The following is a 54,847-nucleotide window of genomic DNA, read 5'->3' as shown; positions in this document are numbered from 1 at the left end:
CTCGCGCTGGAGGCCGCGTACAAGTCGCCGGAGCCGGTCTGCGGCTGCGCCCACCACCTCGCCAAGCACGACAAGCGGGGCCGGTGCCATGAGCAGATCGAGGTGCCGACGGCGTGGGACGAGAACAAGAAGCCGCTGCGCTACGAGGCCGGGCAGTGCAACTGCCAGCAGTACGTGGGCCCGCAGCCGCTCTCGCAGATCTACGCGGAGGAACTGACGGACCGCTGGCCGACGGACCCGCCGACGGAGGAGAAAGGGCCTCCGCCCAGGTGAGACACCTGGGCGGAGGCCTCTGTCGTTCACCGGCAGACGAGTCGCGCTGTACGCCGGGTTCTGTCTCCCGGTCGCCTCACGGCGGCCGGGGAGACGGCCATCCATCTAGGGCCGGCATTGCTGTCGGCCTCGTGCGGTCTACCCGTGAACTCGGGCGAGCCGCCCTCGAACGTTCACGCAGGGCCGTCCCATTGCTGGAACGCCCCCTCTTGACCTTGCTCCGGGTGGGGTTTACCTAGCCGCCTGAGTCACCTCAGGCGCTGGTGGTCTCTTACACCACCGTTTCACCCTTACCCGGGACCGAGGTCCCGGGCGGTCTGTTTTCTGTGGCACTGTCCCGCGGGTCACCCCGGGTGGCCGTTAGCCACCACCCTGCCCTCTGGAGCCCGGACGTTCCTCGGGAGGGGTCCCGAAGGATCCTCACGCGGCCGTCCGCACGGCTCGTCTGCCGTATCCGCCATCCTACCGGGCCGTATCGGCAGCTCAGCCGAAGTCCCCGGTCTCCAGGTCGAAGACGAAGGGTTCGGGGAGCGGGAGCGGCTTGCCGTACGGGATCGTGAGGTGCTGACGGTAGTCGGTGTCCTCGGGGTCGCTGAAGAGCGTCACCGAGCCCGCGTCGCGGCCGATGAGTAGGTGGAGCGGGATGCTGCCGCGCCACAGCGGCCTCCTGCCCGAGCCCGCCCGGCAGGCCAACGGGTACCGGGCCTACACCGTCCGCGATGCCGTGCTGCTGGCCCGGGTCGGCGAGGACGAGGTCCTCGACCTGATGGTCGGCGGGCAGACGACGGTGACGGTGGAGCTGGTCGGGCCGGTGGCCTACGTACGGCCGCTCGGGCGGCGCGGGAGTGCCCGGACGTGCCGGTTCCACGCGGACGACCCGCAGGCGGTGGTGGCGGCGCTCAGGCGGGGGCCGGTCCCTCACCCGCTCGCGCCGGAGCGAACAGCACCGTCTTCGACGCCGGCCCCGCCTGCGTGAGCCGGATGCGCAGCCGCTCCCCCAGCGGGAGTGCGGCCGTGCCGCCCTCGATCCGGCCGGCGTTCGTCGGGCCCGGAGGTGGACCGTGCCGACGGAGGGGTTCCGGTCCTGGAGGGAGCCCGTCCCCGCCCCCGTACCCTTGCCGAGGACCCCGGAGCGCCCGCACGCCCGCCGGGACCGCTCGTCGTGCGTACGAAGGAGAACCGCCGTGCTCGTGCTGTTGCCGCCCTCCGAAGGAAAGGCCGCCTCGGGGCGCGGGGCTCCCCTGAAGCCGGAGTCGCTGTCGCTGCCGGGGCTCTCCGAGGCGCGGACGGCGGTCCTGGAGGAGCTGGTCGAGCTCTGCCAGGCGGACGAGGAGAAGGCCCGTGAGGTGCTCGGGCTGAGCGTGGGGCTGCGGGGCGAGGTCGGGAAGAACGCCGGGCTGCGGACCGCCGGGACCCGGCCGGCCGGGGAGCTGTACACGGGTGTCCTGTACGACGCCCTCGACCTGGCTTCCCTGGACGCGGACGCCCGGCGGCGCGCCGCGAAGTCGTTGCTGGTCTTCTCCGGGCTGTGGGGCGCGGTCCGGATCGGCGACCGGATTCCGCCGTACCGCTGCTCGATGGGCGTGAGGCTCCCCGGCCTCGGCGCGCTCGGCGCGTACTGGCGTACGCCCATGGAGGCGGTCATGCCCGAGGCCGCCGGGGGCGGGCTCGTCCTGGATCTGCGGTCCTCGGCGTACGCGGCGGCCTGGAAGCCGAAGGGCGAGGTCGCCGCGCGTACGGCGAGCGTGCGGGTGCTCCAGTCGCAGATCGTGGACGGGGTGGAGAAGCGGTCCGTCGTCAGCCACTTCAACAAGGCGACCAAGGGGCGGATGGTGCGCGACCTGCTGACGGCGGGGGCGCGGCCGAAGGACCCGGAGCGGCTGGTGGATGCGTTGCGGGATCTCGGGTACGTGGTGGAGGCCGAGGCCCCTGCCCGGGCCGGGCGGCCGTGGTCGCTCGATGTGGTGGTGACGGAGATCCACTGAGTCACATTGCACCCCCCGCAACGATCGTTGCAGATATCGCTGCCTGCGCGGCAGGATGGGGCCCATGACCTCCTCATCGCCGCCGCCCTCAGCGCCCTCCGACACCTCCGTACTGGACCTCGCCCCCGTCGTCCCCGTCGTCGTCCTGCACGAGGTGGCCGACGCCGTGCCGCTGGCGCGGGCGCTGGTGGCGGGCGGGCTCCCGGCGATCGAGGTGACCCTGCGGACGGCCGCCGCGCCGGAGTCGATCCGGGCCATCGCCGCCGAGGTGCCGGGCGCGGTCGTCGGCGCGGGCACGGTCATCTCGCCGCAGCACGTGCGCGACACCGTCGACGCGGGGGCCAGGTTCCTGGTCAGCCCGGGATGGACGGACGCGCTGCTGGAGGCGATGAAGGAATCCGGGGTGCCGTTCCTGCCCGGCGTCTCGACCACCTCCGAGGTGGTCGCGCTGCTGGAGCGCGGCGTGAGCGACATGAAGTTCTTCCCGGCCGAGGCCGCGGGCGGTACCGCCTATCTCAAGGCCCTCTCCGCCCCGCTCCCCCAGGCTCGCTTCTGCCCGACCGGTGGTATCTCGCTCGCCTCCGCCCCCTCCTACCTCGCTCTACCGAACGTGGCGTGCGTGGGCGGCAGCTGGATGGTGCCAAGCGACGCGATCGCGGCGAAGGACTGGGACCGGGTGGCCCGGCTGGCGGCGGAGGCGGCGGCGCTCGGGGCGTAACGCCGCACCCGACACCCCGACCGGGGCGGTCGCCACCGAGATCAGCAGCCCGGCGGCGAACCCGAGCAGCCCGGTCGGCCAGTCCATGCCGGGTCCTCGTTCCCGCTAGCGCAGGTGCGAGGTGTCGTTGAGCAGGCGTACGGAGGCGTTGCCGTCCCCGTAGTACGCGACGGTCGAGATCGAGGCCGCCGACAGCTCCATCCGGAACATCGCCTGCGCCGGAGCCTCCAGCGCCAGCCGGACCAGCGTCTTGATCGGGGTCACATGGGTGACGACCAGGACCGTGCGGCCCGCGTACCGGGCGGTCAGGCGGTCCCGGGCGGCCGCGACCCGCTCGGCGACCTCCGCGAAGCTCTCGCCGCCGCCCGTCGGCGCGGTCTCCGGGTCCGCGAGCCAGGCGGTCAGGTCGTCCCCGTAACGCTCGCGCACCTCGCCGAAGGTCAGCCCCTCCCACGCGCCGAAGTCCGTCTCGCGCAGGCCGTCCTCGATGCGGACGTCCAGGCCGAGGCGTTCGGCGACGGCCGCCGCCGTCTCACGGCAGCGGCGCAGCGGCGAGCTGACGATCTCCTGGACCGAGCCGAGGGCGGCGAAGTGGGCGGCGGCCCGAGCGGCCTGCTCGCGGCCGGTGGCGGAGAGTTCGGGGTCGGTGCCGCCGCTGCCGGAGAACCGCTTCTCGGGGGTGAGCCGCGTCTCGCCGTGCCGGAGCAGGACGAAGGTGGCGGGGGCGCCCAGGTCGGGAGCGGCGGCCCAGCCGACCTGCGGGGCCGCTGTGACGTCCCTGGGCTCGGGCTCTTCCGAGGCCCCTGTGCCGACCTCGAACAGCGTCCCGGTGTCTGCCGCACCCCGCGCCGCCGCCAGCGCCGCCCGGGCCTTCGCCGCTCCCGCCGCCGCGTCGCCGGGCGGGCCCCGGTCGGGCAGCGGGGTGCGGGCGGGGGCGTCCAGCTCGGCCGTGGAGGCGGACGCCTCCCACGGCCGGCCGTCGCGGCCCGCGTCCATCGCCTCGTTGGCGAGCCGGTCCGCGTGCTTGTTCTGCGCACGCGGGATCCACTCGTACGTGACGGAGGACGGCGGCAGAATCGCGGCGGCGCGGGCCGCCAGCGGCTTCATGTCGGGGTGCTTGATCTTCCAGCGCCCCGACATCTGCTCGACCACCAGCTTGGAGTCCATCCGGACGTGGACCTCCGGCGAGGTCCCCGCGTCCGGGAACAGCGCCTTCGCGGCCGTCAGGCCGGCGATCAGGCCCCGGTACTCGGCGACGTTGTTGGTCGCGACGCCGATGTACTCGGCGGCCTCGGCGAGGGTCTCTCCGGTGGCCGCGTCGATGACGACGGCGCCGTAACCGGCGGGCCCCGGGTTGCCCCGGGAGCCGCCGTCGGCTTCGACCACCAGCCGGCGAACGGCGCTCATTACAGGCCCGACTCCGAGGTGCGGACCAGGATGCGGTGGCAGTTCTCGCAGCGCAGCACCGTGTCGGGGGACGCGGCCTTCACGTCGTTGACCTCGGTGATGTTCAGCTCCAGGCGGCAGCCCTCGCAGCGGCGCTGGTAGAGGCGGGCGGCGCCGACGCCGCCCTGCTGGGCGCGGAGCTTGTCGTACAGCTTCATCAGGTCGGCGGGGATGACCTCGGCGACGACCTGGCGGTCCTTGGTCACCGTGGCGATCTCGGCGTCCAGTTCGGCGGTGGCGGCGTCCCGGCGGGCGGTGGCGTCGTCGACCTTGGCCTGGACGGCGGAGACCCGCTCGGTCAGCTCGGTGACCCGCTCCTGGGCGGCCTCGCGGCGCTCCATGATTTCGAGGACGACGTCCTCCAGGTCTCCCTGGCGCTTGGCGAGCGAGGTGAGCTCGCGCTGGAGGCTCTCCAGGTCCTTGGGCGAAGAGACCGCGCCGGAGTCCAGGCGCTGCTGGTCGCGGACGGCGCGCTGGCGCACCTGGTCGACGTCCTGCTCGGCCTTGGTCTGCTCGCGGGTGGTGTCGCTCTCCTCGGTGGTGGAGGCGACCAGCAGGTCACGCAGCTGGGCGAGGTCGTTGCTGAGCTGCTCGATCTCGGCGTGCTCCGGCAGCGAGTTGCTCTTGTGGGAGAGCTGGGAGAGACGTACGTCGAGGGCCTGGACGTCGAGGAGTCGGATCTGGTCGGCGGGCGCGGCGTTCAGTTGGGGGCTCCAGAGGAATGGTGGGTGGTCCAGGGGTCGGTGACCTGCGTCGAGACATGGACCCGCAGGTCCCATCCGTGGCGGTCGGAAAGCGCGTCGAGCTGCGCGGCGGCCTGCTCGCACCAGGGCCACTCGGTGGCCCAGTGCGCGGCGTCGACCAAGCCGAGCCGCGAGTGCTGCACGGCCTCGGAGGCCGGGTGGTGGCGCAGGTCGGCGGTGAGGAAGGCGTCGACACCGGCGGCGCGCACGGCCTCGAAGAGGCTGTCGCCGGAGCCACCGCTGACGGCGACGGTCCGCACGAGCGCCTCCGGGTCGCCGGCGAGGCGGACGCCCTGCGCGGTGGCGGGGAGCCGGGCGGCGGCGCGGGCGGCGAAGGCGGCCAGGGTCTCGGGGTGGGCCGGCTCGCAGATCCGGCCGAGTCCGCGCCGCCCGTGGGGGTCGGTGGGGTCCGGTACGAGAGGTCCGGTGACGCGCAGGTCCAGGGCGCCGGCCAGCGCGTCGGAGACGCCGGGGTCGGCGGTGTCGGCGTTGGTGTGCGCGACGTGGAGCGCGATGCCGTGCTTGATGAGGGTGTGGACGACCTTGCCCTTGAAGGTGTCGGCGGCGACCGTGGTCGTCCCGCGCAGATAGAGCGGGTGGTGGGTGACGATCAGCTGGGCCCCGAGCTTCAGGGCCTCGTCGGCGATCGCGTGGACGGGGTCGACGGCGAACAGCACCCGGTCGACCTCGGCATCCGGGTCGCCGCAGACCGTGCCGACCGCGTCCCATCCCTCGGCCCGCTCGGGGGGCCAGAGGGCGTCGAGGGCGGCGATGACTTCAGACAGACGGGGCACGGGAGAAAGGCTACCTGTCCGGCGTGGTCCGCCGCCCCGGGCCGCCGTACCTGTACGCCAGGACGGGCGGCCGGACACGAATCGTTACTTCAGCGGGTCGGGACCGCGCACGGGAAGGACTACTCCACCAGGTCCGCGCGGAGGTCGTCGAGGGCCAGGCCGGCGGAGGTGACGCCGAGGCCCAGGTACCAGGTCTCGTCGGAGACGTCCGCGGCCCGGCCCTCCTTGACCGCGTCGAGCTTCTTCCACAGCGGGTTGGCCTGAGCGGTGTCGCGCTGGGCCGCCTTCGCGTCACCGTAGGCACCGGTGAAGATCCAGTCGGCGTCCGCTCGTCGATCCGCTCCGGGCTGATCTCGGTGGCGAGGTCGTCGATCTGCTGGTTCTTCGGGCGGGGCAGGCCGACGTCCTCCAGGACCGTGCCGATGAACGACGCCTTGGCGTAGAGCCGGAGGCGGTCGGGCATGTAGCGGACCATCGAGACGGTCGGCTTGTCGGCGCCGACGTCCTCGCCGAGCTTCTCCGCCTTCGCCTGGTACGCGGCCAGCGCCGAGTGTGCCCGCTCGGTGCGGTCCAGGGCGGCCGCGTCGAGAAGGTAGTTCTCCTTCCAGGTGAAGCGGCGGATGGAGAACACGGTCGGGGCGATCGTGGACAGCTCGTCGTACTTGTCGGCCGCGCGCAACTGGCTGCCGAGGATCAGGTCGGGCTTCAGCCCCGCGATCGCCTCCAGGTTGAGGCTGTTGATCGTGCCGACGCTCTTCGGGTTCCCCGCGTCCTTCTTCAGGTACGAGGGGATGGCCGCGTCGCCCTCGCCGGAGTCTTCTTCGCCGCGTCCGCGAACTCCTTGCCTCCGGTGGCGACGGCCGCCTTCTTGTCACCGCCCGCGTCCGCCGTGCCCGTGTCCCCGCCGTCGCCGCCCCCGCAGGCCGAGAGGGAGAGGGCGGCGGCGACCGCCAGGGCTACCGCGGCGGCAGGGCGGGGCCGAAGGGGCATCGCTTGCTCCTGCTGATGCGCGCACGTGCACGAGGGCACGCCTGTTCGGTTAGGGCCGCCTCGCCATGGGCGCGGCCATCTCCGCCAGCACACTCGCCCCCTCCCTCTCAGGAGAATCCGGGCATCACCACCCTTATGTGTGAAGTGAGGTGGCTCGTGTTGTTCGGCTGGAAGTGCGAAAACTAGCTTTCGTAGCCGGAGGTGACGAGTCCATGACTGCCTGTGCCATCGAGGGCGGAACCGCCGGGGCCGCCACGACGGCGGATCCCGGTCCTGAAGAGTCCGGCGAGCCGGAGGAACCCGTCGGCGCGGAGGAGGCTGCCGAGCCGGAGGGGCGCGCCGCGCACTGGAGCGATGCGCCCCGCGCCCCGGGGACGTTCACGCTGACCGCGGACGGTGCGTACGGGGCCCGGCTGACGGCGGCGCCCGGCGCCCCGGGCGAGCAGCGGGCCTGGTACCCGGAGCGCTGGACGCTGGACGGGCCCGAGCCCTACGCCGTACCGCTGCCGCTCCACCAGCCCGAGGAGCCGGACGCGCAGGTGGTGCCGCTGGCCGACGGGCGGGTGCTGATCCGGCGCCGGGTGGCGGACCGCCAGATGTTCTCGCTGCTCTACCCGACCGGGCCGGCCACCGGCGAACTGGCCCTCGGCGCGGTCGAGTGCGACGGGATGACGCTGCTGCCGCCCTCGCCGGACGGCTCCAGCGTGTACGGCCTCTCCGCGGGCGACCACTCCTCGCTGCTGTGGCTGGTGGCCGGTGGCGCCTTCGGGCCGGAGCTGGTCGCGGAGGTCCCCGGGCACTGCTCGGGCGGGGTCTGGCTGGACCGGGCGGGCCGGATGCTGGCCCTGGACCGACAGCTGCCGGGCGGCGGACCGGTCAAGGCGGTTGCCGTGGACCTGGAGCGCAACGGTGAGGTGACCCCGCTGCTCCAGATCACCCCGGAGAGCGACGACCGGCTGCTGCTGGCCGACGCGGACAGCGGGCTGCTGCTGCTCCGCTCGGACGCGCCGGGCCACGACCGGCTCGGCTGGGGCGTCCTCGGCAGCTGTCTGCCCGTGCGCTTCCCGGAGTGCCTGCGGCCGGCGGACGTGGCGGTGACCCCGTTCGCGGTGCAGCCGGGGCAGATGCTGATGCCGGAGAGCTGTGCCGTCGCCCTGCGCATCGACGGGGCGGCCGGAAGCTGGGTGGGGGTGTGGCGTCCGCAGGGGCGGCGGCTGCACCAGCTCGCGGCGCCGGAGGGCTGGTCGGCGGGGGCCGGGTACTGGAGCCGGGACGGGGTGCTGCACCTGCCGTACGTGAACGCGGTGACGCCCTGCGCCGTGGCCCGGATCGAGGCCCCGGGCGACGACGGATGGCTCCCGGAAACCGGCGGGACGGACGGCGACGCGAGCGGAACGGAACCGTCCGCCGCCGCCACCCCTCCTGTCGTGTGTAAGCCGGTTCCGTTGGGGCAGGCGCCTCTGCACCGGGCGGCGTCACCTGACTAGACTCGGCGCCCGGGCTACGCGGCCGTACCGGGCGGGCGCCGGCGGTGACCGTGCCGGAGGGCGGCGGCGAGGCTTGCGAACGCGCCTACGGAACACGAACGCGCGACACAGGTAACAGGTAAGCGATCACAACGGGGGGACTTCCCACATGTCCGAAGCCCGAACCGACACGACCACGCCGCGTACGCCGGGGGGCGACGCGGAGGGGGCCGGGGGGCGACGCGGAGGGGGCCGGGACCGGCGGTTCCGGAAAGCACCGAGGGGGTGCGTCGATGGAGAACACGTCGGTGCAGCCGCACGGGCGCCACCGCAGGCCCGCCCAGGAGGAATCCAGGGCGGCCTGAGCCGTAGCGCGGCAGCATGAGGTGGGCCCGGGTACGGCGAAGTGCCGTACCCGGGCCCACCTTCTGTTTTCCCTTACTCCCGCTTGAGGCCCAGCACTTCGGCGGCCGCGAAGGTCTCGTTCCGCGGCCGGTCCGCGTAGTACGGGGTGATCAGCTCGTCCAACTCGGCGAAGGTGAACGTCTCCTTCGCCGCGTCGAACTTGGCCGCCACCCTGGGCCGTTCGACGATCGCGACCATGCCCCCGTGGACGACGAGCAGCTGCCCGTTGACCCCGGCGGCGGCGGGTGAGGCGAGATAGCCGACGAGCGGGGAGACATGCTCGGGGGCCAGGGCGTCGACCATGCCGTCGGCCGGTTCCTGCAAGCCCGCGAACACGTCCTCGGTCATCCGGGTCCGGGCGCGCGGGCAGATGGCGTTGGCGGTGACGCCGTACTTGGCGAGGGCGAGCGCGGTGGAGGTGGTGAGGCCGACGATGCCGCCCTTGGCCGCCGCGTAGTTGGGCTGCCCGGCGGAGCCCGCGAGGTACGCCTCCGACGAGGTGTTGACGATCCGCCCGTACACCGGGCCGCCCACTTCCTTGGAGCGCGAGCGCCAGTGGGCGGCGGCGAAGTGGGTGGTGTTGAAGTGGCCCTTGAGGTGGACACGGATCACCGCGTCCCACTCGTCCTCGCTCATCGAGAAGATCATCCGGTCCCGCAGGATGCCCGCGTTGTTGACCAGGATGTCGAGCTTTCCATAGGCGGAGACCGCCAACTCCACCAGCTCTCGCGCCTGTTCGTGGTCGGACACGTCTCCGAGGTGGGCCCTGGCCCGGCCGCCCGCCGCGCGGATATCGGCGACGACCTCCTCGGCGGGCGCGGCCGACGCCGAACCCGAGCCGTCGCGGCCGGGCTGCCCGTAGTCGTTGACGACGACGGCGGCGCCGAGCCGGGCCAGTTCGAGGGCCTCTGCGCGGCCGAGGCCGCGGCCGGCGCCGGTGACGATCGCGGACAGCCCGTCCAGCGGGAGGGAAGGTGGCATGGCATTCCTCAACGTCGTTGTTCCGGAGCCGGTTTCAGAGTTCGATGCAGGTACGCAGCGACTCCCCGGTCCGCATCTGGTCCAGCGCGTCGTTGACCTCCTCCAGCCGGACCCGGTGGGTGATCATCGACTCCAGGTCGATCCGGCCCGCCCGCCAGAGCGCGATGGCCCGCTCGTAGGAGCGCAACACGTCCCCGCCGCCGTACATGGAGGGGAGGATGCGCTTCTCGTCGAAGAACAGCTCGAACATGTTGACCTGGAAGTGGTCGTCCGTGGCCCCGGCCCCGACGACGCAGAGGGTGCCGCCGCGGCGGGTGTGCTCGTAGGCGGTGCGGGCGGTGGCGGACTTTCCGACGACCTCGAAGACGTAGTCGAAGCCCTCGCCGCCGGTGACGCGCTGTTTGGCGTCGGCCAGTCCCTCGGGGGCGACGGCCTCGGTGGCGCCGAAGCGGAGGGCGGCCTCGCGGCGGGGGGCGACCGGGTCGACGGCGACGATCTGGGCGGCACCCTGGACGCGGGCGCCCTGGATGGTGGAAATCCCGACACCACCGCAGCCGATCACCGCGACCGACGAACCCGCCTCCACCTCGGCCGTGTTGATGGCCGCGCCGAGGCCGGTGGTGACCCCGCAGCCGATCAGGGCCGCGATCTCGAACGGTACGTCGTCGGGGATCGGCACCGCGCAGCCCGCGCCGACGACGACCTCTTCGGTGAAGGTGCCGGTGCCCGCGAAGCCGAAGACGTCGCCGCCGGGGCGCTTGAAGTTGGGGGTGCCCGCGTTCATGAAGCCCGCGAGGCAGAGCTGGGTCTGGCCGCGCTTGCAGGACGGACAGGCCCCGCAGGCGGGCAGCCAGCAGACGAGGACCCGGTCGCCGGAGCTGAGGCCGCTCACCCCGTCCCCGACGTCGATCACCTCGCCCGCGCCCTCGTGGCCGGGGACGAAGGGGGCGGGCTGCGGGAGGATGCCGCTCATCGCGGAGACGTCGGAGTGGCAGAGCCCGGTGGCCCGGATGCGGAGCCTGACCTTTCCGGGGCCGAACCCCACCGCCTCGACGTCGTCGAGGACCTCCAGCTTCTCCTGGCCTGTCTCGTGCAGTACGGCTGCGCGCATGGGTACGGCTCCCCTCGAATCGGCTGCCAGAAAGGGTGCTGATGTGCTCAGGAGTGTTCGACGAGCGTGTCCGCGAGGACCGGTGCGTCGTCCCGCTCGGCGGCGGTGACCGTCACCTGGACGTGGCCGTCCCCGGCCGCCCACATCCGGATGCGGAGGGTCTCGCCGGGGAAGACCACTCCGGCGAAGCGGGTGCGGTAGGCGGCGATGCGGGAGACGTCACCGTCCAGCAGGGTGTCGGCGACGGCCTTGAGGGTCATGCCGTACGTGCACAGCCCGTGCAGGATCGGCCGGTCGAAGCCGGCCCGCTCGGCGAAGGCCGGGTCCGCGTGGAGCGGGTTCCAGTCCCCGGAGAGCCGGTAGAGCAGCGCCTGGTCCTCACGGATCGGGCGTTCGACCGTGCGGTCGGGGTCCCGGTCGGGCACGGTGAGCCGGTCGGAGGGCCCGCGCTCTCCGCCGAAGCCGCCCTCTCCCCGTACGAAGATCCGGGCGCCGTTGGTCCAGAGCGGACCGTCGTCGTCGCTCGCCTCGGTACGCAGCACGACCACGGCGGCCTTGCCCTTGTCGTACACCGCCGCGACCTTCGAGGTCTGTTCGGCCCGGCCGGTCACGGGGATCGGCCGGTGCACGCGTACGGTCTGGCCGCCGTGCAGGACGGCGGCGGGGTCCACGTCGATCCCGGCCGCGCCCATCCCGCCGAACGCGGCCGTTCCGGCGCCCGCGACGGTGGCGAAGCTCGGCAGCACCTGGAGCCGGGACTCCAGGGTGTAGCGCAGCTCGTCGGGGTCGGTGGCGGGGGTGCCCGCGCCGAGGCCCAGGTGGTAGAGCTGGACGTCCTTGTGGTTCCAGGCGATCTCGGCTCGACGGGGGTCGGCGGCGAGGGCCGCTGGGGCATCGATGGGCATGGCGAAGCCGCTCCTTGACGAGGGGAGACCGACGGTGGAGACCTCGGTGCGGCTGTCCGCACCGCCGACCGCACCGAGGCCGCGCGGGGATCGCCAGGACGCGCCGTTCTAGAACGCGTTCTAGCCGATGGCCCATGTATAACGCAGCCCCCGGAAGTTGGGAAGACCGCTGACGCCACGTCAGATGCACTGCTCCCGGACGCGGTTGCTCAGACCCGCTCCCGCGCCGTCACCTTCGCCACCTGCTCCTCCCGTACGCGGGGCGCCCGGTGGTTCGGCAGCCACGCCAGCATCACCAGGACCCCGACCAGCAGCACTCCGCACGCCGTACGGAACGCCGTGGCGTACCCGGCGGTGACCTCGGCCGCGTCGACCGAGCCCGCCGTGCGGGCGGCGGCGACCGTGGACAGCACCGCGAGGCCGAGGGCGCCGCCCATGGTGCGGGAGGTGTTGACCAGACCGGAGACGAGTCCGGCGTCCCCGGCGGCCGCGCCGGAGGTGGCGAGGGTGGCCAGCGGGGTGGAGGCGAGACCGGCGCCGGCCATCATCAGGACGCCGGGCAGGCAGATCGCGGTGAGGTAGGAGCCGTCGACGCCCATGGTGGACTGCCAGCCGAAGCCCGCGGCGGTGATCAGCACCCCGGCGACGGCGAGGCTCTTGGCCCCCGTACGCGCCATGAGGCGGGGCGCGGCCTTGGAGCCGATGATGACGGCGGCCGAGGTCGGCATCAGGGCGAGCCCGGCCTGCAACGGCGTGTAGCCCAGCACGTTCTGGGCGTAGACGGTCATGAAGTACCACATGGAGAAGGTCGCCGACCCCATGAGGAACATCGACACGTTGGCCGAGGAGACGGCCCGTACGCCGAACACCCGCAGCGGGATCAGCGGGACCGACGTCCGCGCCTCGACCAGGACGAACGCGGCCAGCAGCACCGCTCCGGAGAGCAACGATACGAGGGTGGCGGCGGCCGTCCAGCCGACGGCCTCGGTCTGGACGATGCCGTACGCGACGGTCGCCAGGCCCGCGGTGACCAGGACGGCGCCCAGCAGGTCGATGCGGCGGCGGTCGCCCGCCCGGCCCTCGGTGATCCACAGGGCGGCGGCGACCAGGACGAGGGCGCCGACGGGCACGTTGATGAGGAGGACCCAGCGCCAGGAGAGGGCGTCGGTGAGGATCCCGCCGATGAGCCCGCCGGCCGCGCCGCCGCCCGCGCCGACCGCCATCCAGGTCGCTATCGCCCTGGTCCGGGCGGGACCCTCGGGCACGGCGGCGGTGAGGATGGTGAGCGTGGCGGGGGCCAGGACGGCGGCCCCGAGGCCCTGCGCTCCCCGGGCCGCGAGGAGCTGCCAGCCCTCCTGGGCGAGGCCGCCCGCGAGGGAGGCGGTGGTGAAGACGCCGAGCCCGACGAGGAACATCCGCTTACGGCCGTAGATGTCGGCGGCCCGCCCGCCCAGCAGCATGAACCCGGCGAACGCGATCGAGTAGGCGTTGACGACCCACTGGAGCGCGCCGTGGCTCAGCCCGAGGTCGGCGCGCATGGAGGGCAGCGCCACGTTGACCACGGACACGTCGAGGACGACGAGGAACTGTCCCGTACAGGCGGCGAGCACGACGGCCCACGCGCCGGTGGGTACGCGGGAGCGGGAGGTACGGGTGGGCGCGGGTGCGGGGTCGTCTGCCATGCCGGTCATGGTCGCAGGTGCTGGATGCCCCGTACATCGGGTATCGGTCGGAGATCCTGGGCCCTGGGTCCGAAGTCCTGGCCTACGGGTGTGCCTCATCGCCGCAGCAGCAGCCCTGCCCCCGCCTGCGACCTCACCGCCGCAGCAGCGTCACCACCGCCGCCCCGCCCAGCCCGATGTTGTGGGCGAGGCCGGTGCGGGCGCCCGGGACCTGGCGCGGGCCCGCCTCCCCGCGCAGCTGCCAGGTCAGCTCGGCGGCCTGGGCGATCCCGGTCGCGCCCAGCGGGTGCCCCTTGGAGATCAGCCCGCCCGACGGGTTCACCACCCACCGCCCGCCGTACGTGGTCGCCCCCAATTCCACGAGCTTGCCGGACTCCCCCTCGCCGCACAGGCCGAGCGCCTCGTAGGTGAGGAGCTCGTTGATGGAGAAGCAGTCGTGCAGCTCGATCACGTCGAGGTCGCCGGGGCCGAGGCCCGAGCTCTCGTAGACCTGCTGGGCGGCGGCCCGGGACATCGGGGCGCCGACCGCGTCGATGCAGGTGCCGGAGGCGAAGGAGGCGTCGGTGTCGGTGGTCATGGCCTGGGCGGCGATCTCCACGGCCCGCTCCCCCAGGCCGTGCCGCTCGACGAACCGCGCGGAGACGACCACGGCCGCCGCGGCGCCGTCGGAGGTGGGTGAGCACTGGAGCTTGGTGAGGGGGTCGTGGACGGTACTGGCGGCGAGGATCTCCTCCACCGTGCAGGGGTCCTGGAACTGGGCGTACGGGTTGTTCACCGAGTGCCGGTGGTTCTTGGCGCCGACCGCCGCGAGCTGCGCGGGCGTGGTCCCGTACCGCCGCATGTGCTCGCGGGCCGCGTTGCCGAAGATCTGGGCGGTGGGCGGGGACATCTCGAAGCCGTGGGCGGCGGCCATGATCCCGTAGTGCCGGGCGACGGGCGAGGAGGCGAGGTCCCCGCCGCTGGAGCCACCCTCCGAGCCACCGCCCAGTGAGCCCCGGGCCATCTTCTCGAAGCCGACGGCGAGGACGCAGTCGCTGCCGCCGCCCTCGACGAACTGCCGGGCCAGCATCAGGGCGGTGGACCCGGTGGCGCAGTTGTTGTTGACGTTGTAGACGGGGATGCCGGTCAGGCCCAGCTCGTAGACGGCCCGCTGTCCGGCGGTGGAGGGCTGGAAGCAGTAGCCGACGGGGACCTGTTCGACCTGGTCGTAGCGGACGCCCGCGTCCTCCAGCGCGGCGGTGCCCGCCTCGCGGACCATGTCCCCGTAACTCCAGTCGCGGGTCTCGGGCTTCTCGAACATGGTCATGCCGACGCCGACGATGTACGCCTTCATCTACCGACTCCTCTTCTGTGTTCGGCGTGCTCAGTCCCGGGGGAGGCCGAGAATCCGCTCGGCGACGACGTTCAGCTGGATCTGGGTGGTGCCGCCGGCGATGGTCAGGCAGCGGGACATCAGGAAGCCGTGCAGCGCCCGCTCCCCCGCCTCCGGTTCGTCCACCGCGCCTGCCGGGCCGAGGAGTTCGAGGGTGAGCTCGGCGACCTTCTGCTGGTGGACGGTCTGGACGAGCTTGCGCACCGAGGCCCCGGCGCCCGGTTCGAGGCCGGAGACCTGCTGGAGGGTGGTGCGCAGCCCGATGCAGGCGAGGGCGTGCGCCTCGGCGGCGAGCGCGCCGATCCGGGTACGGGTGGTGTCGTCGAGCCCGGCGGAGCGCGCTATCAGAGCCTCCAGCCCGCTGTCGAAGGTCATCTGGTCGGCCATGTGGACGCGTTCGTTGCCCAGGGTGTTGCGGGCGACCCGCCAGCCGCCGCCCACCTCACCGACGACGGCGTCGGCGGGGAGGAGCACGTCGTCGAAGTAGACCTCGTTGAAGAGGGCCCGGCCGGTGATCTCCTTCAGCGGGCGGATGTCGATGCCTTCGGCGTTCCTCATGTCGACCAGGAAGTAGGTGAGCCCCCGGTGCTTGGGCGCGTCCGGGTCCGTGCGGGCGAGCAGGATGCCGTGGTCGGCGGTGCGGGCGGCGCTCGTCCAGACCTTCTGCCCGGTGATCCGCCACCCCTCGTCGGTCCGTACGGCCCGGGTGCGCAGGGCGGCGAGGTCGGATCCGGCGTCGGGCTCGGAGAAGAGCTGGCACCACTGGAGGTCGCCGCGCAGGGTGGCCGGCAGATAGCGCTCGCGCTGCGCCTCGGTCCCGTACGCGATGAGCGAGGGCACGACCCAGGTGGCGATGGAGAGGTCGCTGATCCGGATGGACTGGTCGCTCAACTCCTGCTGGATCGCCAGCTGTTGTACGGGGCCCGCGCCCAGCCCGTACGGGGCGGGCAGGTGCGGGGCGGCGTAGCCGGTGGCGGCGAGGGCGCGGCGGGCTTCGCGGGGTGACAGGCCCCGGGCGGCGGCGAGGCGGGGGCGGGCTTGGGTGCGGTGGCGGGCGGCCTCGGCGGGGAGTTCCAGGGCGAGTTCGCGGCGGGCCCCGGCTTCCGCGAGGCGGGCGGCGCGCAGCCGGTGGGCGCCGGCGGTGCCGAGGAGCTGGCGGGCGAGGACGGCCCGGCGCAGCTGGAGGTGGGCGTCGTGCTCCCAGGTGAAGCCGATGCCGCCGAGGATCTGGATGGCGTCCTTGGCGCAGCTGTACGCGGCCTCCGGCGCGGTGGCGGCGGCGAGGGCGGCGGTGAGCCCGCGCACTTCAGGTGGTTCGTCGGCGGCGCGGGCCGCGTCCCAGGTCAGGGCTCGGGCCTGTTCGAGGCGGACGAGCATGTCGGCGCAGAGGTGCTTGACGGCCTGGAACGCCCCGATGGGCCGCCCGAACTGCTGGCGTAAGCGGGCGTGTTCGGCGGCCGTGTCCAGGCTCCGGGCGGCGGTCCCGCAGGCGTCGGCGGCGAGGAGGGCGGCGGCCAGGTCCCGGACGAGCGCGGAGTCGAGGGGCAGGGCCCGGTGCGCCGGTACGAGAACGGCGTCGGCCCGCACCTCCGCTGTCGGCCGGGTCGGGTCCACACTGCGGTGCGGGCGCACGGCGAGCCCCTCGGCCCCGGCCTCCACGAGGAACCAGAGCACCCCGCCGGACCCGTCGGCGGCGGGCAGGAGCAGCAGGTCGGCCGCCTCGGCGGAGAGGACGGGCGGGGCGGTGCCGTCGAGGCGGTGGCCGCCCTCGGCGGGGGTGGCGGTGAGGGTGCCGGGGGTGAGGGCGAGGGCGGCGGTGCGCTCCCCGGCGGCGAGGCCCCGGAGCAGGTCCCCGGTCCCGGCCGTCCGGCCGAGCACCGCCCCCGTCAGCGTGGTCGCGAGGTACGGCCCCGGCAGCGACGCGTAGGCCGCCTCCTCCAGGACCACGGCGAGGTCCAGGAGGCCGCCGCCCCCGCCCCCGTACTCCTCTGGCAGATGGATCCCGGTCAGACCCTGCCCGGCGAGCGCCTCCCAGTACGCGGGGCGCACCCCCGAGGCGGCCGGGCCTTTGGCGTCGAGGAGTTTGCGCACCTCGCCCGGCGGGACGGCCCGCGCCAGCCACCCCCGTACGGAGTGCGCCAGCGCTCGGTGCTCTTCGGTGATGCCGATACCCGTGCCGATGCGCATGCGGATCCTCGCCGGTCGCAGCCACTGGAACGGCGCAAGAGTAGAACACGTTTCAATCCGACGGAAGGCCTGATGAGCAGTCAGAGATCCGTCGGTCGGTCGGCGGATCCGAACCGGAATAGGACCCGCCGGGGAAGCGCTCACTGATCGGCCTGGTGCTGGCGGCGTTCCTGCCGTCGCAGCGCCCGTCGGGGCACCCGGTCCTGCTGGCGAGCAGCGCGGACACCGGCCCCGGTGCCGCCTCCGTCCCGGCTCCCGCCCCCGCCGCGACGGCCGGCCGGACCGTACGGCACGATGGAGCGCCGCCGTCAGCAGACCCGCCCCCACCTGGAGGAACCCCGTGACCGCCGCCGCTCCCTCCCCGGAAGTGCTCGCCGCGTTCGAGGCCGCCAAGGGCTTCATGCCGGTCCACGAGGGGCTCGCCCTGTACGCGGCCGCCACCGAGGCCGGGGCGCTGGGGCTGCCCCTGCTGGAGGTGGGCACGTACTGCGGGCGCTCCACGATCCTGCTGGCCGACGCGGCCCGGACGGCCGGGGTCGGCGCCCTCACCGTGGACCACCACCGGGGCAGCGAGGAGCAGCAGCCGGGCTGGGAGTACCACGACCCGGGCGTGGTGGACCCGGAGGTCGGGCTGATGGACACCCTGCCGACGTTCCGCCGCACCCTGCACCGGGCCGGTCTGGAGGAGCACGTGGTGGCGCTCGTCGGCCGCTCCCCGCAGGTCGCCGCCGTCTGGGCCGGGCCGCTCGGCCTGGTCTTCATCGACGGCGGGCACACCGACGAGCACGCGAACGGCGACTACGAGGGCTGGGCCCCGCATGTCGCGGAGGGCGGGCTCCTGGTGATCCACGACGTGTTCCCCGACCCGGCCGACGGCGGCCAGGCCCCGTACCGGGTGTACCTGCGGGCGCTGGCCTCGGGGGCGTTCACGGAGGTGTCGGTGAGGGACTCGCTGCGGGTGCTGCGGCGCACGGGCACGGGGATCTGAGGCGTACCCGGGCGCGCCACCCCCGTACGGATAGCATCGCCGCGTGCCGTACGACGACAGCGTTCCCCCCACCCGCCGCGCCCGCCCGCTCCTCGCCGCCGCCGCGCTGGCCGCGCTCTGCCTGACGACGATCACCGGATGCGGCGGCTCCCCGGACACGACGGACGGAGCAGGAGCGAAGGTCTCCGCTTCGGCTTCCGCTTCTGCCTCGGCCACTCCGGAGGCTTCCCCCACCGCCTCGCTCCCCCAAGGCCCCCTGACCGGCAAGACCGTGGTGATCGACCCGGGCCACAACCCCCGTAACCGCGAGCACACCAAGGAGATCAACGAGCAGGTCGACATCGGCACCGGGCGCAAGGAGTGCGATACGACCGGCACGTCCACGGACGACGGCTACGCGGAGGCCCGGTTCACCCTCGATGTGTCGCACCGGCTGAGGGAGTTGCTCCAGGCGCAGGGGGCCCGGGTCCTGCTGACGCACGACGACGACCGGCCGTTCGGGCCCTGCATCGACGAGCGGGCCCGGATCGGCAACGAGGCGAAGGCCGACGCGGTGGTCTCGGTGCACGCGGACGGCTCGGCGGTGGGCAACCGGGGCTTCCATGTGATCCTGCCGGCGGCGGTGAAGGGCGGCGGGGCGGACACCTCGAAGATCGTGAAGAGTTCGGCCGATCTCGGGGCCCGTATCGCCGGGCATTTCGTCCGCACGACCGGAAGCGCCCCCTCCAATTACATCGGCGGGGGTACCGGACTGGACACCCGCGATGATCTCGGCGGACTGAATCTGTCGACCGTGCCCAAAGTCTTCGTGGAATGCGGCAATATGCGTGACCCGAAGGACGCGGCCCTGCTCACCGACGCGCGTTGGCGGCAGAAGGCGGCCCAGGGGATGGCGGACGGCATCGCCGCCCACCTGAAGGGGTAGGTCTGCCCGGCGGGGAAGGGGTGGGTCTGCGGGGATATTGGGGGGATAACTGTTCAAGAACCGGGCACGGGCGCAACCCGCCCGGTCAGACGATAGATTCATCCGTACGATGGGGAGCCACCCCCGAGCTTCATGCCGCGCCCGCCGCAGAGGCGGCAGCGACGACCGCCCCGACGAGACGACCGACTAAGGACCTTCACGTGAATATCCGCTCCCTCACTCGAGGCGACGGCGTGGTGATCGGAGCAGCGGTCGTGCTGTTCATCGCCTCTTTCCTCGACCTCTCCGGCTACGACTGCCCCTCCGGCGTGGACTGCTCCCGCTTCAGCAGCCCGAACGCCTGGGACTCGCTCGGGCTCCTGATGAGCGTCTTCCTCGCCGGCATCATCGGCGCGGCGCTGGTGGTCGTGGGCCGCCTGACGCCCGGCCGCAAGGTCGTGGGGTTCGACCTCGGCCAGTTCGGGGCCGCGTTCACCGTCTTCGCACTGTGGACCGCCTTCTGGACGACCATCGACGTCAGTGACGCCGGCGCCGGCCTGATCCTCGGCCTGCTGGCGACCATCGTGCTCGCCGCGGGCGCGATCGCCGGTCCGCTGGTCCCCGCGCTCAAGGCGCCGATCGTCGGCGCCCCGAAGCCGCCGCAGGCCGTGCAGCCGCCGTACGGTGGCCAGCCGGGCCAGGGCTACGGCTACCCGGGCGCCCAGCAGCAGCCCTACGGCGCGCAGCCGAGCCAGGGGTACGGCTACCCCGGCGCCCAGGCCAGTGGTCAGCCGGGTCAGGCCGACCCGGCTGCGGCTCAGGCGCAGGCCGCCCAGGCCCAGCAGTCCGCCCCGCAGGGCGGCGCGGCTCCGGCGGGCGACTTCACCCCGTTCTGGTTCGCCGTTCCGGTGGCCCGCCCGCTGTACGGCGAGGACGGCGCGCCGAACCCGATCGCCGAACTGGCGCCGGGCACCTGGTACCTCGCGGTCGAGCAGCGCGGTCAGGGCCTCATCGCCCAGACGCAGGACGGCCGTCGCGGTGTACTCCAGGACACGACGGGCATCCAGCGCGGCTGATCCCGAGCGCGCAACGCCCGCGGCCCCTCGCCCTTCCGGGCGGGGGGCCGTTGTCGTACAGTCCGTCCCGCACCGCCATGACCTGACGAATCGTCATCTACGGCCGGAGGCAACGGAATGCGGCTCGGACTGGCACTCGGATACTGGGGCCGCGGGCCGGACCCCGGCCATCTCGCCCTCGCCCAGGAGGCGGAGCGGCTCGGCTACGACTCGGTGTGGACGGCGGAGGCGTGGGGCTCGGACGCCTTCACCCCGCTGACCTGGATCGCCGCCCACACCTCGCGGATCCGGCTGGGTACGGGGATCGCGCAGATGGCGGCCCGTACGCCGACCGCGACGGCCATGCACGCGCTGACCCTGGACCACCTCTCGGGCGGCCGGCTGCTGCTCGGCCTCGGCCTGTCCGGGCCACAGGTGGTGGAGGGGTGGTACGGGCGCCCGTTCCCGAAGAGCCCGCTGACCGCGACCCGCGAATACGTCGAGGTGATCCGCCAGGTGCTGGCCCGGCAGGCCCCGGTCGAGGTGGCGGGCCGCTTCCACTCCCACCCGTACGCGGGCCCGGACGCCACCGGCCTCGGCAAGCCCCTGAAGCCCATCACGCACCCGCTGCGGGCGTCACTCCCCGTCCTGCTGGGCGCCGAGGGCCCGAAGAACATCGCGCAGACGGTCCGGATCGCGGACGGCTGGCTCCCCCTCTACTGGTCCCCGCACCGCACGGACGTGTACGAGGCCTCACTCGCCGGACTCCGCGAGGGCTTCATGATCGCGCCGATGGCCCGCGCACACGTCTGCGACGACGTGGCGGAGGGGCTGCTGCCGGTGAAGGCGATGCTCGGCTTCTACATCGGCGGGATGGGGCACGCGGCCCGCAACTTCCACGCGGACCTGATGGCGCGGATGGGGTTCGAGGAGGAGGCCCGGCGCATCCGGCAACTCTTCCTCCAGGGCCGCAAGGAGGAGGCGGTGCGGGCGGTGCCGGACGTGTTCGCCGACGAGATCTCCCTCGTGGGCCCGCGCGCCCGGATCGCGGAGAGGCTCGCGGAGTGGCGCAAGGGCCCGGTGACCGACCTGCTGGTCACCGCCCCGGACCCGCACACGCTGCGGGTCCTGGCTGAGCTCAACGCTTGAGCGGCGGCTCGCCACTCACCCGAACGACGACCGGTCCAGCCAGAAGTCCAGCAGCTCCGCGTCACCGAACACCTCGACCCGCTCGCTCGTGGGCTCCAGGCGGCGGTTGAAGACGAGCATCAGATCGGTGAGCGGACCGCGCAGGGCGACCGTCGCCTTCTCGTGATCGTGCCGCCAGGTGAAGCGGTCCTCGCCGAACTCGATCAGCCACTCCGCCCCGGGTGCGTCGATGGCGTGCAGGTGCAACGAGCGCCCACCGCCGCGCAGTTCATCCGCCTCCGGGTCGCCGCCCTCCTGGGCGAAGGAGACGATCCGCAGCCACTCGTCGATGGTGTCGGCGGCCACTTCGGGGTCGACCGTGTACGGGACCCGCGCGGCGAGCGCCGCGTCCGCCCGGTGCACCACCGTCTCGTGCGTCATGCGCCGCGCCCAGAACGCCGTACGCCGCTCCCACGCCCAGGTCCACACCTCGGCGTCCGGCCCCGCCTCCCGCAGCGCGGCGACGGCGGTGGCCGCGCCCTCGGCGAGCCAGGCGTCCAGCGCGGCCGGGTCGTCGCTCCCGGGCCCCGCTGCGCCCGGCACCTTATCCTCCGGGACGTCCTCGGTGGCCCGCCCGCGCACGATCTCCCCGACCCAGCGGTGGGCGCCGCCGACATGGACGGCGAGCTGCCGCAGGTTCCAGTCGGGGCAGGAGGGGACGTTCGCGCCGAGGTCCGCGCCCTTGAGGGTCGCGCGCAGGGCGTCGGTCTGCGCAAGGATCTCGTCGCAGTAACGGCCGTAAGAAAGAAGCGTCATGCCGGGACCCTAACCGGGCCACGGAAGTCGATCACCTGAATATCCGACCCCCAGGGCCCGCCGACTGGTACCGCCCTTCGGGTTTCACGCCGGGTTGAGCGGTAACCAGGATTGCATGTCTCCCAGAACCCGCACAGGCAGCAGTCCAGCGGCCCGGATCATCGCCGCCGTGGCCGACATCCTGGCCTTCATCATCGTTCTCTGGATCCTGATGTACCTGCTGGACGCCAACCGGAGCAACGGCTTCGTGCAGTGGGTGCACGACGCCGCGACCTGGCTGGCGGGCTGGTCGTACGACCTGTTCACGTTCGACGCGGCGTGGGCGCGGGTCGTGGCCGGCTACGGTCTCGCGGCCGTGGTCTACCTGTTCATCGGGCACGCGGTGGCGGGCCGGATCCGCCGCTGACGACGGACCGGCCGCACGAACGGTCAGCGCCTACCGGCAGCAGTCCGGCTCCAGGCCGACCGGCAGCCGCTCCCCGGAGAAGACCGCGGTGGTCGCCTCGTCCCCCCCGAGTGCGGCCACCGCCAGCAGCAGGGAGCCCGCCGTCCAGGTGGTGAGCTCCTCCGGCCAGAAGGCCTTGTTGCCCTCGAAGACGTATCCCGTCCAGTAGAGCCCGCCCTCGGCGCGCAGGTGCTGGATCGACTGGAGGATCTCCAGGGCCCGGTCCGACTCCCCCGTCACCCAGAGGGCGAGGGCGAGTTCGCAGCTCTCGCCGCCGGTGACCCAGGGGTTGGGCAGCACGCACCGCACCCCGAGACCGGGGACGACGAAGCGGTCCCAGCCCTCCTGGATGCGGGCGGTGGCCTCGGCCCCGGTGACGGCGCCGCCGAGGACCGGGTAGTACCAGTCCATCGAGTAGCGGTTCTTGTCGAGGAAGCGCTCGGGGTGGTTGCGGATCGCGTGGGCCAGTGCCCCGGTCGCCAACTCCCAGTCAGGCTGCGGCTCTTCGCGCCGCTCCGCGATGGCGAGCGCACAGCGCAGCGCCTGGTGCACGGAGGAGGAACCGGTCAGCAGCGCGTCGTTCACCGCCGTCCCGTCCGCCTCCCGCTTCCAGCCGATCTGCCCACCGGGCTGCTGGAGTCGGAGCACGAACTCGATCGCCGCGAAGACGGTGGGCCACATCCGGTCGACGAACGCGTCGTCCCCGGTGGCGAGATAGTGGTGCCAGACGCCGACGGCCACGTATGCGCAGAAGTTGGTCTCACGGCTGAGGTCGGTCGGCTGCCGCGGGTCGCCGTCGTGGTACGCGGCGTACCACGAGCCGTCGCCGTTCTGGTGGCGGGCCAGCCAGTCGTAGGCGCGCTCGGCCGCCTCGTGCTCGCCGGCCGCGTCCAGCGCCATCGCGGCCTCGGTGTGGTCCCACGGGTCGAGGTGGTGGCCCCGGAACCAGGGCAGCGCCCCGTCCTCGCGCTGTACGGCGGCGAGGGCGGCGACGGTCTCGGTGGCCTCGGCGGCGGTCAGGACCCCGGGAAGGACAAGGTGCTCGGTCTGTTCGGGAGTGCTCACGCCTGCGCCTTCGGAAGGTGCGGCTTGGTGGCGTACGCGACGAAGCTCTTGCCGACGACCGGGTTGAGCAGCTGCTCGGCGACCCGGGTGGCGAGCGGCTTCTTCATGATGTCCCAGACCAGCAGCTTGTGGTACGCCCGCACCGGCAGCGCCTTGTCGTTGTCGACGCCGAAGGCGCACTTCAGCCACCAGTACGGCGAGTGCAGGGCGTGGGCGTGGTGGGTGCCGTACGGCTTGAGTCCGGCCTCGCGGATGCGGGCGAGGAGCTGGTCGGCCTTGTAGATGCGGATGTGGCCGCCCTCGACCTCGTGGTAGGCGTCGGAGAGGGTCCAGCAGATCTTCTCGGGGCCGTAGCGCGGGACGGTGATGGCGATGCGGCCGCCCGGCTTGAGGACCCGGACCATCTCGGCGAGGACGCCCTTGTCGTCCGGGATGTGCTCCATGACCTCGGAGATGATCACGACGTCGAAGGAGTCGTCGGGGAAGGGCAGGTTGAGGGCGTCGCCCTCCATCGCGGTGGCGGTTGCCCCCTCGGGGGCCTCCCCGGCCTCCTTCATGGCGGCGAACCACTTGGCGACCTCGCGGATCTCCTCGCCGTTCTGGTCGAGGGCCACCACCTGTGCGCCGCGCCGGTAACACTCGAAGGCATGCCGGCCGGCACCGCAGCCCAGGTCGAGCACTCGGTCGCCTGCGGCGAGCGGGAAGCGGGTGAAGTCGACGGTCAGCACGAGGGCCTGCCTTCGAGGTCGGAGGTACGGGTTCAGAAAAGCGGGTCCGCAGCCACCTGCGGGTGCGGCGCGGTCACCTGCGGGCTCCGCGGACGGCGATCGCCTGACGGTACAGCTCGGCCGTTCCGGCGGCCGCCCGGGCCCAGGTGAAGTTGGCCAGCACCCGCTCACGGCCCGCCGCGCCGAGGCGGGCGCGCAGCTCCGGGTCGGCCAGCAGCCGGGCGAGCGCCCCGGCCAGCGCGTCCGCGTCGCCGGGCGCCACCGCGAGGCAGGTCTCCCCGTCGCGCCCGGAGACCTCGGGGATCGCACCGCCGGTGGTGGCGACGAGCGGGGTGCCGGTGGCCATCGCCTCGGCGGCGGGCAGCGAGAACCCCTCGTACAGCGAGGGCACACAGGAGACCTGGGCGCTGCGCACGAGGTCGACCAGCTCGGCGTCGCTGATGCCCTTGACGAACTCGACGGCGTCGGTGAGCCCGTGCCGCTCTATGGCCCGGGCGACCGGCCCGTCCTCGGCGCGCTTTCCGACGACCACGAGGTGGGCGGCGGGGTTCTCCGTACGGAGCTTGGCGAGCGCGTCGACGAGGTGGACCAGGCCCTTGAGCGGGACGTCGGCGCTGGAGGTGGTGACGATGCGGCCGGGCACCTCGGCCACGGAGGGGTCGGGCGACCACAGGTCGGTGTCGGCGCCGATGTGGACGACGCTGATCCGGTCCGCGCGTACGCCGAGGTCCTCGACGATCTCGTCACGGGAGGAGCCGGAGACGGTGAGGACGGTGTCCAGCTTGCGGGCGACCCGCTTCTGCATCCGCGTGAAGGCGTACCAGCGGCGTACGGAGGCGCGCCGGCGGCGGCTGTTCGCGGCCGCCAGGTCGAGCCTGCGGTCCACGGTGATGGGGTGGTGGATCGTCGTCACGAGCGGGGCCCCGAGGTCGCCGAGGAGCCCGTAACCGAGGGTCTGGTTGTCGTGGACGACGTCGAACTCGCCGCGCCGGGCCAGGAGATGGCGGCGGGCGCGGAGGCTGAAGGTGAGCGGTTCGGGGAAGCCGCCGGTCCACATGGTGGCGACCTCGGCGAGGTCGACCCAGTCCCGGTACTCGCCCCACTTCGGCGTACGGAACGGATCGGGCTGCCGGTAGAGGTCGAGGCTGGGGAGCTCGGTGAGCGGGACGCCCTCGTCGAGTACGGGATAGGGCTGCGCGCCGATGACCTCGACGCTGTGCCCCAGCCGCGCGAGCTCACGCCCGAGGTGGCGGACGTACACACCCTGGCCACCGCAGAACGGGTTGCCCTTGTACGTGAGGAGCGCGATGCGCAGCGGCCGGCCGCCGGCCCCGGCGGAGGAGCTGCTGTCGCCCGTGCGGGGGCCCGTCTCTATGGCCTCAGCGGTCACACTCGGCCCCCTTCTGACTGCGTGTTCGCCGGAGCGTAACCGGTAGCGCTAATCTAGAACAAGTTCCAGACTTGATCGTTCGACGTGCATCGAATCTACCGGCAGGTAGCGTCGGCGTGAGGCCCGGATCAGGTGATTCGCGCCACGGCGGAGGCCCTGGCATGCTGTGCGCGCCCGGACGCACGCGCTGGGATCCGCCCGGGTGCGGAACGCAGGGACGAACCACGGATCGCGGATCACTGATCGTGAACGGGGACAGCATGAGCACGCACGGATCGCGGATGGGGACAGCATGACCGCGGACGCCAGACCGGCAGCGCCTCCGCTGACCGAGCGGCAGGAGGCCCGCCGCCGCCGCATCCTGCACGCCACCGCCCAGCTCGCCAGCCGCGGCGGGTTCGAGGCGGTGCAGATGCGCGAGGTGGCGGAGGCGGCCGGGGTCGCCCTGGGCACCCTCTACCGCTACTTCCCCTCCAAGATCCACCTGCTGGTCGCCACCATGCAGGACCAGCTCCAGCACATGCACTCCACGCTCCGCAAACGCCCCCCGGCCGGCGACGACGCGGCCCAGCGGGTCGCCGAGACCCTGATGCGCGCCTTCCGCGCCCTCCAGCGCGAACCGCACCTGGCGGACGCCATGGTCCGCGCCCTCACCTTCGCGGACCGCAGCGTGAGCCCGGAGGTGGACACGGTCTCGCGCCTCACGACGGCGGTCATCCTGGACGCGATGGGCCTGGAACACCCGACGCCGGAGCAGCTCTCGGCGGTCCGGGTGATCGAACACACCTGGCACTCCGCGCTGATCACGTGGCTGTCGGGCCGGGCGTCGATCGCCCAGGTGAAGATCGACATCGAGACGGTCTGCCGCCTCATCGACCTGACGGCGGAGCCGGGGCCCGGGCGGGGCTGAGACCCCGGTACGACGGAACGTGAGCAGGCCCGGAGAGAGTGGCGGGAACGCCCTGCTGTTCGGTGGGATGCTCCTGATGATCCTCAGCCAGACGCTGCCGCTCAGCCGAAACCGCGAGCACACCCCTCCCTCAGACGTCTGAGGGGTGGCGGCGGGCCGGGGCCCGTGCGGCGCCGACCAGGCAGGCTCGGCATGCGTCACACCGGCATGACCTCGACGTCGTACTGCGAGATCCACGGGCTACGAGTCACGAGAACCAGCCCATGGGCCTGCGCCTGGGCGACGAGAATCCGGCCGAAGGGATCGTCGTGCACCATCGGGAGCCTCCCGGCCCGCACGCCGTGCGCGGCGGTGACGGGCAGACTCGGAAACGCGAGGTCGCGCACCCGTTCGGCCAGGTCACCCGGGCCTTCGATCAGGCCGAGGTGCTGCTTGAGGGTGATCTCCCACGGCGACACGGCACTGATGTGCACGGCGTTCGCTGTGTCGAGCAGGTGCTTGACGGGTTCGGACAGCTCCGGCGCATCATCGAGCCACCACACGATCACGCGGGTATCGAGGAGGAGGCGCATCACGCCACTCCGAAGACGGCGGCGATCCTGGGATGCGGATCATCGAAGTGAGCGGGGAGACGCACCTGCCCCCGCAGCGAACCGCGCCCGGCCCGCCGGACGGTGGGCCGCACGGAGGCGGCGACGAGCAGCGGCACAGGCACCACCGGCACACCGGCCCGGCTGACCACGGTCGGCCACCCGCCGATGAGCTGGACCAGGGTGCCGCGAAACCGGGGCTCCGTACACCGCGCCGAACGCCACCGAACCCTGCGCCACAGACTCCTCACGACGCCACCACGGGGCCGCCGGCCGCGGTCGGCGGCGCACCGTCCCGCACCATGAGCGGTTCCGCGGCATCCATCCGCAGGCCAGGCCCGTCATCCAGGCCGATCACGACCGCGAGTCCACCCGAGGCGTAACGCTCGCTGCGCACGCTCCGGACGGTGCACCAGGCGCCCCAGACCCGTACGGACTGACCGGGGCGGACGGTAGCGGCGGCGATCTCGGCCTCGACGGACGCAGGTTCGGGCGATGCGCCGGGTGCCATCACCTCGGCCCAGACCGTCTTGCCGATCCCCGCCGACCGCTCGTCGACGCCCCAGCGGTACGCGAGCGCCTCCACGAGCAGCAGCCCCCGCCCGCCCGTCTCCAGCTCACCGGGCCGCCGCACGACGGGGCGCCCTCCACCGGCGTCACTCACCTCAAGCCGGAGCGAGGCGCCCCGCCCCCGGCACCTGATGCGTACGCCGATCATCCCGTCCCCGGGGACGGCGACCCGCAGGGCGTTGGTGACGAGCTCCGAGAGCACCAACTCCGCCATGTCGGCGGGCGCTTCGCAGGCCCGCCACTCACCGAGCTTGGCGCGCAGGAGGGCGCGGGCCCGGGGGACGCTGCTGCGGCGACGGACCAGCCGGAAGTTCACTTCACACAGTTCAGCCATCACGGTCCTCCAGTGGCGCGGTCGACTGAAATCCCTTGCGGAAGAGGCCAATTCACCTGAGGGCCTCTCCAGCACCAGCAGGATGGGTGCGCACCACTCGAAAATGCAACGTTGCCGATGGCCTTCACATCATTTTTCCCTCTTTCGAGTAACCTCGCCCCGACAGAGCCGCTACTTTGCTAAAGGTGTTCACATGCACGCGAAGAGCACCGCCGCCAACACCTCCACCGTTCTCGGCCGCCAACTCGGTGACGAACTGAGGAGGTTGCGCGAGGCAGCCGGCCTGACCACCAGCCAAGCGGCCGAAGCCCTGGACTGCACCAAGGGCAAGATCAGCCGGATCGAGAACGGTCGGGTGGCGGTCCGACTCCCCGATCTGACGGCGATGCTGCACGCGTACGAGATCTCCGACCCCGACATCCGGGGCCGCCTCGCCTCTTTGGCCCGTAAGGCCAACCGCAGGCGCCGGGAGGGCTGGTGGAACCAGTATGGCGATGTACTCGCCGACACCTACCGCGACTACATCGCCCTGGAAGCCATGGCTGGGTCGATCCGCACCTTCCAGGCGCAGCTGATTCCCGGACTGCTCCAGACTCCGGAGTACATCCGCGCCGTTACCGTGGCTTCGCGCCAGTGGCAGACGGCGGACGAGATCGACAAGTTCGTCCAGGTCCGTCTGGCGCGACAGGAACGGCTCCTGGACGACACCCCGCTACAGCTCTGGGCCGTACTGTCGGAAGCCGTCCTTCTCCAGCAAGTCGGCGGTGCCCAGGTGATGAACGCGCAGCTGCAGCACCTGCTGGCCAGTTCCGAGCACCCGAACGTGACGGTGCAGGTGCTGCCGTTCTCGCGCGGGGCTCATGCGAGTATGTTCGGCCCATACGTAGTGCTGGGTTTTCCCGAGGAGGGGGCGCTCGACGTGGTGCTGGCGGACAACCCGTCCGGTTCCATGTGGCTGGAACGGGAGGCGGACGTCTCGCGCTACCAGGACCTGTTCGATGCCGCGCGGACGTCCGCGCTCTCCCCGACGGAGTCCCGGGCTGTCATCCGTCGCAGGGCCAAGGAGCATCAAGCATGAACAGCGCACACCACGGCACGCCGGACCTGTCGGGCGCGCAGTGGCGTACCAGCTCGCACAGCGGCGGCAACAACGAGTGCGTCGAGGTCGCCCCGAACCTCCCCCACCTGATCCCGGTCCGCGACAGCACCCGCCCCACCGGCCCCGTCCTCACCTTCGGCCACCACGCCTGGCAGGCGTTCATCGGCGACCTGGCGTAGCACCGGCCCCTGCATCGGCATCGGCGCTGTCCGACCGCCAGGGGCCTGCCATGACCAGCCAGGCGGTGCAGCGGAGAGCGGCGGCGGGAACTGCGGGCGGGAGTGGACGTACCGGACCATCCTCGGGGCGCGGCTACTGGACGTGATGGTGCCGATGCTGCCCGGGCCGGCGGGAGTCGCACTGGACGCGGGAAGCACGGACGCTGTCTCAGCGGGGCAACAACCTCGCTGCCGGCTGGGGTTGTCGGCGGGCTCGTTCGCCGAGCAGGAGCGGTACGTCAAGGACTCGTTCAAGATCGTGGTGAACTCCGCCAACGCGCACGGCGAGGTGAAGCAGCAGTGGAAGGACACCGGCTACGACGTGGGGGACGCTCTGTTTGACGCCTCGGGGGCCGACCCGGCGCAGCGTGAAGAGATCGACGCGTGGGCCAAGGAGCACCTCAAGCCCTCCCCGGAGACCGTGGCGCAGGCCGAGGAGCCTCGCTGGGGGGAGAGCCGCTGATGGTGGACTTGGGTGGGGCGTTCGACAAGGTCGTCGACGGCACCGTGCGGGGCCTGGACAAGGGCAAGGAGCTCCTGGGCAGGGGTGTCGACGCGGCGACCGACAAGGTGGGGGCCGAACTCGACAAGGTCGGGGCGCATGGCTGGGCCGACAAGGTGGAGGACTGGGGCGACGCGAGCCCCTACTCCTCCGGCGGGAACACCACCTCCCCCGACCCCACCAGCGTCAACGTGATCGCCTCCACCGGGCAGCCCTCCGCCGCCGCGAGGACCTGTTCGCCGGCGTCGCGGTCCTCCTCGCGTGGGTGGGACTGGCGGGCGGTGTCCAGGTGGAAGGCGTTCGGGGCGTGGTTCACGCACATGCCGGAGCCGATGCAGACGGAGCGGTCGACCTCGATGTGCCAGCGGTCTCCCATCATGCCTCCCGGTGGCCGGCGGGGAGGTGGATCATCTTGTGCTCGAAGAACTCGCCGTAGCCCTCGGGGCCGAACTCGCGGCCCAGGCCGGAGTTCTTGTAGCCGCCGAACGGGCCGAGCATGTCCAGGCTGAAGGTGTTCACGCTGTACGTGCCGGTGCGGACGCGGCGGGCGATGTCGATGCCGCGTTCGGTGTCGGCCGTCCAGACGCTGCCGCTGAGGCCGTACGGGGAGTCGTCGGCGATGCGGACGGCCTCGGCCACGTCGCCGTACGGGATCAGGCAGATCACCGGGCCGAAGATCTCCTCGCGGGCGATGCGCATGGAGTTGTCGACCGAGCCGAAGAGGGTCGGTTCGACGTACCAGCCGCGTTCCTGGGAGGCCGGGACGTTGCCGCCCGTGAGGATCTTGGCGCCTTCCTCCTGGCCCACCCTGATGTAGTCCAGGGAGCGTTGCTGTTGGCGTCGGGCCACCAGAGGGCCCAGTTCGGTGGTCGGGTCCAGGGGGTCGCCCACGCGGAGCGCGCCTGCCGCTGCCGCGAACGCCTCCGCCATCTCGTCGTAGCGGGAGCGCGGGGCCAGGATGCGCGTCTGGGCCACGCACGCCTGGCCGTTGATCATCCAGGCGAAGGGGACGATGCCCGCGACCGCCGCCTCCAGGTCCGCGTCCGGCAGGATCACCGCCGCCGACTTGCCGCCCAGTTCGAGGGTGACGTGGGTCAGGTTGCGGGAGGCGACCTCCATCACCCGGCGGCCCGCCGCGACCGAGCCGGTGAAGGAGACCTTGTCGATGTCCCGGTGAGCCACCAGGTATTCGCTCACCTCCCGGTCGGCCGGGAGGATGGAGAGGACCCCGGGCGGCAGGCCCGCCTCCGCCGCCGTCTCCGCCAGGAGGTAGGCGTCCAGGGGGGTTTCGGGGCTGACCTTCAGGACCGCCGTGCAGCCTGCCAGGAGTGCGGGGGCCAGCTTGGCCGCGGCCGTGAACTGGGGGACGTTCCACGGGACGACCGCCGCCACCACGCCGACCGGTTCGCGGCGGACCAGGAGGGGGCCCAACACTCCGTCGCGCCGCTCCTCGTACGGGAACGTACGCGCCACCGTGATCGCCGAGTCCCACACCATCATCGCGGCCAGCGCCTGCACCATCACGCTCGCGCTGTACGGGGTGCCGTTCTGGGCGCTGATCAGGCGCGCGAACTCCTCGTGCCGTACGGCGAAGGCGTCCTTGATCCGGGTGATCACCGCGATCCGCTCGTCCAGCGTCATCCGGGGCCACGGGCCCTCGTCGAAGGCGTGGCGGGCCGCGGCGACCGCGCGGTCCACATCGGCCTCGGAGGCGTGCGGTACGCGGCCGATGACCTGTTCGGTGTGCGGGGAGATCACTTCGATGACGTCGGTGCCGAGCGGATCGGTGAACTCCCCGCCGATGAACAGCTTTCCGTGCTCCACCAGCTCCGTACGTTCCGTCATGGCCGTTGCCTCCCGCGAAGCGAACCCGTGCACCGCAACTGACTGCTCGTCAGAACTGATACCAGTTCCTGTTCCAGGAGTCCACGGCGCGGACCGTACCCGGGGCCGAGCAGGGACCCGGCAGGGCCGAACAGTTGGTAGACCCGGGCTACCACTGGAACGAGTTCTCGTTACAGTGGGATCAGCGCACGCCGCCGAGCAGAGATGGGAAGCCCATGACGCAGGTGACGCAGGTGACCGACCACGGCGGGGGCGTCCACAGCATCAAGGTCCCCATCCCGGACAACCCCCTCGGCCACACCCTGGTCCACCTCGTCGACACCGACCGGGGCCCCGTCCTCATCGACACCGGCTGGGACGACCCCGCCTCCTGGGACACCCTGGTCGCCGGGCTCGCCGCCCTCGGCACCGCCGTCACCGACGTCCACGGCGTCGTCATCACCCACCACCACCCCGACCACCACGGGCTCTCCGGCCAGGTCCGCGAGGCGTCCGGGTCCTGGATCGCGATGCACGAGGCGGACGCCGCGATCGTCCGGCGCACCCGGGAGGCCGCGCCCGGCACCTGGCTCGACTACCTCGCCCGCAAGCTCGCCGCCGTCGGCGCGCCCGACGACCACCTCACCCCACTGCTCGCCGCCCGCAGCAGCGGCCGGCTGCGGACCCTGCCCGGGCTGCGCCCCGCCCTGCCGGACCGGGAGATCGTGCCCGGCGAGCTGCTCGGCCTCGCCGGGCGGCGGCTGCGCGCCGTCTGGACCCCCGGGCACACCCCGGGCCACGTCTGCCTCCATCTGGAGGAGCGGCATCCGGCGAATCTGCCGGGGCACGGGCGGCTGTTCTCCGGGGATCACCTGCTGCCCGGGATCAGCCCGCACATCGGGCTGTACGAGGACCCGGACGACACCGCCGTCACCGATCCCCTCGGGGACTACCTCGCCTCGCTGGAGCGGGTCGGGCGGCTCGGGGTGGCCGAGGTGCTGCCCGCCCACCAGCACGCGTTCACCGATGCGGGTGGACGCGTACGGGAGTTGCTGGACCACCACGAGGAGCGGCTGACCGGGCTGCTCGCCCTGCTCGCCACGCCGCTCACCCCGTGGCAGCTGGCCGAGCGGATGGAGTGGAACCGGCCCTGGGAGCAGATCCCGCACGGTTCGCGGTCGATCGCCGTCTCGGAGGCCGAGTCCCATCTGCGGCGGCTGGTGAAGCTCGGGCGCGCGGAGGCTGTCGCGGGCGCCGACCCGGTCACGTACATCGCGGTGTGAAGGACCGGTCACGTACGTAGCCGTGTGAGCCGTCCCGCCCCTTCCCGGCATCGCGAAACGAAGGGCGCCCCGCGTGCTGCTCCCTCCGGACGACGTCGGCGGTCTGCCGCCCCGGGCGGGGACACTACGGCCCGGTAGAGTGGGCAGGTCGTCATCATGCCCGTACAGGGGGAAGCCGGTGCGAACCGGCGCCGGCCCCAGCCGTGAACCGTCCGGGCCGTCCGCCCGACGGCAGCCGGAACGTCCTGTGGGCGGAGTGTGAGCGGCCGGGGGCAGTGTGACCACGGGCCCCAGGGCCACCGGAACCCCGGTGGCCAGGGTCACCGGAACCCCGGTGACCGGCACCGTCGAGGTATACGGGGCCGGAGCCCGGTGCCCTCGTGCGCCCGGGAGAGCCGGCCCCCGCAGGAGAGGCACAGCCCGCCATGACCGTACGCCGCAGCGCAGCCGCGCTCGCGACCACCGCCGTTCTTCTGGGCGCGGCCGCACCCTTCGCGGCCGCACCCGTCGCGGTCGCCGCACCGACCCCGTCCCCGTCACTCCAGCTGCCGCTCGGGCTCTACGGGACCACGGACCCCACGTACGACGGGGTGTGGCGGCAGTCGCTGGCCTTCCTCGCCCAGAAGATCGAGTACGTCACGCCGTCGAAGCAGTCCGTGGACTGGCTGCTGGAGCAGCAGTGCGACAGCGGCGCGTTCACCTCGTTCCGGGTCGACGCCTCCGTGCCCTGCGACGCGTCGACCGTGATGGACACCAACGCCACGGCCGCCGCCGTCCAGGCCTTCGTCGAGCTGGGCCAGCACCGTGACGCCGCCGACAACGGGGCCGACTGGCTGAAGTCCGTGCAGAACGAGGACGGCGGCTGGGGGTACAACCCGGGCAGCCCGAGCGACGCCAACTCCACCGCCGTCGTGATCGGCGCCCTCGCCCGTACGAGCGTCCCGATCAGCGAGGTCACCACCACCGACGGCAAGACCCCGTACACCGCGCTCCAGGCCCTGGCCATCCCGTGCGGGAAGGAGGACGGCGGCGCCTTCGCCTACCAGCCGGGCAAGAAGGGCGAGCTCGTCGCCAACACCGACGCGTCGGCCGCCGCCGTGCTCGGGCTGCTGGGCAGAGGCATGGCCGTCGGTGACGCCAACGCGGTGAAGGACCCCGTCTGCCGCAAGGGAGACGACCTGACCGCCGAGGAGAGCGCGCAGAACGGCGCCCATTACCTCGCCGCGACCCTGGCCGCCTCCCCCTACCTGGAGCAGCCCCCGATGCCGGGCGCCGAGGAGAGCGAGCCGCAGCCCGACTTCGGCAACACGGCGGACACGGTCGTCGCCCTCGCCGCCTCCGGGCACAAGGACAAGGCCGCCGCCTCGGTGAGGTGGCTGGAGAAGAACTCCAAGGACTGGGCGCACCAGGGCGGGCCCGCAGCCACCGCGCAGCTGATCTTCGCCGCGCACGCCACCGGTACCGACGCCCGCGACTTCGGCGGGGTGGACCTGGTCGCCCAGCTCAACGCGACCGGCCCGGCGCCCGCCGCGACCGCCCTCCCGTCCCCGACGCCGAACGGTCCGCAGCCCTCCAGCGGCACCGAGAGCGAGGACGGCGGGCTCGGCCTGTGGTGGCTGGTCGGCCTGGGTCTGGTCTTCGGCGCGGGTATCGGTTTCCTGCTCAGCATGCGCCGGAAGAAGCAGCAGCCGTGACGGCTCGTACCGAGACCGTCGGTGAGCGGCGCATGCCGTCCGGAGCGCTGCTCCGGACTCCGATCGCCGCTCTCCTGACCACCCTGCTCGCCGCATCGGCGGTGCTGCTCGGGGCGGGCGGCGCCGATGCGGCCGGGTACCGCTACTGGTCCTTCTGGGAGGGCGAAGGCAAGAGCTGGGCCTACGCCACCCAGGGGCCGTCCCTCGTCCGCCCCGACGACGGTACGGTCCAGGGCTTCAGGTTCGCCGTCGGCGAGGACTCCTCCGATGCCGACCGGCCGCGCCGCGTCCCCGACTTCGAGGCGATCTGCGCGTCCCTCCCGTCGAAGGACGGCGCCAAGCGGGTCGCCCTGGTGATCGACCCCGGTACGGCGGAGGACGCCCCGGCCGGGGAGAAGCCGCCGGCGCTGCGTACCGCCTGTGCCCAGGTCCCGCTGGACGCGAGCAGCGCGGAGGCGCTCGCCTCGGTGGCGAAGCCGCTGCGGTACGACAGCAGCGCCATGATCTGCGCGATCTCCGGCTACCCGAAGACGGGCTGCGGCGAGCAGGTGTCGGGCGACGGCAGCAGGAAGCCGGCCGAGGCCCCCTCCGCCACCACCTCGGCCCCGGCGCCGGACGACGGGAGCGGCAGCGGCGGTGGTCCCTCCGCCGGTCTCCTCCTCGGCATCGGCGCCATCCTGCTGCTGGGTATCGCCGCCGTGCTCCAGGCCCGCCGGCGCCGATGACCCGCTCCCCGGGGACGGCTCGGCTGCTCCGGCGTGCCCTGCACGCGCCCGAGGCGGGCCGCTCCAACGCGCTGCCCGCCGGAGCGTGGTGGCTGTGGGCGCTGGGGCTGGCCACCGCCGCCTCCCGGACGACCAACCCCCTGCTGCTCGGCCTGCTGGTCGGCGTGGCGGGGTACGTGGTGGCGGCCCGGCGCACGGACGCGCCCTGGGCACGCTCGTACGGGGCGTTCATCAAGCTCGGGCTCTTCGTCGTGGCGCTGCGCCTGGTCTTCTCCGTCTTCCTCGGCTCCCAGATCCCGGGCTCGCACACCGTGTTGACGCTCCCCGAAGTGCCGATGCCCGCCTGGGCGCAGGGGGTGCGGATCGGCGGCCGGGTGACGGCGGAGCAGTTGGTCTTCTCGCTCTACGACGGGATGAAGCTGGCCACCCTGCTGATCTGCGTGGGCGCGGCGAACTCGCTCGCCAACCCGGCCCGGCTGCTGAAGTCCCTGCCCGGTGCGCTGTACGAGGTCGGGGTCGCCGTCGTCGTCGCGATGACGTTCGCCCCGAACATGGTCGCCGATGTGGTCCGGCTGCGCACCGCGCGGCGGCTGCGGGGGCGGCCGACCGGTGGCGTGAAGGCCGTCGCGCAGATCGGACTGCCGGTGCTGGAGGGGGCGTTGGAGCGGTCGGTGGCGGTGGCCGCGTCGATGGACGCGCGCGGGTACGGGCGTACCGCCCAGGTCCCGCCCGCCGTCCGGCGCACCACCGACGTCCTCACCCTCGGCGGGCTGCTCGGGGTGTGCGCCGGGACGTACGGGCTGCTCGCCGCGCAAGGGGCCGTGTACGGGCTGCCGGTGCTGCTGGCGGGGCTCGTCGCGGCGATGGCAGGGCTGCGGCTCGGCGGGCGGCGCTCCGTACGGACCCGCTACCGGCCGGACCGGTGGGGGGTGCGGGCCTGGCTGGTGGCGGGGTCGGGTGCGGTGGTGGCGGCCGCGATGATCTGGGCGGGCTCCGTCGATCCGGAGGCGCTGCACCCCGGGGTCGTACCGCTGACCGCGCCCGTGCTGCCGCTGTGGCCGGCGGCGGCCGTGCTGGTCGGGCTGCTGCCCGCGCTGGTCGCCCCCCTACCGCCGTCTCCACGCGGCTTCGAAGAACACGACCGTCGCAGCGACGGCCATCGCGGCAAGGAGCAGGCGTGATCAGGTTCGAGCAGGTCTCCGTGCGGTACGACGGGACGGACCGGCCCACCCTGTCCGGCGTCGATCTCGCGGTCCCGGAAGGGGAGTTGGTACTGCTCGTCGGGCCGTCGGGGGTCGGCAAGTCGACGTTGCTCGGTACGGTCTCGGGGCTCGTGCCGCACTTCACGGGCGGGGTGCTGAGCGGCCGGGTCACGGTGGACGGGCGCGACACCCGTACCCACAAGCCGCGTGAACTGGCCGATCTGGTGGGCACGGTGGGGCAGGATCCGCCGGCCCATTTCGTCACGGACACGGTCGAGGACGAACTCGCTTACGGCATGGAGTCGTTGGGCCTGGCGCCGGACGTGATGCGCCGCCGGGTGGAGGAGACCCTCGATCTGCTGGGCCTGGCGGAGCTGCGTGACCGGCCGATCGCGACCCTGTCGGGCGGCCAGCAGCAGCGGGTGGCGATCGGTTCGGTGCTGACCCCGCACCCCAAGGTGCTGGTCCTCGACGAGCCGACGTCCGCGCTGGACCCGGCGGCGGCCGAGGAGGTTCTCGCCGTGCTCCAGCGGCTGGTGCACGACCTGGGGACGACCGTGCTGATGGCCGAGCACCGCCTGGAGCGGGTGGTGCAGTACGCGGACCAGGTCGTCCTGCTGCCCGCGCCGGGCGCCGCCCCGGTGATGGGGGCGCCCGCCGAGATCATGGCCATCTCGCCGGTCCGGCCGCCGGTCGCCGAGTTGGGGCTGCTGGCGGGCTGGGACCCGTTGCCGCTCTCCGTACGGGATGCCCGGCGGGGGGCCGGTGACCTGCGGGCACGGTTGGCGGAGGCCGCGCCGCCGGAGCCGCCGGAGCACTCCGTGAACGTGTCCGTGGCGCCTGCGCCCGTGTCGAGCGGCCCCCGCCCGGGGCGGATCGCGCGGCTCCTGGGTCGTACGAAAGCCGTGGAAGCGCTCACCGTCGATCCCGTCACTCGGGTCGAGTCACTGAGCGTGCGGCGCGGGCGGATCGAGGCGCTGTGGCGGGTCACGCTCACCGTGGCGCCCGGCGAGACCCTGGCGCTGATGGGCCGCAACGGGGCCGGGAAGTCCACCCTGCTCGGCGCCCTCGTCGGCATGGTCGAGCCCACCTCCGGCTCCGTACGCGTCGGCGGCCTGGCCCCGGCCCGTACCGATCCGCGCGCCATGATCCGCCGGGTCGGCCTCGTCCCGCAGGAGCCGCGCGACCTGCTGTACGCGGACACGGTGGCCGCCGAGTGCGCCGCCGCCGACCGGGACGCGGGCGCGGCGGAAGGCACCTGCCGGGCACTGGTCTCCGAACTGCTGCCGGGCGTCGAGGACGCCACGCACCCGCGCGACCTCTCCGAGGGCCAGCGGCTCGCCCTGGCCCTCGCCCTGGTCCTCACCGCCCGCCCGCCGCTGTTGCTGCTGGACGAGCCGACCCGGGGCCTGGACTACGCGGCGAAGGGCCGGCTCGTCGGCGTACTGCGGTCCCTGGCGGCCGAGGGCCACGCGATCGTCCTGGCGACGCACGACGTGGAGCTGGCGGCGGAGCTGGCCCACCGGGTGGTGATCCTCGCCGACGGGGAGGTCGTCGCGGACGGCCCGACCGGGCGGGTGGTGGTCTCCTCCCCCGCCTTCGCACCGCAGACCGCGAAGATCCTCGCCCCGCAGGAGTGGCTGACCGTCTCCCAGGTGCGCGGCGCGCTGGAGGCGGGCGCGTGAGTGTCACGGAGAGGGTGCGGGCTCCCCGGCCCGTGCGGCTCGGGCCGAAGTCGGTGGCCGCGCTGGTGCTGGTGAGCGCCGTCGGGGTAGTCGCCTTCGGGTGGCCGCTGCTCGCCGGTGCCGGGTCGGGGCTCGCGCATGCCCAGGACGCGCCGTGGCTGTTCGCGGCGCTGCTGCCGCTGCTCGTCGCGGTGGTGGTGGCGACCATCTCGGAGTCCGGGATGGACGCCAAGGCCGTCGCCATGCTCGGGGTGCTGGCGGCGGTCGGGGCGGCGCTGCGCCCGCTGGGGGCGGGCACGGCGGGCCTGGAGCCGATGTTCTTCCTGATGGTGCTGAGCGGGCGGGTGCTGGGGCCGGGCTTCGGGTTCGTCCTAGGCTCGGTGACCATGTTCGCGTCCGCCCTGCTCACGGGCGGGGTGGGGCCGTGGATGCCGTTCCAGATGCTGTCGATGGGCTGGTTCACGATGGGCGCGGGCCTGCTGCCGGGCGCGGACCGGCTGCGCGGCCGCGCCGAGTTGGCGATGCTCGCGGTCTACGGGCCCGTGGCGGCGTTCGCGTACGGCACGATCATGAATCTGTACGGCTGGACGATCATCCCCGGGCTGGGGTCGGGCATCTCGTTCGTCGCGGGCGACCCGCTCCACGAGAACCTGGTGCGCTTCCTCGCCTACTGCGCGGCGACCTCGCTCGGCTGGGACCTGGGCCGGGCGGTGCTCACCGTCGTCCTGACGCTGACCATCGGCCCGACCCTGCTGAAGGCGCTGCGGCGGGCGACCCGGCGGGCGGCGTTCGACGCGCGTGCCGTGTTCGGGGGGCCCGAGGGGTGAACGGCCTCCTGGGCTCCTGAGCGGGCGCTACAGCCGCTGGATGATCGTGCCCGTGGCCAGCGCCCCGCCCGCGCACATCGTGATGAGCGCGAACTCCTTGTCGCGGCGTTCCAGTTCGTGCAGGGCCGTGGTGATCAGGCGGGCGCCCGTCGCCCCGACCGGGTGGCCGAGCGCGATCGCGCCGCCGTTGACGTTGACCTTCTCCAGGCCGTCGAGGTCCGCCTCGAACTCCTGGGCCCAGCTGAGCACGACCGACGCGAAGGCCTCGTTGATCTCGACGATGTCGATGTCCTTCAGCGACATCCCCGCCTTGCCGAGCACTGCCCGGGTGGCGTCGATCGGGCCGTCCAGGTGGAAGTGCGGGTCGGAGCCGACCAGCGCCTGGGCGACGACCCGGGCCCGGGGCTTGAGCCTGAGGGCGCGGGCCATCCGCTTCGAGGACCAGAGGATGGCGGCGGCCCCGTCGGATATCTGGGAGGAGTTGCCGGCCGTGTGGACGGCGCTCGGCATGACCGCCTTCAGCCCGGCGAGCGCCTCCATCGAGGTGTCCCGCAGCCCCTCGTCCCGGTCGACGAGCCGCCACATGCCCTGGCCGGCCGCCTGCTCCTCCTCGGTGGTGGGGACCTGGACGGCGTACGTCTCGCGCTTGAAGCGCTCCTCGGCCCAGGCGGCGGCCGCACGTTGCTGCGAGAGGAGGCCGAGCGCGTCGACCCTCTCGCGGGTGAGGCCGCGTTTGCGGGCGATGCGCTCGGCGGCCTCGAACTGGTTGGGCAGGTCGACGTTCCACTCGTCGGGCCAGGGCTTGCCCGGCCCGTGCTTGGATCCGCTGCCCAGCGGCACCCGCGACATCGCCTCGACGCCGCAGCTGATACCCACGTCGATGACTCCGGCGGCGACCATGTTGGCGATCATGTGCGAGGCCTGCTGCGAGGAGCCGCACTGACAGTCCACGGTGGTCGCGGCGGTCTCGTACGGCAGGCCCACGGCCAGCCAGGCGTTGCGGGCCGGGTTCATGGACTGCTCCCCGGCGTGTGTGACGGTGCCGCCGACGATCTGCTCGACGCAGTCGGCCTGGATGCCGGTGCGGCCGAGCAGTTCACGGTAGGTCTCGCCCAGCAGGTAGGCGGGGTGCAGATTGGCGAGCGCGCCTTGGCGCTTGCCGATCGGGGTGCGTACGGCTTCGACGATGACGGGTTCCGCGGCCATGAGCTCGTCCTCTCCTCGCCCTTCCGTCGGGGCGTCCCGGCACCCACGGAAGGAACTGGTACGCGTTCTAGTTATGCAAGCAGTCTCGTGACGCGGGACCGACCGCGCAAGGGGCGTGCACCGACCACGCACACCCCCTGCGTGCGCCCCCGCTTCGGGGTCGCCGACGGTGCGGGGAACGGATCCGGCCAGGACTCTTGCGACTTGTAGAACTCGTTACTACCTTGCGGGCAGATTCTGATGGAGCGTCAGGACCACCAGGCAAGGGCGGCTGTCGGACGGTTCGCCGCCAGATCCGGAGTGGAGAGGTGCCCATGCGCTGCCCCCATCTGCCCGACGGGTTCGACTTCACCGACCCCGACCTCCTCCAAGCCCGCGTCCCGCACCCGGAGTTCGCGCTGATGCGGCGGACCGCGCCGGTGTGGTGGTGCACCCAGCCCGCCAACATCTCCGGCTTCGGCGACGAGGGGTACTGGGTCGTCACCCGTCACGAGGACGTCAAGTACGTCTCCACGCACCCCGAGTTGTTCTCCTCGAACACCAACACCGCGGTCATCCGCTTCAACGAGACGATCAGCCGCGACCAGATCGAGGTCCAGAAACTCATCATGCTCAACATGGACCCGCCAGAACACACCCGGGTCCGCCAGATCGTCCAGCGCGGCTTCACCCCGCGCGCGGTGCGCTCCCTGGAGCAGGCCCTGCGGGCACGGGCCCGTTCCATCGTGGAGACCGCCCACGCCTCCGCCGGGGCCGACGGCTCCTTCGACTTCGTCACGAACATCGCGGTGGAGCTGCCGCTCCAGGCGATCGCCGAACTCATCGGCGTACCGCAGGAGGACCGGTCCAGGATCTTCGACTGGTCCAACAAGATGGCCGCGTACGACGATCCCGAGTACGCGATCACCGAGGAGGTCGGCGCCGAGGCGGCGATGGAGATCGTGGCGTACTCGATGAACCTGGCGGCGGCCCGCAAGGAGTGTCCGGCCCAGGACATCGTGAGCCGGCTCGTCGCGGCGGAGGGCGAAGGCAACCTGTCCTCCGACGAGTTCGGGTTCTTCGTGATCCTGCTGGCGGTGGCCGGCAACGAGACCACCCGTAACGCCATCAGCCACGGCATGCACGCCTTCCTCACCCACCCCGAGCAGTGGGAGCTCTACAAGAGGGAGCGCCCGAAGACGACGGCCGAGGAGATCGTGCGCTGGGCGACGCCCGTGGTCTCCTTCCAGCGGACCGCCACCCAGGATCTGGAGCTGGGCGGTCAGCGGATCCGGAAGGGCGAGCGGGTCGGGCTGTTCTACTCCTCGGCCAACAACGACCCCGAGGTCTTCGACGCCCCGGAGGCCTTCGACATCACCCGCGACCCCAACCCGCACCTCGGCTTCGGGGGCGGCGGCCCGCACTTCTGCCTGGGCAAGTCGCTGGCCGTGATGGAGATCGACCTGATCTTCAACGCCATCGCGGACGTGCTGCCGGATCTGCGGCTGCTTGAGGACCCGCGGCGGCTGCGGTCGGCCTGGCTCAACGGGATCAAGCAGCTCCAGGTGAGTGCGTTGCCCTCATGAGGTTGCCCCGCGAGTGGCGGGGCGGGCGCGGCGGGCGGACCATGTGAGGACGCGGCGATCCGTGCCGAAGGGGTGCCGGGACGCCCTTCGACGTCGTCCCGGCATCCCTTCGGGCTGTCTGTCGCGTGCTACTTGCCGCCGACCTCGGCGCGTACGGGTTCGGGTTCCGGTGCGGGTTCCGCCTCCGCCTTCACCGGCTGAGCCGCCGTCGGCTGATCGGCGGCCACCACCTTCCGCGGCCCGGACAGCAGATACGTCAGCCCGAAGCCCAGCGAGACGACCAGCGCGCCGCCGGCCGCGTCCAGCACCCAGTGGTTGGCGGTCGCCACGATCGCCGCGATGGTGAAGAGCGGATGGAGCAGGCCGAGCGCCTTCATCCAGAGCTTCGGGGCGAGCATCACGATGACCACCCCGCACCACAGCGACCAGCCGAAGTGCAGCGACGGCATCGCCGCGTACTGGTTGGTGACCGTGGTCAGCGTCCCGTAGTCGGGCTTCGCGAAGTCCTGCACCCCGTGGACGGTGTCGATGAAGCCGAGGCCGGGCATGAGCCGGGGCGGGGCCAGCGGGTAGAGCCAGAAGCCGACGAGCGCCAGCAGGGTGGCGAAGCCGATGGAGGAGCGGACCCAGCGGTAGTCGGCGGGGCGGCGCGCGTACAGCACACCGAGGATCGTCAGCGGGACGATGAAGTGGAAGGTCAGGTAGTAGTAGTCGAAGAACTCCCGCAGCCAGGTGATCCGCACGACCGTCTGGTTGACCCAGAGCTCGATGTCGATGTGCAGCCACTGCTCGATGGCGTGGATCTGCCGGCCGTGCTCCTCGGCGAGCGGGCGGCCCGCGGTGGCGGCGAGGCGGACCTGGGCGTACGCGGAGTAGACGACGCGGATGAGCAGGAGTTCCAGCAGGAGGTTGGGGCGGTGGAGCGCCCGGCGCCAGAACGGCAGGAGCGGCACGCGTCTCCAGCGCGCGGCGACCGGTTTCGCGTAGTCGGTGGGGATCGGCTGCTGCCAGTACGGCGAGGTGCGCAGAAGGAACGGGGCGAGGCAGGCCGCGCCGAGCGCCGCGATGAGCAGCACGTTGTCCCGTACGGGGATGACCAGGCCGACGTTCGGCAGCAGCATCTTGCCGGGGAGCGTGAGGACGAGCACCACGACGGCCGGCCAGACCAGCCGGTCACAGGCGCGCTTGCCGACCTTGCCGACGACGGCGAGGAGCACCCACAGCAGCTGGTGCTGCCAGGCGGTCGGCGAGACGGCCACGACGACGCAGCCCGTCACGGCGACGGCGAGGAGCAGCTGCCCGTCCTGGGCGTAGCGGACCGCGCGGCGTACGCCGATGACGGTGACCGCGGCGGCGAGGACGAGGAACAGGGCGATCTCCGTCGGGCCCTCGAAGCCGAGCCGGAGCAGCGCGCCGTGGAGGGACTGGTTGGCCAGGCTGTCCGGCCGCTCACCGAGCCCGGCGCCCGCGACATGGTGCACCCAGTACGTCCACGAGTCCTTCGGCACCGCGGCCCAGGCGGCGGCCGTGCAGAGGGCGAAGGCGGCCACCGAGATCCCCGAGGCACGTCGCTTCCCGGTCAGCCAGAGCAACGCGGCGAAGAGCAGGAGCGTCGGCTGGAGTGCGGCCGCGAGGCCGACGAGGACGCCCTGCAGCCGGTGGTCCCGGGCGACGAAGCAGGCCAGCAGCACCAGGAGGACCGGCAGGATGCTGGTCTGGCCGAGGTGGAGGGTGTTGCGGACCGGCAGCGACAGCATGAGCAGGGTGATCGCGGCCGGCACGGCGAGCAGCGCCGTACGCCGGCCGACCGGCGCGGGCAGGGCCCGGGCGGCGACGACACCGAGGGCGGCCACCAGGAGCAGGGTGCCGAAGGTCCACGCGACGCCGAGGGCCGCCTCGGCCGACGCGGTGAGCGGCTTCAGCACCAGACCGGCGAAGGGCGTCCCGGTGAACCGGCCGCTGTCGTACAGCGAGCCCGTCACGTGCAGGACGCCGTTCTCCCCGATCCAGGTCTCCAGATCGGTGAGCCGTTCGCCGGGCGGCTGCCGCAGCACCACCGCCATCTGCCGTACCGCCAGCACGGCCACGATCAGCCAGAGCAGGACCCGGGTCAGCCCGGCCCTCGTCTCCGTGTTCGTCATCGCGTCCGCCACCGCGCCACCGCGCACACTGTGATCCGCATTTGTCACGCTGCGCCGACCCTCCCACCGTTCCATGCCCCGCCCCTTCGACTCGGGGCAGCGCAGCATGAAGCCTCGCATTGCCCTACGAGGTAGACACAATCAACCCCCTCTTTGCCTGACTGTCATCATGCTCAAGGCCGGTAAATCTGCTGGTACGGCAGGACGATCAGCTGCGTGCGGGGGGCTTGCGGGAGTCTTGGAGGCTTCAGGCCGGATCTGCCGGGACGTCCGCCTGCCAGGCGGTGAGGAGCGGGACGTCACCGTCGGCGGGCAGCACGACGATGCCGAACGGGCGGTCGAAGGCCAGGTGGAGGAGGCGCCGCGGCGGCGGGACCGCGCCCGCGGCCCGCATGGCGACCACCGTCACCGCCGCGGCCTCCACCCCCTGCTCGGCGATCTTCAGCACGGCCTCCTGGACCACGTCGGAGATGGCGAGCGGCCGGGGCGAGAGGCCGGAGAAGTCCGCCGCGTCGGAGGTGGCCAGCCGGACCCCGAGCGCGGGCAGCTGTCCGGTGACGGCGATGCGCGTACGCAGGGTGAGGCGCGGCAGCGCCAGGGTCACCCGGTCCGCCTCGGGCGGGGCGCCCGCCGCCCGGTCCGCCCACCCGGCGGGCAGCACCCGGGCGGCGCCCGCGCCCGGCTCCCCCAGGACGAACCTGACCCGGGCTCCGGCTCGCCCGCCCTCACCGGCGGTGCAGCGCAGCTCGACGACGTACACGCCGTCCACCACCCGGACATCGGCGGGCGGTACGTCCTTGGCCATGGTCGCCACCGGGCGGGTGGTCCCGGACGCGTCGGTGAACGGCAGGTCCCGGGTCCGCGAGGCATCGAACGGCTTCTCCCAGCGGGCCTTCAGCGCCAGGATGTTGACGAGGGCGAGCAGGGTCTGGTCGGTGATCTCCAGCGGCAGCGCTTCGATCAGCCCGCCCGTGGCCTCACGCACCCAGGCGTCGACGGCCGCCGGGTCGAGCACGTCGTCGAAGCGGACGTCCGGCAGCGCCTCACGGTACGCGCGCTCCACCGGCACCCGGCTCCACACCCGGGTCGCCACCCCCAGCGCCCCGGTCAGCGCCAGCTCGCGGGCCGACGCCGTCACGGCGGGCCCCGCCTCCCGGTCCGCCGCACCGAGCAGCCCCCGCAGCTCCCGGGCGGTCTCGCCGCGCGCCCCGGCGGCCACGGCGGCGAGCGCCAGCCACAGTCCGGCGGGCGAGCAGACGAAGCTGCCGCCGTCGGCCGGCTTCCCGGTGGCGAGCGCGTCCCGTATCCAGCGGTCGGCGAGGTACTGGACCTGGGAGGCCCGGGCCCGCGCCGCCGCGTCGGCGTCGGTGGGTCGGTTCACTGGTGCCCCCTGCACATGAATCACGTCGTCCTTCGGCCGTGAGGGAGCAAGAATGCCCCACATGACCTGGACCGTGACCGCCGAACGATTCGACTCCCCCGACGCCACCGCGCTGCGCCGCGACTACTACGACGAGGTCGCGAGCCGCTACTGGCACCGGCCCGCCACCGCCGCGGAGATAGCCGAGGGACTGGCCGACGACGGCGCGGACCTGCTGGTGCCGCCGACCGGTCAGTTCGTCGTCGGCCGCCACGGGGGCGAGGCCGCGAGCTGCGCCGGGCTGGTGCTGACGGAGGAGGCCGCGCCGGGTTCGGCGGAGCTGACGCGGGTGTACGTACGCCCGGCCTTCCGGTCCACGGGCGGCGGCGGGCTGCTGCTGGCCGCGATCGAGGAGGAGGCGCGGGCTCTCGGGGTGCGGCTGCTCCGGCTGGACACCCGTCTCGACCTGGTCGAGGCGCGCGGGTTGTACGCGAAGCACGGCTACGGGGAGGTGCCGGCCTTCCACCGGCGCAACCCGTACGCGCAGGTGTGGTTCGCGAAGGAGCTGTGAGGGCGCTTCGGGGACGGGGCGGTCAGGGCCGGCGATCCGGGTGACCGTAGCCGTCCCGGTGGTCCGGGTGGTCCCTGCGGTTCCCGGAGCGGTGGCGGTCCGGGTGGTCGATGTCGTGGTGCCAGTCCGCCGCGTGGTCGCGGGGCGGTGCCGGCATGTGCGGGCGTTCCTTGCTCGACCCGCTGACCTCGGCGGTCAGCTCGGCGACGAGTTTGACCAGGTCGGTCGGGCGCTCGGGCCCCCACCAGTCCCCCAGCAGCTCCGAGAGGGAGTCCTCCCGCGCCTGGGAGAGCCGGACGACGGCCTCGGCCCCCGCGTCGGTGAGGATCATCTGGAGCCCCTCGCGGCGGGCCAGTCCACGCTCCTCCACCTGCCGGGCCGCCTCGGTGATCACCCGTAGCGGTACGGGGGCCACCTCGGCGAGCCGCGCGGGCTCGACGGTGCCGTGCCGCTTGATCCGCAGCAGCAGCCAGCTGGCGGCGGGCAGCAGGTCGTATCCGGCGCGTGCGGTGATCTTCTCGTAGATCTCCCGGCGCCCCTCCCGGGTGGCCAGCACCGACAGTGCGCGGGCGCACTCGTCGTACGAGGAACGCTCCACCGGGTTGGAGGCGAGCGTCTGGCTGGTGTCGGGGGCGGTCACCGAGCCCCGCAGCTTGTCCTCCCGCAGGAACCAGGCCAGCACGAAGGCGATCAGGACGACGGGGGCCGCGTACAGGAAGACGTCCGTGATGGACGTGGAGTAGGCGTCCAGGATCGAGGGGCGCAGGTCGGCGGGGAGCACCTGGATGGACCGGGGGTCGGCTGCCAGTCGGTCGGCGTCGACGCCCGGCGGCAGGGACCGGCCCGCGAGGGCGCTGTCGAGCTGGCCGGTGAGCCGGCTGGTGAAGACGGTGCCGAAGATGGCCACGCCGAACGAGGCGCCGATGGAGCGGAAGAACGTGGCGCCGGAGGTGGCGACGCCCAGGTCCCGGTAGGAGACGGCGTTCTGCACGACGAGGACGAGCACCTGCATGACGAGGCCGAGCCCGGCGCCGAAGACGAAGAAGGAGAGGCTCATCTCCCAGGTGGAGCTGGTCGGGGAGAGCCGGTGGAGGAGCAGGAGGCCGGCGGCGGTGAGGGCGGTGCCCGCGAGGGGGAAGACCTTCCATCGGCCGGTACGGCTGACGAGCTGGCCGGAGCCGGTGGAGGTGAGCAGCATGCCGAGGACCATCGGCAGCATGTGCACACCGGACATGGTCGGAGTGATGCCGTGGACCACCTGGAGGAAGGTCGGCAGGTAGGTCATCGCGCCGAACATCGCGAAGCCGACGATGAAGCTGATGACGGCGACGAGGCTGAAGGTCCTGATCCGGAAGAGTGTCAGCGGCAGCACCGGTTCCGCCGCCCGCCGCTCGACGGCGACGAACGCGATCAGCAGTACGACGGCGAGCACCGCCAGCGCGATGATCTGCACCGATCCCCAGGCCCAGGTCGTGCCGCCGAGGGACGCCACGAGGATGAGACAGGTGGCGACGGAGGCGATGAGGAAGGTGCCGAGGTAGTCGATGGTGTGCTTCTCGCGGTGGACCGGGATGTGCAGCACGGCCGCGATGACGAGCAGCGCGACGACGCCGATCGGCAGGTTGATGTAGAACACCCAGCGCCAGCTGAGGGTTTCGGTGAAGAACCCGCCGAGCAGCGGCCCGAGCACACTCGTCACTCCGAAGACGGCACCGAACAGGCCCTGGTACTTGCCGCGTTCGCGCGGGGTGACGATGTCTCCGACGATCGCCATCGAGAGCACCATGAGCCCGCCGCCGCCGAGGCCCTGGAGAGCGCGGAAGCCGATGAGCTGGGGCATGTTCTGGGCCATGCCGCAGAGGGCGGAGCCGATCAGGAAGATGACGATCGCGGTCTGGAAGAGCTTCTTGCGGCCGTACTGGTCGCCGAGTTTTCCCCAGAGCGGGGTCGCCGCCGTCGCCGCGAGCAGATAGGCCGTGACCACCCAGGAGAGGTGGTCGAGACCGCCGAGCTCGCTGACGATGGTCGGCAGCGCGGTGGAGACGATGGTCTGATCGAGTGCCGCCAGCAGCATGCCGAGGAGCAGCGCGCCGATCGCCACCAGGACGGTCCGGCGGGACTGCCCCTCGCCGGGGACCAGGGGCGGGCTCAGCTGCTGGGCCATGGGCGTCTCCTCGATCCGCTGCGATCCACTGCAGTCCGCTGATCCACTACACCCCATCCTGGCCGTTATGCCCTGTTATAGCCCGCCGAGCGCTGTTTACGGCCTACCGGGCGCCGGAGGGGCAGCGGGGAGGGCATTGGGCTTCGCCGGGGCGGGCTGCATAATCGCAGGCAGTTCAAGGGGAGGGGACCCACGATGACCGGACACGCATGCCCGGAGTGCGGCAGACGGACGGCAGGCGAGCCCGGCACGGAGCACCGGGTGCCCTGCCGGTGCGGTACGGACACCGGCGCGACGCCGCTCACGGGGGACGAGTTGCGCGCCGCCCGCTCGGCGGAGATGGCGGCGGCGGAGGACTTCGACCCGCTGCGGATCAGGCCGTACGTGACGTTGGGGGACGCGTCGGGGGGTGGTGGTGCGGGGGGCGGCGGCTCCACCGAGGCCGGTGCCGACGGGTCGGGGCAGGCCGGTGCCGGCGGGTCGGGGCAGGGCGCCGGGAGCGACGCGGCCACCACCATGCCGCTGCACCTGGGGATGGGGCCGGGCGCGGATTCCCGTACGGGCCTGGGTACGGACCCGGGGCCCGGTGCGGCCCGACCCCCGGTGGCGGACGAGAACAGGCGCCGCAGCGCCTCCCCGGGCGCGGGCGCCGGTACGGGCCCGGGCGCGGGACCGGCCTTCGGGGCGGGACCGGCCTTCGGTACGGCCCCCGGCGCATCCGACCCCGTGCAGCCGCGCCACAGACGCCCCTTCGCGACCCTGGCCGTGGGGGCGGCCGTGGCGGCGGTGGTCGGCACGGCGGCCTTCGCCGGGGGGCTCTTCGACCGGGACGGGAGCCAGGAGGAGGCACTGCCGGAGGCGACCACGAGCGCCCCGGACACCGCGGACGAGCCGGCGGCGGCCTCCGTGGCCCCGTCCCCCTCCCCCTCGGCCGCTCCGTCCCGTAAGGCTTCGGCCTCACCCACCCCCTCGGCGTCCACCGCCTCCCCGTCCCCCTCCGCCTCGCCCTCGGAGAGCGCAGCGCCGAGCCCGACCGCCTCCGCACCGGCGACACCGAGCCCCGGCACCCCGTCCGCGTCCGCGACCGGTGACGCGCCGCCGTCCGCCGCGCCGCCCGCGGAGCCGGCCCCCTCCTCGCTGCGGCGCGGCGACCAGGGGCCGCAGGTGGCCGTGTTGCAGAACCGGCTCGCCGAGGTGTGGCTCTACCACGGCGACGCGAACGGGAACTTCAACGACCGTGTGGAGAACGCCGTGCGCATCTACCAGTCGTACAAGGCGATCCAGGGCGACCCGGCCGGTGTGTACGGGCCGGAGACCCGGCGCGCGCTGGAGGCGGAGACGACCGGACAGGGCCGCGGCTGACCGGTCGCGCCGGCCTTCGGACAGGGCCGGCCCGCGGGATTGGCTTTCCGGCCCAGGTTTTTGTATCTTCATGGAACAAAGTAGCTCCCGCCCGCACTCCCTGACCGGCGGGCGGGGCTGCTCTTGTACCGCGCCACCATCCCCCCGCGCTCTGGAGCCAGCCGATGTCGGCCACCGTCCTCACCGCAAGCGCCCTCCTGCTCGACATGGACGGCACCCTCGTGAACTCCGACGCGGTCGTGGAGCGCTGCTGGCGCCGGTGGGCCGTCAAGCACGGACTGGACCCCGAGGCCGCCCTCAAGGTGGTCCACGGCCGCCAGGGGTACGCCACGATGGCCGTCCTGCTCCCGGACCGCCCCGTCGAGGAGAACTACGCGGACAACCGGGTGATGCTCGCCGAGGAGACCGCCGACGTCGACGGCGTGGTCCCGATCGGCGGCGCCGCCGCGTTCATGGCCGCCATCGCCGACCTCCCGCACGCCCTGGTGACTTCGGCCGACAGCGCTCTCGCCACGGCCCGGATGGGAGCGGCCGCGCTGCCGATGCCCGCCGTCTCCGTCACCGCCGAACAGGTCGGCGCCAGCAAGCCGGACCCCGAGGGCTTCCTCAAGGGCGCGGCGGAGCTGGGCTTCGGGGCTGCGGACTGCATCGTGTTCGAGGACTCCGAGGCGGGCATCGCGGCGGGCCGGGCGGCCGGGATGCGTGTGGTGGGCGTCGGCCCGCGCGCCGCGGCCCTGTCGCCGGACGCGCACGTCGAGGACCTGACGCAGATCCGGGTGGAGGCGGCCGAGGACGGCACGATCCGCCTGCACATCAGCGCGGCCTGAAACCCCTCGGGCCTGAGGCAGGAGCACACCTCGGCCCCGGGCTCACCCCGGTGCAGCCACCCCCGCGCGACCAGCCCGACGGCCTGGAGCGCCCCCCGCCCCGATCGGCACGGCCACCCACCACCAGGTGCGGTTACGGATGACGCGGCGCCCCGCCGTCCAGGCGGCCACGGCGAACATCAGCACCAGGAATCCGAACGGCGGCCCGAGCCGGCGGGGCCCCAGCCGATGAGCGGGCGGACCGCGGCGAGTTGACCCCGGCCCGCACCCCGGCCACCAGGATCTCGCGCGAACGGCCCAGCCGGGGCCACGCGGCGACGGCGGCGGCCAGCAGGGCGCCGAGGACGACCCCGAGGGCCGGCGCGACCGGAAGCAGCACCAGGCGATAGATCCGCCGCCGCCCGGGCGCGCCCCCGGCGGACGCCCCGGCCACACAACTCCCTTCCCGCGCCCGGCGGTCGGTTCACCCCCGCGCGACCTGTCACACCCCTTGATGTGACGTGCACATGTCGTCACTCTGTTACCTGGTGCCCACCGCCCGGAAACCTGGCGCCGCCACGCTGGCCGGGCTCCACATGCCGCCCGCCCAAGCACCCCCCATGTCAAGGGAGTTCGCATGTTCGGTATCTACGCGCGTCGCTCAGCCGTCGCCGCCGCGACCGCCACCCTCGCCGCCACCTCCGTACTGCTCACCGCCCCGACCGCCCAGGCCGCCCTCCCCACCCCGGTCAGCGCGGCGACCGCACGCACCTACCTCGGCCAGCTCACCGTCGGCGCCGAGGGCTCGTCGAGCGGCTACAGCCGCGACAAGTTCCCGCACTGGATCACGCAGTCGGGCACCTGCAACACCCGCGAGGTGGTGCTCAAGCGCGACGGCACGAACGTCCAGCAGGACGCCGCCTGCGCCGCGGTCAGCGGCAGTTGGTACTCGCAGTACGACGGCGCCACCTGGAGCGCCGCCTCCGACGTCGACATCGACCACATGATCCCCCTCGCCGAGGCCTGGCGCTCCGGCGCGAGCAGCTGGACCAACACCCGACGCCAGTCCTTCGCCAACGACCTGGCCCGCCCCCAGCTCATCGCGGTCACCGACAACGTCAACCAGGCCAAGGGCGACAAGGACCCGGCCGAGTGGATGCCGCCGCGCGCGGCGTACAAGTGCACCTACGTCCGCGCGTGGGTCCACGTGAAGCACTACTACGGCCTGAGCGTGGACCCGGCCGAGAAGAGCGCCCTGCAGACAGCCCTGAACGGCTGCTGACCACCGGAACCCCCGCCCGGCCGCACACCGCCCCCGACCTCGCCGACGACCGCCGGAACCCGTGCACCCTCCCCCGTCGTTCTGTACGTTACGGAGCCCATCCGTGACGTACGCGAGGAGGGCACGACATGGCCGGACTGCTTCTGGGGCCACTGCTGCGGTACGTGGACTGGGAGTCCGGTTCCGCCGCGACCGTCTGGGTCGAGGCGAGCCGTCCGTGCACCGTGGAGGTCCGGTGCGCGGACGGCGCCTCGGGGGTGTCCCCGACCTTCGCGGTGGGCGGGCACCACTACGCCTTGGTGGTCGTGGAGGGGCTGACGCCCGGCACCACGACCGCGTACGAGGTGCTGCTCGGGAAACGGCGCGTGTGGCCGCCCGAGGGGTCCCGGCTCCCGCCGAGCACCATCACCACGCCCCCGGTGGGGGCGGCCGCGGCGGAGGGGCACGGCGTCCGGATCTCGTTCGGCTCGTGCCGCTGGGCCGCGGCCCCCGGCGACGGGCACGATCCGGCGGGCCCGGACGCGCTGGTCACCCTGGCCGCCCGGCTCGCCGCCGACCCCGCAGCCGAGCGGCCCGACGTCCTGCTGCTGCTCGGCGACCAGGTGTACGCGGACGAGACGTCGGCGGCGACGCGGCGCCGGCTCGCGATGCGGCGTGATCTGCGTGAGCCGCCGGGCGCGGAGGTCGCGGACTACGAGGAGTACACCTGCCTGTACGACGAATCGTGGCGCGACCCCCAGGTGCGCTGGCTGCTCTCCACCGTGCCGAGCTGCATGATCTTCGACGATCACGACGTCATCGACGACTGGAACACCAGCGCCGCCTGGCAGGAACAGATTCGCGCCACGCCCTGGTGGCACGAGCGGATCGTCAGCGGACTGATGTCGTACTGGGTCTACCAGCACCTGGGCAACCTCTCCCCCGCCGAGCTGGCGGCCGATCCTGTGTACGCCACGGTGAGGGCCCGCCCCGACGGCACCGAGACCCTGCGCCGCTTCGCCGCGAAGACCGACGCGGATCCGGCCCGGACCCGCTGGAGCTACCAGCGCGTTTTCGGCCGAGTACAACTGCTGATGGTGGACACCCGGGCGGCCCGCGTCCTGGACGAGGGGCATCGGGCGATGCTGGACGAGAGCGAGGCCCGCTGGGTGCGGGAGCGCGTGCTGGAGGACCCCGCGGCGTACGACCATCTCCTGATCGGCAGCTCGCTGCCGTGGCTGCTGCCCCCGCTCGTCCACGATGCCGAGACCTGGAACGCGGCCCTGAGCGCGGGGGCCCGCGGTGGCCGCTGGGCGCGCTTCGGGGAGAGGGTGCGCCGGGCGGCCGATCTGGAGCACTGGGCCGCGTTCCCCGAATCCTTCGGCCGGTTCACGGAGTTGCTCCGCCGCGCGGGGAGCGGCCCGAACGCCCCGGCGACCGTGTGTGTGCTGTCCGGGGACGTGCACCACGCCTACATCGCCGAACCTCACTGGCCCGCCGACACTCCCGGCGGCGCCCCGCACGCCCGTGTCCTCCAGCTGACGTGTTCCCCCGTGCACAACACGGTCCCCCGGTCGATCCGGCTGGGCTTCCGCTTCGGCTGGAGCGGAGTGGGCCGGCACATCGGCCGGATGCTCACCCGCCACGGACGTACCGAACCGTCGCCGGTCACCTGGAGCAGGGCGGGCGGCCCGTGGTTCGGCAACCAGCTCATGACGCTGACCTTGCATGGCCGGAACTCTGCGCTGACATTGGTCCAGGCCAAGTCGGTTGGCGGCGACAATCAGCTGATCAGTGTTCTTGAGCGTTCACTCACCAAGGAGCCTTAGTCAATTTTCAGCCATATGCCAGAATGTTGAACTTGCAAGTACCAGTGAGGTTTCCCTAACCTGTGGCGCTCAGTCGGTTCACGTCCCCACCCAAGACCGAAGGAGCCCACCCCCCATGTCCACTCGCCTGAACGGGGCCCAGCCCTATGCGCTCGGCCTTTTCCGTTTCGCCGTCGGCCTGATCTTCGCCATCCACGGCACCTCTACCCTCTTCGGTGTGTTCGGCGGCCGCGAGGCGGAGGCGGGAGCCTGGCCGGGCTGGTACGCCGCCCTGATCCAGCTGGTCTGCGGCTCCCTGGTCGCCCTCGGCCTCGGCACCCGTATCGCCGCCTTCCTCGCCTCCGGTTCGATGGCCTACGCGTACTTCGTGGTCCACCAGCCCGAGGCGCTCACCCCGGTCGGCAACGGCGGCGAGACGTCGGCCCTCTTCTGCTGGGCGTTCCTGCTGCTGGTCTTCACCGGCCCGGGCGCCTTCGCCCTGGACCGGCTCTTCGGGTCGCGCGCCGAGCGCGTCCCCGCCGAGGAGTCCCGCCGAGAGCCCGCCACGGCCGGCGTTTCGGCCTGACCTTCCGGCGCCCCCGGCACACCCCCACCGGCGCCGAACCGGTGGCCGGGTCCCGGACGGGACGGTGCCCCGCTCCGCGCGACGGTCGCGCGGGGCGGGGGCCCGCCGTACTCCCTTCCTCCCCCACGTCCGTACGCGTCTAGGACGAGAACGGCACCGTGAAGCAGGCCACCCGCTTCCCCGCACCGCCCTGCGCGTCGTGAACGATCACCGACCGGGCGCCGCCGTCCCGGAACCCCCAGTCGTGCCGGGCCTTCGCCTCGCCGTCGCCGTTCCGGTCGGTACGGAAGTCCAGCCACACCTCGTTGACCGGGTCCGCGGTGGCCGAGCCGCGGTGCTGGTAGTGCGGCCCCGCCGACGTCGGGTCGGCCGCACAGGGCGAGGTGTGCACGTGCATCCCGTACGCACGGTTCGGGACCAGGCCGCGCAGCCGGGTGCCGACACGGTGGCTGGTCCGGTCGGCGTACTGCGTGACCTCGATCCGCGCGGCGGCCGGCACGAGAGCGGTGTCGTACGTCAGCGCGTCGGACGGGACGAAGGAGCCGGGCGGGGAGAACACCCCGTCGGCCCGCATCCAGAACCCGCCGCTCCGCGACGCACCACCGACCGGCCCCGCCTCCCCGGTCCCGCTCGCCCCGCTCGCCCCGCTCGCCCCGCTCGCCCCGCTCGCCCCGCTCGCCTTTCCGCTGCCGCTCGCGTCCCCGGCGCCGGTGCTGTGGGCCGCGTGCCCTCCGCCGTCCGGCGCGGGTGCGCTGTCCGTGCCGTCCGCCGTGCCGTGGGCGAGGGTGGCACCGCCGGTGAGCATCAGCAGGGCGGCCGCACCCACCAGCACCCTTCTCCGGACCGTCCCCGGCGCCCGCGACGCCCGGTCCGTTCCGGCTGCCTCTGCCGTCCCGACTGCCTCGATCGCCCCCGCTGCCCCTGCTGTTCGATCCACCTGTGCCGTCATGCGCTGCTGCTCCTGACTCGTGCCGGTC

Annotated in this window: 50 protein-coding genes, 1 other RNA gene and 6 pseudogenes (1 of these 57 cut by a window edge); 29 read left to right on the top strand and 28 right to left on the bottom strand. The window is 72.9% G+C overall.

Features of this window, described 5'->3' with window-relative positions; genetic code table 11:
* Positions 1-273, top strand: partial view of a hypothetical protein gene (locus tag AMK21_RS03570; RefSeq protein WP_073874014.1) — the 3' portion only. It extends 135 nt beyond the left edge of the window; the window shows 273 of its 408 coding nt (coding positions 136-408); its start codon lies beyond the left edge, outside the window; its stop codon occupies positions 271-273.
* 33 nt (positions 274-306) lie between these two features.
* On the opposite strand, the gene rnpB is transcribed toward AMK21_RS03570, so the two are convergent.
* An RNA gene (gene rnpB, locus AMK21_RS03565) (RNase P RNA component class A) lies at positions 307-717 on the bottom strand.
* Positions 718-756: 39 nt separating this feature from the next.
* A pseudogene (locus AMK21_RS03560) lies at positions 757-942 on the bottom strand (Uma2 family endonuclease); the annotation flags it as partial.
* Here AMK21_RS03560 and AMK21_RS03555 point away from each other — a divergent pair.
* The 3 genes from AMK21_RS03555 (at position 917) to eda (ending at position 2,976) form a co-directional block, all read left to right on the top strand.
* Positions 917-1,249 (top strand): hypothetical protein, encoded by a 333-nt coding sequence (locus tag AMK21_RS03555; RefSeq protein WP_420712466.1) that lies wholly within the window; start codon positions 917-919, stop codon positions 1,247-1,249. The pseudogene AMK21_RS03560 and the gene AMK21_RS03555 sit on opposite strands and share 26 nt — an antisense overlap.
* A gap of 208 nt (positions 1,250-1,457) precedes the next feature.
* Positions 1,458-2,258, top strand: a complete 801-nt coding sequence (gene yaaA, locus AMK21_RS03545) for a peroxide stress protein YaaA (protein ID WP_073874012.1) — start codon at positions 1,458-1,460, stop codon at positions 2,256-2,258.
* Positions 2,259-2,322: 64 nt separating this feature from the next.
* Positions 2,323-2,976 carry a bifunctional 4-hydroxy-2-oxoglutarate aldolase/2-dehydro-3-deoxy-phosphogluconate aldolase gene (eda, locus tag AMK21_RS03540; protein ID WP_073874010.1) on the top strand — a complete coding sequence of 218 codons (654 nt, stop codon included), beginning with the start codon at positions 2,323-2,325 and terminating at the stop codon, positions 2,974-2,976.
* A 3-nt stretch (positions 2,977-2,979) separates the two neighbouring features.
* On the opposite strand, the pseudogene AMK21_RS35715 reads toward eda, so the two are convergent.
* From AMK21_RS35715 to AMK21_RS03520, 5 genes and pseudogenes are all read right to left on the bottom strand, one after another.
* A pseudogene (locus tag AMK21_RS35715) lies at positions 2,980-3,063 on the bottom strand (sulfite exporter TauE/SafE family protein); the annotation flags it as partial.
* 18 nt (positions 3,064-3,081) lie between these two features.
* Entirely contained in the window at positions 3,082-4,383 is a 1,302-nt protein-coding gene (locus tag AMK21_RS03535; RefSeq protein ID WP_073874008.1) for a bifunctional RNase H/acid phosphatase, read from the bottom strand.
* Positions 4,383-5,126 (bottom strand): zinc ribbon domain-containing protein, encoded by a 744-nt coding sequence (locus AMK21_RS03530; protein WP_199863101.1) that lies wholly within the window; start codon positions 5,124-5,126, stop codon positions 4,383-4,385. Before AMK21_RS03530 ends, AMK21_RS03535 begins: the two co-directional genes overlap by 1 nt.
* On the bottom strand, positions 5,123-5,959 hold the full coding sequence (locus tag AMK21_RS03525; RefSeq protein WP_073874002.1) for a Nif3-like dinuclear metal center hexameric protein: 837 nt from the start codon (positions 5,957-5,959) through the stop codon (positions 5,123-5,125). The genes AMK21_RS03530 and AMK21_RS03525 overlap by 4 nt, the downstream gene beginning before the upstream one ends.
* Before the next feature lie 119 nt (positions 5,960-6,078).
* A pseudogene (locus AMK21_RS03520) lies at positions 6,079-6,949 on the bottom strand (iron-siderophore ABC transporter substrate-binding protein).
* A gap of 212 nt (positions 6,950-7,161) precedes the next feature.
* On the opposite strand from AMK21_RS03520, the gene AMK21_RS03515 reads away from it, so the two are divergent.
* Positions 7,162-8,436: a hypothetical protein gene (locus AMK21_RS03515; protein WP_073874000.1), complete on the top strand. Its 1,275-nt coding sequence runs from the start codon at positions 7,162-7,164 to the stop codon at positions 8,434-8,436.
* A 417-nt stretch (positions 8,437-8,853) separates the two neighbouring features.
* Here the strand turns inward: AMK21_RS03515 and AMK21_RS03505 are convergent, their stop codons facing one another.
* The 6 genes from AMK21_RS03505 to AMK21_RS03480 all read right to left on the bottom strand — a co-directional run bounded on the left by AMK21_RS03505 (position 8,854) and on the right by AMK21_RS03480 (position 17,058).
* Positions 8,854-9,801, bottom strand: a complete 948-nt coding sequence (locus AMK21_RS03505; RefSeq protein WP_073873998.1) for a 3-oxoacyl-ACP reductase — start codon at positions 9,799-9,801, stop codon at positions 8,854-8,856.
* Between the two features lie 34 nt (positions 9,802-9,835).
* Complete coding sequence (locus tag AMK21_RS03500) at positions 9,836-10,912, bottom strand: Zn-dependent alcohol dehydrogenase (protein ID WP_073873996.1); 1,077 nt, start codon at positions 10,910-10,912, stop codon at positions 9,836-9,838.
* Between the two features lie 47 nt (positions 10,913-10,959).
* Positions 10,960-11,817, bottom strand: coding sequence for a MaoC/PaaZ C-terminal domain-containing protein (locus AMK21_RS03495; protein WP_073873994.1), 858 nt, complete (start codon positions 11,815-11,817; stop codon positions 10,960-10,962).
* Positions 11,818-12,026: 209 nt separating this feature from the next.
* Entirely contained in the window at positions 12,027-13,508 is a 1,482-nt protein-coding gene (locus AMK21_RS03490; protein ID WP_073873992.1) for an MFS transporter, read from the bottom strand.
* A 124-nt stretch (positions 13,509-13,632) separates the two neighbouring features.
* The gene (locus AMK21_RS03485; protein ID WP_073873990.1) at positions 13,633-14,832 is read right to left on the bottom strand and encodes a lipid-transfer protein; all 1,200 of its coding nucleotides are present in this window, start codon (positions 14,830-14,832) and stop codon (positions 13,633-13,635) included.
* A gap of 30 nt (positions 14,833-14,862) precedes the next feature.
* Positions 14,863-17,058: an acyl-CoA dehydrogenase gene (locus AMK21_RS03480; RefSeq protein WP_073873988.1), complete on the bottom strand. Its 2,196-nt coding sequence runs from the start codon at positions 17,056-17,058 to the stop codon at positions 14,863-14,865.
* 340 nt (positions 17,059-17,398) lie between these two features.
* Between AMK21_RS03480 and AMK21_RS03470 the strand changes: the two genes are divergently transcribed.
* From AMK21_RS03470 to AMK21_RS03455, 4 genes are all read left to right on the top strand, one after another.
* Entirely contained in the window at positions 17,399-18,046 is a 648-nt protein-coding gene (locus tag AMK21_RS03470; protein WP_073873986.1) for a class I SAM-dependent methyltransferase, read from the top strand.
* A 43-nt stretch (positions 18,047-18,089) separates the two neighbouring features.
* The gene (locus AMK21_RS03465; protein ID WP_073873985.1) at positions 18,090-18,971 is read left to right on the top strand and encodes an N-acetylmuramoyl-L-alanine amidase; all 882 of its coding nucleotides are present in this window, start codon (positions 18,090-18,092) and stop codon (positions 18,969-18,971) included.
* A 200-nt stretch (positions 18,972-19,171) separates the two neighbouring features.
* Entirely contained in the window at positions 19,172-20,026 is an 855-nt protein-coding gene (locus AMK21_RS03460) for a DUF5336 domain-containing protein (protein WP_073873983.1), read from the top strand.
* A gap of 117 nt (positions 20,027-20,143) precedes the next feature.
* A complete protein-coding gene (locus AMK21_RS03455) occupies positions 20,144-21,154 on the top strand; it encodes an LLM class F420-dependent oxidoreductase (protein WP_073873981.1) in 1,011 nt (336 codons plus the stop codon).
* 15 nt (positions 21,155-21,169) lie between these two features.
* On the opposite strand, the gene AMK21_RS03450 is transcribed toward AMK21_RS03455, so the two are convergent.
* Positions 21,170-21,949: a maleylpyruvate isomerase family mycothiol-dependent enzyme gene (locus AMK21_RS03450; RefSeq protein WP_073873979.1), complete on the bottom strand. Its 780-nt coding sequence runs from the start codon at positions 21,947-21,949 to the stop codon at positions 21,170-21,172.
* Between the two features lie 115 nt (positions 21,950-22,064).
* On the opposite strand from AMK21_RS03450, the gene AMK21_RS03445 reads away from it, so the two are divergent.
* Entirely contained in the window at positions 22,065-22,355 is a 291-nt protein-coding gene (locus AMK21_RS03445) for a hypothetical protein (RefSeq protein WP_073873977.1), read from the top strand.
* Between the two features lie 30 nt (positions 22,356-22,385).
* Here AMK21_RS03445 and AMK21_RS03440 read toward each other — a convergent pair whose 3' ends face one another.
* The 3 genes from AMK21_RS03440 to AMK21_RS03430 all read right to left on the bottom strand — a co-directional run bounded on the left by AMK21_RS03440 (position 22,386) and on the right by AMK21_RS03430 (position 25,577).
* A complete protein-coding gene (locus tag AMK21_RS03440) occupies positions 22,386-23,459 on the bottom strand; it encodes a prenyltransferase (protein WP_073873975.1) in 1,074 nt (357 codons plus the stop codon).
* Positions 23,456-24,187: a class I SAM-dependent methyltransferase gene (locus AMK21_RS03435; protein ID WP_073873973.1), complete on the bottom strand. Its 732-nt coding sequence runs from the start codon at positions 24,185-24,187 to the stop codon at positions 23,456-23,458. Before AMK21_RS03435 ends, AMK21_RS03440 begins: the two co-directional genes overlap by 4 nt.
* 73 nt (positions 24,188-24,260) lie before the next feature.
* Entirely contained in the window at positions 24,261-25,577 is a 1,317-nt protein-coding gene (locus AMK21_RS03430) for a glycosyltransferase family 4 protein (protein WP_073873971.1), read from the bottom strand.
* A 292-nt stretch (positions 25,578-25,869) separates the two neighbouring features.
* On the opposite strand from AMK21_RS03430, the gene AMK21_RS03425 reads away from it, so the two are divergent.
* Positions 25,870-26,487: a TetR family transcriptional regulator gene (locus AMK21_RS03425; protein ID WP_073873969.1), complete on the top strand. Its 618-nt coding sequence runs from the start codon at positions 25,870-25,872 to the stop codon at positions 26,485-26,487.
* A gap of 197 nt (positions 26,488-26,684) precedes the next feature.
* On the opposite strand, the gene AMK21_RS03420 is transcribed toward AMK21_RS03425, so the two are convergent.
* From AMK21_RS03420 to AMK21_RS03410, 3 genes are read right to left on the bottom strand one after another with little or no spacing between them, the layout of a single operon-like run.
* Complete coding sequence (locus AMK21_RS03420; RefSeq protein WP_073873967.1) at positions 26,685-27,059, bottom strand: type II toxin-antitoxin system VapC family toxin; 375 nt, start codon at positions 27,057-27,059, stop codon at positions 26,685-26,687.
* Entirely contained in the window at positions 27,059-27,328 is a 270-nt protein-coding gene (locus AMK21_RS34770; RefSeq protein ID WP_143194841.1) for a prevent-host-death protein, read from the bottom strand. The genes AMK21_RS03420 and AMK21_RS34770 overlap by 1 nt, the downstream gene beginning before the upstream one ends.
* Positions 27,325-27,981 (bottom strand): ATP-binding protein, encoded by a 657-nt coding sequence (locus tag AMK21_RS03410; RefSeq protein WP_073873965.1) that lies wholly within the window; start codon positions 27,979-27,981, stop codon positions 27,325-27,327. The genes AMK21_RS34770 and AMK21_RS03410 overlap by 4 nt, the downstream gene beginning before the upstream one ends.
* A 193-nt stretch (positions 27,982-28,174) precedes the next feature.
* Here AMK21_RS03410 and AMK21_RS03405 point away from each other — a divergent pair, with 193 nt between their 5' ends.
* The 5 genes and pseudogenes from AMK21_RS03405 to AMK21_RS37020 form a co-directional block, all read left to right on the top strand.
* Positions 28,175-29,059 carry a helix-turn-helix domain-containing protein gene (locus AMK21_RS03405; RefSeq protein ID WP_073873963.1) on the top strand — a complete coding sequence of 295 codons (885 nt, stop codon included), beginning with the start codon at positions 28,175-28,177 and terminating at the stop codon, positions 29,057-29,059.
* On the top strand, positions 29,056-29,259 hold the full coding sequence (locus AMK21_RS03400; RefSeq protein ID WP_073873960.1) for a DUF397 domain-containing protein: 204 nt from the start codon (positions 29,056-29,058) through the stop codon (positions 29,257-29,259). Before AMK21_RS03405 ends, AMK21_RS03400 begins: the two co-directional genes overlap by 4 nt.
* An 85-nt stretch (positions 29,260-29,344) precedes the next feature.
* Positions 29,345-29,467 (top strand): annotated as a pseudogene (locus tag AMK21_RS35700) (SseB family protein); the annotation flags it as partial.
* A 33-nt stretch (positions 29,468-29,500) separates the two neighbouring features.
* Complete coding sequence (locus AMK21_RS03395) at positions 29,501-29,761, top strand: hypothetical protein (RefSeq protein WP_073873958.1); 261 nt, start codon at positions 29,501-29,503, stop codon at positions 29,759-29,761.
* Positions 29,761-29,898, top strand: a pseudogene (locus AMK21_RS37020) (hypothetical protein); the annotation flags it as partial. The gene AMK21_RS03395 and the pseudogene AMK21_RS37020, both read left to right, overlap by 1 nt.
* Positions 29,899-29,942: 44 nt before the next feature.
* Here AMK21_RS37020 and AMK21_RS03390 read toward each other — a convergent pair.
* Together AMK21_RS03390 and AMK21_RS03385 are read right to left on the bottom strand one after the other, a co-directional pair.
* Complete coding sequence (locus AMK21_RS03390; RefSeq protein ID WP_199863100.1) at positions 29,943-30,176, bottom strand: ferredoxin; 234 nt, start codon at positions 30,174-30,176, stop codon at positions 29,943-29,945.
* Positions 30,176-31,645, bottom strand: a complete 1,470-nt coding sequence (locus tag AMK21_RS03385) for an aldehyde dehydrogenase (protein ID WP_073873954.1) — start codon at positions 31,643-31,645, stop codon at positions 30,176-30,178. Before AMK21_RS03385 ends, AMK21_RS03390 begins: the two co-directional genes overlap by 1 nt.
* Positions 31,646-31,860: 215 nt before the next feature.
* Here AMK21_RS03385 and AMK21_RS03380 point away from each other — a divergent pair, with 215 nt between their 5' ends.
* The 6 genes from AMK21_RS03380 (at position 31,861) to AMK21_RS03355 (ending at position 39,040) form a co-directional block, all read left to right on the top strand.
* A complete protein-coding gene (locus AMK21_RS03380) occupies positions 31,861-32,907 on the top strand; it encodes an MBL fold metallo-hydrolase (RefSeq protein ID WP_073873952.1) in 1,047 nt (348 codons plus the stop codon).
* Positions 32,908-33,332: 425 nt separating this feature from the next.
* Positions 33,333-34,601 carry a prenyltransferase/squalene oxidase repeat-containing protein gene (locus tag AMK21_RS03375; RefSeq protein ID WP_073873950.1) on the top strand — a complete coding sequence of 423 codons (1,269 nt, stop codon included), beginning with the start codon at positions 33,333-33,335 and terminating at the stop codon, positions 34,599-34,601.
* A 32-nt stretch (positions 34,602-34,633) separates the two neighbouring features.
* Complete coding sequence (locus tag AMK21_RS03370) at positions 34,634-35,326, top strand: SCO2322 family protein (protein ID WP_079181066.1); 693 nt, start codon at positions 34,634-34,636, stop codon at positions 35,324-35,326.
* Positions 35,323-36,507 carry an energy-coupling factor transporter transmembrane component T gene (locus AMK21_RS03365; protein ID WP_073873948.1) on the top strand — a complete coding sequence of 395 codons (1,185 nt, stop codon included), beginning with the start codon at positions 35,323-35,325 and terminating at the stop codon, positions 36,505-36,507. Before AMK21_RS03370 ends, AMK21_RS03365 begins: the two co-directional genes overlap by 4 nt.
* Positions 36,504-38,213: an ABC transporter ATP-binding protein gene (locus AMK21_RS03360; protein WP_073873947.1), complete on the top strand. Its 1,710-nt coding sequence runs from the start codon at positions 36,504-36,506 to the stop codon at positions 38,211-38,213. The genes AMK21_RS03365 and AMK21_RS03360 overlap by 4 nt, the downstream gene beginning before the upstream one ends.
* Positions 38,210-39,040, top strand: coding sequence for an ECF transporter S component (locus AMK21_RS03355; RefSeq protein ID WP_073873946.1), 831 nt, complete (start codon positions 38,210-38,212; stop codon positions 39,038-39,040). Before AMK21_RS03360 ends, AMK21_RS03355 begins: the two co-directional genes overlap by 4 nt.
* A 27-nt stretch (positions 39,041-39,067) precedes the next feature.
* On the opposite strand, the gene AMK21_RS03350 is transcribed toward AMK21_RS03355, so the two are convergent.
* Positions 39,068-40,246, bottom strand: coding sequence for a steroid 3-ketoacyl-CoA thiolase (locus tag AMK21_RS03350; protein ID WP_073873945.1), 1,179 nt, complete (start codon positions 40,244-40,246; stop codon positions 39,068-39,070).
* A gap of 314 nt (positions 40,247-40,560) precedes the next feature.
* Here AMK21_RS03350 and AMK21_RS03345 point away from each other — a divergent pair, with 314 nt between their 5' ends.
* Positions 40,561-41,811, top strand: coding sequence for a cytochrome P450 (locus AMK21_RS03345; protein WP_073873944.1), 1,251 nt, complete (start codon positions 40,561-40,563; stop codon positions 41,809-41,811).
* 128 nt (positions 41,812-41,939) lie between these two features.
* Here the strand turns inward: AMK21_RS03345 and AMK21_RS03340 are convergent, their stop codons facing one another.
* Positions 41,940-44,027, bottom strand: a complete 2,088-nt coding sequence (locus AMK21_RS03340) for a bifunctional glycosyltransferase 87/phosphatase PAP2 family protein (RefSeq protein ID WP_073874260.1) — start codon at positions 44,025-44,027, stop codon at positions 41,940-41,942.
* A gap of 172 nt (positions 44,028-44,199) precedes the next feature.
* The gene (locus AMK21_RS03335) at positions 44,200-45,333 is read right to left on the bottom strand and encodes a serpin family protein (protein WP_073873942.1); all 1,134 of its coding nucleotides are present in this window, start codon (positions 45,331-45,333) and stop codon (positions 44,200-44,202) included.
* A gap of 61 nt (positions 45,334-45,394) precedes the next feature.
* Here AMK21_RS03335 and AMK21_RS03330 point away from each other — a divergent pair, with 61 nt between their 5' ends.
* Positions 45,395-45,883, top strand: a complete 489-nt coding sequence (locus tag AMK21_RS03330; RefSeq protein WP_073874258.1) for a GNAT family N-acetyltransferase — start codon at positions 45,395-45,397, stop codon at positions 45,881-45,883.
* Positions 45,884-45,905: 22 nt separating this feature from the next.
* Here the strand turns inward: AMK21_RS03330 and AMK21_RS03325 are convergent, their stop codons facing one another.
* Positions 45,906-48,047 carry an MDR family MFS transporter gene (locus AMK21_RS03325; protein ID WP_073873940.1) on the bottom strand — a complete coding sequence of 714 codons (2,142 nt, stop codon included), beginning with the start codon at positions 48,045-48,047 and terminating at the stop codon, positions 45,906-45,908.
* Between the two features lie 195 nt (positions 48,048-48,242).
* On the opposite strand from AMK21_RS03325, the gene AMK21_RS03320 reads away from it, so the two are divergent.
* Positions 48,243-49,409 (top strand): peptidoglycan-binding domain-containing protein, encoded by a 1,167-nt coding sequence (locus AMK21_RS03320; protein WP_079181053.1) that lies wholly within the window; start codon positions 48,243-48,245, stop codon positions 49,407-49,409.
* 164 nt (positions 49,410-49,573) lie between these two features.
* A complete protein-coding gene (locus AMK21_RS03315; RefSeq protein WP_073873936.1) occupies positions 49,574-50,236 on the top strand; it encodes an HAD-IA family hydrolase in 663 nt (220 codons plus the stop codon).
* An 84-nt stretch (positions 50,237-50,320) separates the two neighbouring features.
* Here the strand turns inward: AMK21_RS03315 and AMK21_RS03310 are convergent.
* Positions 50,321-50,615, bottom strand: a pseudogene (locus AMK21_RS03310) (ABC transporter permease); the annotation flags it as partial.
* 237 nt (positions 50,616-50,852) lie between these two features.
* Between AMK21_RS03310 and AMK21_RS03305 the strand changes: the two are divergent.
* The 3 genes from AMK21_RS03305 to AMK21_RS03295 all read left to right on the top strand — a co-directional run bounded on the left by AMK21_RS03305 (position 50,853) and on the right by AMK21_RS03295 (position 53,870).
* Positions 50,853-51,497, top strand: coding sequence for an HNH endonuclease family protein (locus tag AMK21_RS03305; protein WP_073873934.1), 645 nt, complete (start codon positions 50,853-50,855; stop codon positions 51,495-51,497).
* A gap of 128 nt (positions 51,498-51,625) precedes the next feature.
* Positions 51,626-53,305, top strand: a complete 1,680-nt coding sequence (locus AMK21_RS03300) for an alkaline phosphatase D family protein (RefSeq protein ID WP_073873932.1) — start codon at positions 51,626-51,628, stop codon at positions 53,303-53,305.
* Positions 53,306-53,420: 115 nt separating this feature from the next.
* On the top strand, positions 53,421-53,870 hold the full coding sequence (locus tag AMK21_RS03295; RefSeq protein WP_073873930.1) for a DoxX family protein: 450 nt from the start codon (positions 53,421-53,423) through the stop codon (positions 53,868-53,870).
* A 139-nt stretch (positions 53,871-54,009) separates the two neighbouring features.
* On the opposite strand, the gene AMK21_RS03290 is transcribed toward AMK21_RS03295, so the two are convergent.
* A complete protein-coding gene (locus tag AMK21_RS03290; protein WP_079181065.1) occupies positions 54,010-54,696 on the bottom strand; it encodes a superoxide dismutase family protein in 687 nt (228 codons plus the stop codon).
* Between the last annotated feature and the right edge of the window lie 151 nt (positions 54,697-54,847).

This window comes from Streptomyces sp. CB00316 (assembly GCF_001905595.1).
Taxonomy (GTDB): Bacteria; Actinomycetota; Actinomycetes; order Streptomycetales; family Streptomycetaceae; genus Streptomyces.
Note: the sequence above shows the minus strand (reverse complement) of the source record. Positions and strands in the feature narration are given on the sequence as shown.

What these genes read in the sequence shown, in the direction of transcription:
- AMK21_RS03555 (WP_420712466.1), top strand. Translation starts at nt 917, where the DNA reads ATGCTGCCGCGCCACAGCGGCCTCCTGCCCGAGCCCGCCCGGCAGGCC.
- AMK21_RS03455 (WP_073873981.1), top strand. Translation starts at nt 20,144, where the DNA reads ATGCGGCTCGGACTGGCACTCGGATACTGGGGCCGCGGGCCGGACCCC.
- AMK21_RS03490 (WP_073873992.1), bottom strand. Translation starts at nt 13,508, where the DNA reads ATGACCGGCATGGCAGACGACCCCGCACCCGCGCCCACCCGTACCTCC.
- AMK21_RS03400 (WP_073873960.1), top strand. Translation starts at nt 29,056, where the DNA reads ATGAACAGCGCACACCACGGCACGCCGGACCTGTCGGGCGCGCAGTGG.
- AMK21_RS03420 (WP_073873967.1), bottom strand. Translation starts at nt 27,059, where the DNA reads ATGCGCCTCCTCCTCGATACCCGCGTGATCGTGTGGTGGCTCGATGAT.
- AMK21_RS03515 (WP_073874000.1), top strand. Translation starts at nt 7,162, where the DNA reads ATGACTGCCTGTGCCATCGAGGGCGGAACCGCCGGGGCCGCCACGACG.
- AMK21_RS03300 (WP_073873932.1), top strand. Translation starts at nt 51,626, where the DNA reads ATGGCCGGACTGCTTCTGGGGCCACTGCTGCGGTACGTGGACTGGGAG.
- AMK21_RS03480 (WP_073873988.1), bottom strand. Translation starts at nt 17,058, where the DNA reads ATGCGCATCGGCACGGGTATCGGCATCACCGAAGAGCACCGAGCGCTG.
- eda (WP_073874010.1), top strand. Translation starts at nt 2,323, where the DNA reads ATGACCTCCTCATCGCCGCCGCCCTCAGCGCCCTCCGACACCTCCGTA.
- AMK21_RS03425 (WP_073873969.1), top strand. Translation starts at nt 25,870, where the DNA reads ATGACCGCGGACGCCAGACCGGCAGCGCCTCCGCTGACCGAGCGGCAG.
- AMK21_RS03330 (WP_073874258.1), top strand. Translation starts at nt 45,395, where the DNA reads ATGACCTGGACCGTGACCGCCGAACGATTCGACTCCCCCGACGCCACC.
- AMK21_RS03405 (WP_073873963.1), top strand. Translation starts at nt 28,175, where the DNA reads ATGCACGCGAAGAGCACCGCCGCCAACACCTCCACCGTTCTCGGCCGC.
- AMK21_RS03505 (WP_073873998.1), bottom strand. Translation starts at nt 9,801, where the DNA reads ATGCCACCTTCCCTCCCGCTGGACGGGCTGTCCGCGATCGTCACCGGC.
- AMK21_RS03340 (WP_073874260.1), bottom strand. Translation starts at nt 44,027, where the DNA reads ATGGAACGGTGGGAGGGTCGGCGCAGCGTGACAAATGCGGATCACAGT.
- AMK21_RS03410 (WP_073873965.1), bottom strand. Translation starts at nt 27,981, where the DNA reads ATGGCTGAACTGTGTGAAGTGAACTTCCGGCTGGTCCGTCGCCGCAGC.
- AMK21_RS03345 (WP_073873944.1), top strand. Translation starts at nt 40,561, where the DNA reads ATGCGCTGCCCCCATCTGCCCGACGGGTTCGACTTCACCGACCCCGAC.
- AMK21_RS03370 (WP_079181066.1), top strand. Translation starts at nt 34,634, where the DNA reads ATGCCGTCCGGAGCGCTGCTCCGGACTCCGATCGCCGCTCTCCTGACC.
- AMK21_RS03390 (WP_199863100.1), bottom strand. Translation starts at nt 30,176, where the DNA reads ATGGGAGACCGCTGGCACATCGAGGTCGACCGCTCCGTCTGCATCGGC.
- AMK21_RS03535 (WP_073874008.1), bottom strand. Translation starts at nt 4,383, where the DNA reads ATGAGCGCCGTTCGCCGGCTGGTGGTCGAAGCCGACGGCGGCTCCCGG.
- AMK21_RS03325 (WP_073873940.1), bottom strand. Translation starts at nt 48,047, where the DNA reads ATGGCCCAGCAGCTGAGCCCGCCCCTGGTCCCCGGCGAGGGGCAGTCC.
- AMK21_RS03375 (WP_073873950.1), top strand. Translation starts at nt 33,333, where the DNA reads ATGACCGTACGCCGCAGCGCAGCCGCGCTCGCGACCACCGCCGTTCTT.
- AMK21_RS03445 (WP_073873977.1), top strand. Translation starts at nt 22,065, where the DNA reads ATGTCTCCCAGAACCCGCACAGGCAGCAGTCCAGCGGCCCGGATCATC.
- AMK21_RS03450 (WP_073873979.1), bottom strand. Translation starts at nt 21,949, where the DNA reads ATGACGCTTCTTTCTTACGGCCGTTACTGCGACGAGATCCTTGCGCAG.
- AMK21_RS03500 (WP_073873996.1), bottom strand. Translation starts at nt 10,912, where the DNA reads ATGCGCGCAGCCGTACTGCACGAGACAGGCCAGGAGAAGCTGGAGGTC.
- AMK21_RS03380 (WP_073873952.1), top strand. Translation starts at nt 31,861, where the DNA reads ATGACGCAGGTGACGCAGGTGACCGACCACGGCGGGGGCGTCCACAGC.
- AMK21_RS03305 (WP_073873934.1), top strand. Translation starts at nt 50,853, where the DNA reads ATGTTCGGTATCTACGCGCGTCGCTCAGCCGTCGCCGCCGCGACCGCC.
- AMK21_RS03365 (WP_073873948.1), top strand. Translation starts at nt 35,323, where the DNA reads ATGACCCGCTCCCCGGGGACGGCTCGGCTGCTCCGGCGTGCCCTGCAC.
- AMK21_RS03315 (WP_073873936.1), top strand. Translation starts at nt 49,574, where the DNA reads ATGTCGGCCACCGTCCTCACCGCAAGCGCCCTCCTGCTCGACATGGAC.
- AMK21_RS03495 (WP_073873994.1), bottom strand. Translation starts at nt 11,817, where the DNA reads ATGCCCATCGATGCCCCAGCGGCCCTCGCCGCCGACCCCCGTCGAGCC.
- AMK21_RS03295 (WP_073873930.1), top strand. Translation starts at nt 53,421, where the DNA reads ATGTCCACTCGCCTGAACGGGGCCCAGCCCTATGCGCTCGGCCTTTTC.
- AMK21_RS03385 (WP_073873954.1), bottom strand. Translation starts at nt 31,645, where the DNA reads ATGACGGAACGTACGGAGCTGGTGGAGCACGGAAAGCTGTTCATCGGC.
- AMK21_RS03320 (WP_079181053.1), top strand. Translation starts at nt 48,243, where the DNA reads ATGACCGGACACGCATGCCCGGAGTGCGGCAGACGGACGGCAGGCGAG.
- AMK21_RS03485 (WP_073873990.1), bottom strand. Translation starts at nt 14,832, where the DNA reads ATGAAGGCGTACATCGTCGGCGTCGGCATGACCATGTTCGAGAAGCCC.
- AMK21_RS03350 (WP_073873945.1), bottom strand. Translation starts at nt 40,246, where the DNA reads ATGGCCGCGGAACCCGTCATCGTCGAAGCCGTACGCACCCCGATCGGC.